General features: G+C 50.5%; 46 protein-coding genes (1 of these 46 running past the window's edge). 21 read left to right on the forward strand and 25 right to left on the reverse strand.

What is annotated here, in order from left to right; genetic code table 11:
- Positions 1-669 precede the first annotated feature (669 nt).
- Complete coding sequence (locus ACO0LI_RS20795; RefSeq protein ID WP_423034965.1) at positions 670-2037, reverse strand: FecR family protein; 1368 nt, start codon at positions 2035-2037, stop codon at positions 670-672.
- A gap of 405 nt (positions 2038-2442) precedes the next feature.
- Here ACO0LI_RS20795 and ACO0LI_RS20800 point away from each other — a divergent pair, with 405 nt between their 5' ends.
- From ACO0LI_RS20800 to ACO0LI_RS20820, 5 genes are all read left to right on the forward strand, one after another.
- Positions 2443-4332, forward strand: coding sequence for a CHASE2 domain-containing protein (locus ACO0LI_RS20800; protein ID WP_423034967.1), 1890 nt, complete (start codon positions 2443-2445; stop codon positions 4330-4332).
- A gap of 5 nt (positions 4333-4337) precedes the next feature.
- Positions 4338-5582: a tetratricopeptide repeat protein gene (locus ACO0LI_RS20805; protein WP_423034969.1), complete on the forward strand. Its 1245-nt coding sequence runs from the start codon at positions 4338-4340 to the stop codon at positions 5580-5582.
- Positions 5583-5698: 116 nt separating this feature from the next.
- Positions 5699-6508: a Crp/Fnr family transcriptional regulator gene (locus ACO0LI_RS20810; RefSeq protein ID WP_422951914.1), complete on the forward strand. Its 810-nt coding sequence runs from the start codon at positions 5699-5701 to the stop codon at positions 6506-6508.
- A gap of 38 nt (positions 6509-6546) precedes the next feature.
- Positions 6547-8070: an MBOAT family O-acyltransferase gene (locus ACO0LI_RS20815; protein ID WP_423034971.1), complete on the forward strand. Its 1524-nt coding sequence runs from the start codon at positions 6547-6549 to the stop codon at positions 8068-8070.
- Positions 8071-8082: 12 nt separating this feature from the next.
- On the forward strand, positions 8083-9060 hold the full coding sequence (locus ACO0LI_RS20820; RefSeq protein WP_423034973.1) for a hypothetical protein: 978 nt from the start codon (positions 8083-8085) through the stop codon (positions 9058-9060).
- Positions 9061-9094: 34 nt separating this feature from the next.
- Here the strand turns inward: ACO0LI_RS20820 and ACO0LI_RS20825 are convergent, their stop codons facing one another.
- Positions 9095-12454: a glycosyltransferase family 4 protein gene (locus ACO0LI_RS20825; RefSeq protein WP_423034975.1), complete on the reverse strand. Its 3360-nt coding sequence runs from the start codon at positions 12452-12454 to the stop codon at positions 9095-9097.
- Between the two features lies 1 nt (position 12455).
- The gene (locus ACO0LI_RS20830) at positions 12456-13745 is read right to left on the reverse strand and encodes a class I SAM-dependent methyltransferase (RefSeq protein ID WP_423034977.1); all 1290 of its coding nucleotides are present in this window, start codon (positions 13743-13745) and stop codon (positions 12456-12458) included.
- A 346-nt stretch (positions 13746-14091) separates the two neighbouring features.
- Between ACO0LI_RS20830 and ACO0LI_RS20835 the strand changes: the two genes are divergently transcribed.
- The 3 genes from ACO0LI_RS20835 to ACO0LI_RS20845 are packed head-to-tail and all read left to right on the forward strand — an operon-like array spanning position 14092 to position 17605.
- Positions 14092-15546 (forward strand): mannose-1-phosphate guanylyltransferase/mannose-6-phosphate isomerase, encoded by a 1455-nt coding sequence (locus ACO0LI_RS20835; RefSeq protein ID WP_423034979.1) that lies wholly within the window; start codon positions 14092-14094, stop codon positions 15544-15546.
- Positions 15547-15569: 23 nt separating this feature from the next.
- Complete coding sequence (locus ACO0LI_RS20840; protein ID WP_422951920.1) at positions 15570-16364, forward strand: ABC transporter permease; 795 nt, start codon at positions 15570-15572, stop codon at positions 16362-16364.
- Positions 16361-17605 carry an ABC transporter ATP-binding protein gene (locus ACO0LI_RS20845; RefSeq protein ID WP_423034981.1) on the forward strand — a complete coding sequence of 415 codons (1245 nt, stop codon included), beginning with the start codon at positions 16361-16363 and terminating at the stop codon, positions 17603-17605. Before ACO0LI_RS20840 ends, ACO0LI_RS20845 begins: the two co-directional genes overlap by 4 nt.
- A 39-nt stretch (positions 17606-17644) precedes the next feature.
- Here the strand turns inward: ACO0LI_RS20845 and ACO0LI_RS20850 are convergent, their stop codons facing one another.
- The 7 genes from ACO0LI_RS20850 to ACO0LI_RS20880 form a co-directional block, all read right to left on the reverse strand.
- Entirely contained in the window at positions 17645-18769 is a 1125-nt protein-coding gene (locus ACO0LI_RS20850) for a glycosyltransferase family 4 protein (RefSeq protein ID WP_423034983.1), read from the reverse strand.
- Between the two features lie 10 nt (positions 18770-18779).
- Positions 18780-19976: a glycosyltransferase family 4 protein gene (locus tag ACO0LI_RS20855; protein WP_423034985.1), complete on the reverse strand. Its 1197-nt coding sequence runs from the start codon at positions 19974-19976 to the stop codon at positions 18780-18782.
- Positions 19973-20869 (reverse strand): GDP-mannose 4,6-dehydratase, encoded by an 897-nt coding sequence (locus ACO0LI_RS20860; protein WP_423035137.1) that lies wholly within the window; start codon positions 20867-20869, stop codon positions 19973-19975. Before ACO0LI_RS20860 ends, ACO0LI_RS20855 begins: the two co-directional genes overlap by 4 nt.
- Positions 20870-20877: 8 nt before the next feature.
- Positions 20878-21915 (reverse strand): GDP-mannose 4,6-dehydratase, encoded by a 1038-nt coding sequence (gene gmd, locus ACO0LI_RS20865; protein WP_423034987.1) that lies wholly within the window; start codon positions 21913-21915, stop codon positions 20878-20880.
- A gap of 236 nt (positions 21916-22151) precedes the next feature.
- Positions 22152-22823 carry an orotate phosphoribosyltransferase gene (gene pyrE / locus ACO0LI_RS20870; protein WP_423034989.1) on the reverse strand — a complete coding sequence of 224 codons (672 nt, stop codon included), beginning with the start codon at positions 22821-22823 and terminating at the stop codon, positions 22152-22154.
- A gap of 82 nt (positions 22824-22905) precedes the next feature.
- Positions 22906-25917, reverse strand: a complete 3012-nt coding sequence (locus ACO0LI_RS20875) for a glycosyltransferase (RefSeq protein ID WP_423034991.1) — start codon at positions 25915-25917, stop codon at positions 22906-22908.
- 15 nt (positions 25918-25932) lie between these two features.
- Positions 25933-26217, reverse strand: a complete 285-nt coding sequence (locus ACO0LI_RS20880; RefSeq protein ID WP_422951927.1) for a hypothetical protein — start codon at positions 26215-26217, stop codon at positions 25933-25935.
- A gap of 137 nt (positions 26218-26354) precedes the next feature.
- Here ACO0LI_RS20880 and ACO0LI_RS20885 point away from each other — a divergent pair, with 137 nt between their 5' ends.
- Entirely contained in the window at positions 26355-27128 is a 774-nt protein-coding gene (locus tag ACO0LI_RS20885; RefSeq protein ID WP_423034993.1) for an exodeoxyribonuclease III, read from the forward strand.
- Between the two features lie 84 nt (positions 27129-27212).
- Here ACO0LI_RS20885 and ACO0LI_RS20890 read toward each other — a convergent pair whose 3' ends face one another.
- From ACO0LI_RS20890 to ACO0LI_RS20900, 3 genes are all read right to left on the reverse strand, one after another.
- Entirely contained in the window at positions 27213-28919 is a 1707-nt protein-coding gene (locus ACO0LI_RS20890; RefSeq protein ID WP_422951929.1) for a bifunctional metallophosphatase/5'-nucleotidase, read from the reverse strand.
- A gap of 110 nt (positions 28920-29029) precedes the next feature.
- Positions 29030-31414, reverse strand: a complete 2385-nt coding sequence (locus ACO0LI_RS20895) for a TonB-dependent receptor (RefSeq protein WP_422951930.1) — start codon at positions 31412-31414, stop codon at positions 29030-29032.
- 527 nt (positions 31415-31941) lie between these two features.
- Positions 31942-32844, reverse strand: a complete 903-nt coding sequence (locus tag ACO0LI_RS20900) for a M48 family metallopeptidase (protein WP_423034995.1) — start codon at positions 32842-32844, stop codon at positions 31942-31944.
- A 283-nt stretch (positions 32845-33127) separates the two neighbouring features.
- On the opposite strand from ACO0LI_RS20900, the gene ACO0LI_RS20905 reads away from it, so the two are divergent.
- The gene (locus ACO0LI_RS20905; RefSeq protein WP_423034997.1) at positions 33128-34270 is read left to right on the forward strand and encodes an acyltransferase family protein; all 1143 of its coding nucleotides are present in this window, start codon (positions 33128-33130) and stop codon (positions 34268-34270) included.
- Positions 34271-34303: 33 nt separating this feature from the next.
- Here the strand turns inward: ACO0LI_RS20905 and metW are convergent, their stop codons facing one another.
- The 10 genes from metW to ACO0LI_RS20955 all read right to left on the reverse strand — a co-directional run bounded on the left by metW (position 34304) and on the right by ACO0LI_RS20955 (position 43497).
- On the reverse strand, positions 34304-34906 hold the full coding sequence (metW, locus tag ACO0LI_RS20910; RefSeq protein WP_423034999.1) for a methionine biosynthesis protein MetW: 603 nt from the start codon (positions 34904-34906) through the stop codon (positions 34304-34306).
- On the reverse strand, positions 34903-36066 hold the full coding sequence (gene metX / locus ACO0LI_RS20915) for a homoserine O-succinyltransferase MetX (RefSeq protein WP_423035001.1): 1164 nt from the start codon (positions 36064-36066) through the stop codon (positions 34903-34905). The genes metW and metX overlap by 4 nt, the downstream gene beginning before the upstream one ends.
- 242 nt (positions 36067-36308) lie before the next feature.
- A complete protein-coding gene (ptsP, locus tag ACO0LI_RS20920; RefSeq protein ID WP_423035003.1) occupies positions 36309-38075 on the reverse strand; it encodes a phosphoenolpyruvate--protein phosphotransferase in 1767 nt (588 codons plus the stop codon).
- Positions 38076-38376: 301 nt separating this feature from the next.
- Positions 38377-38646, reverse strand: coding sequence for an HPr family phosphocarrier protein (locus ACO0LI_RS20925; protein WP_110257606.1), 270 nt, complete (start codon positions 38644-38646; stop codon positions 38377-38379).
- 130 nt (positions 38647-38776) lie between these two features.
- Positions 38777-39184, reverse strand: a complete 408-nt coding sequence (locus ACO0LI_RS20930; RefSeq protein WP_110257605.1) for a PTS sugar transporter subunit IIA — start codon at positions 39182-39184, stop codon at positions 38777-38779.
- Between the two features lie 66 nt (positions 39185-39250).
- Positions 39251-40195, reverse strand: a complete 945-nt coding sequence (gene gshB / locus ACO0LI_RS20935; protein WP_423035005.1) for a glutathione synthase — start codon at positions 40193-40195, stop codon at positions 39251-39253.
- Between the two features lie 52 nt (positions 40196-40247).
- Positions 40248-41546, reverse strand: coding sequence for a glutamate--cysteine ligase (gene gshA / locus ACO0LI_RS20940; RefSeq protein WP_422951937.1), 1299 nt, complete (start codon positions 41544-41546; stop codon positions 40248-40250).
- Positions 41547-41679: 133 nt separating this feature from the next.
- Complete coding sequence (locus tag ACO0LI_RS20945) at positions 41680-41982, reverse strand: antibiotic biosynthesis monooxygenase family protein (protein ID WP_423035007.1); 303 nt, start codon at positions 41980-41982, stop codon at positions 41680-41682.
- Positions 41983-42031: 49 nt separating this feature from the next.
- Entirely contained in the window at positions 42032-43093 is a 1062-nt protein-coding gene (locus ACO0LI_RS20950) for an AI-2E family transporter (protein WP_423035009.1), read from the reverse strand.
- Positions 43090-43497 (reverse strand): MAPEG family protein, encoded by a 408-nt coding sequence (locus tag ACO0LI_RS20955; RefSeq protein ID WP_423035011.1) that lies wholly within the window; start codon positions 43495-43497, stop codon positions 43090-43092. Before ACO0LI_RS20955 ends, ACO0LI_RS20950 begins: the two co-directional genes overlap by 4 nt.
- 281 nt (positions 43498-43778) lie before the next feature.
- Between ACO0LI_RS20955 and ACO0LI_RS20960 the strand changes: the two genes are divergently transcribed.
- Complete coding sequence (locus ACO0LI_RS20960) at positions 43779-44333, forward strand: glycine zipper 2TM domain-containing protein (RefSeq protein ID WP_423035013.1); 555 nt, start codon at positions 43779-43781, stop codon at positions 44331-44333.
- 273 nt (positions 44334-44606) lie between these two features.
- A complete protein-coding gene (locus tag ACO0LI_RS20965; RefSeq protein WP_423035015.1) occupies positions 44607-46067 on the forward strand; it encodes a sensor domain-containing diguanylate cyclase in 1461 nt (486 codons plus the stop codon).
- Here the strand turns inward: ACO0LI_RS20965 and ACO0LI_RS20970 are convergent.
- Positions 46052-46888: a Rossmann-like and DUF2520 domain-containing protein gene (locus tag ACO0LI_RS20970; RefSeq protein ID WP_423035017.1), complete on the reverse strand. Its 837-nt coding sequence runs from the start codon at positions 46886-46888 to the stop codon at positions 46052-46054. The two genes, ACO0LI_RS20965 and ACO0LI_RS20970, sit on opposite strands and share 16 nt — an antisense overlap.
- Before the next feature lie 3 nt (positions 46889-46891).
- Positions 46892-47593 (reverse strand): Crp/Fnr family transcriptional regulator, encoded by a 702-nt coding sequence (locus ACO0LI_RS20975; RefSeq protein WP_162043824.1) that lies wholly within the window; start codon positions 47591-47593, stop codon positions 46892-46894.
- A 303-nt stretch (positions 47594-47896) separates the two neighbouring features.
- On the opposite strand from ACO0LI_RS20975, the gene ACO0LI_RS20980 reads away from it, so the two are divergent.
- The 9 genes from ACO0LI_RS20980 to ACO0LI_RS21020 all read left to right on the forward strand — a co-directional run.
- On the forward strand, positions 47897-49849 hold the full coding sequence (locus ACO0LI_RS20980) for an AMP-dependent synthetase/ligase (protein WP_423035019.1): 1953 nt from the start codon (positions 47897-47899) through the stop codon (positions 49847-49849).
- 11 nt (positions 49850-49860) lie between these two features.
- Positions 49861-50649 carry an ABC transporter ATP-binding protein gene (locus tag ACO0LI_RS20985; protein WP_110257595.1) on the forward strand — a complete coding sequence of 263 codons (789 nt, stop codon included), beginning with the start codon at positions 49861-49863 and terminating at the stop codon, positions 50647-50649.
- A 177-nt stretch (positions 50650-50826) separates the two neighbouring features.
- The gene (locus tag ACO0LI_RS20990) at positions 50827-51723 is read left to right on the forward strand and encodes a branched-chain amino acid ABC transporter permease (RefSeq protein WP_211324411.1); all 897 of its coding nucleotides are present in this window, start codon (positions 50827-50829) and stop codon (positions 51721-51723) included.
- Between the two features lie 47 nt (positions 51724-51770).
- A complete protein-coding gene (locus ACO0LI_RS20995; RefSeq protein ID WP_422951945.1) occupies positions 51771-52829 on the forward strand; it encodes a branched-chain amino acid ABC transporter permease in 1059 nt (352 codons plus the stop codon).
- Between the two features lie 130 nt (positions 52830-52959).
- Positions 52960-54261: an ABC transporter substrate-binding protein gene (locus tag ACO0LI_RS21000; RefSeq protein WP_162043829.1), complete on the forward strand. Its 1302-nt coding sequence runs from the start codon at positions 52960-52962 to the stop codon at positions 54259-54261.
- Between the two features lie 74 nt (positions 54262-54335).
- Positions 54336-55187, forward strand: coding sequence for an ABC transporter ATP-binding protein (locus ACO0LI_RS21005; RefSeq protein ID WP_423035021.1), 852 nt, complete (start codon positions 54336-54338; stop codon positions 55185-55187).
- A 65-nt stretch (positions 55188-55252) separates the two neighbouring features.
- Positions 55253-56500, forward strand: a complete 1248-nt coding sequence (locus tag ACO0LI_RS21010; protein WP_423035023.1) for a phenylacetate--CoA ligase family protein — start codon at positions 55253-55255, stop codon at positions 56498-56500.
- A 215-nt stretch (positions 56501-56715) separates the two neighbouring features.
- Complete coding sequence (locus ACO0LI_RS21015) at positions 56716-57174, forward strand: (2Fe-2S)-binding protein (RefSeq protein ID WP_162061216.1); 459 nt, start codon at positions 56716-56718, stop codon at positions 57172-57174.
- A gap of 11 nt (positions 57175-57185) precedes the next feature.
- Positions 57186-57671, forward strand: partial view of a molybdopterin cofactor-binding domain-containing protein gene (locus ACO0LI_RS21020; RefSeq protein ID WP_423035025.1) — the 5' end (the start) only. Its footprint extends 1761 nt past the window's final position; the window shows 486 of its 2247 coding nt (coding positions 1-486); its start codon is at positions 57186-57188; the stop codon falls past the right edge of the window.

Genomic DNA, 57671 nt, shown 5'->3' on the forward strand with positions numbered 1-57671 from the left:
ATTCTGCTTGTTTGGAGAAGCTGTCGGCGATTTGGTTCAGTGTGAAACCTTGAGCCATCCAGTAAGCCAGACCATTTGGGTCTGCTGGGCGGTTGAAGTATGCGATGTAAAGCTTTTGGATATCAGCAGCTGTATTAGCCATTTAAGAACTCCTAATTTAATTAATTTAAAAGATGCGAAGCTTGCTTTTTAGGCACTTACTCGCGTTACGGCATGCCGATAATCGCAGAAGCACCCAATCGAAGATGTGACTGAAATCACATTTTCAAAAAAAAGTAACACTTGACAACATTTGGCTTGTATTCCGAAATTTTTCATTTGCTCTGCAGAAACAGCTTTCAAATGAAAAGCCTAGATATGACTTTGCCAACCTACAATTATAAGGCTTGACTTGAAGTAAACCAAAATGAATATTTCGTTACATCAAATTACAAAACCATTTACATACTTCAGTATTAAAAATGATGCCAGAAAAGCCTGGCAATACACTGACCTGAACGACACTTTTAAGTTCAAAGCCTATATATAGGCATACATACACAGGCAAATACAGACAATATTATTTATGCACTTAATCGTGCCATAAAAATAAATAAGGGCTTCCGCAGAAGCCCTTATTTATTTAAGACTGGTTTGAACTAATTATTTAGCACAAGCTGGCACGACCATCTATTGCTTACCCCAATTCGTCACCCCGTACACCATGCGGGTGCCATCTTCATTTAACTTGGACTGGAATATATAAGCAGCAGTGCCGCCTTTTTCATTGGTCACCACACCTTGTACCGACATGTTGGCAGCAGGCACATATTGATTAGCACCATATAAGATACCCGTACTCGTCACAGAGCCCTCACCTTTCAGGGCGAATCTCTCACTACCAGAAACAACATCAAATCCTGTAGTGAAGGTCGCCTTGGCAAAATCCAGTTGCAATTTGGCATTTTCCAGCTTTGCCGCGGATTCCAGACTCTTGATATTATCGACGAGAACGGCTTGGCTATCTTTCAAGGCAAAGCCCATAGTGCCAGTGGTTGGTACTTGCCATTCAGTATTTTTGGCCTGGAAAATAGCAAAATACGCATTAGTACCGCGTGGCGAAGCCTCATTCTGATCTTGCTTGGTAATATCAAAATCAGCTTTCTTGCCAAAAAGCTCAAACCAGCGACCCCAGATAATGGTATTCGTCAGGGCAGCACCATTATTATTACCTGCACCAGTATTGTTAGGCGTCTTATTAGTATTCGAGGCCAATGTTTGCTTCACATTACCAACCTTGTTAGGGTCGAGATTAGGATCAGTTGCAGCAGGAGCGATCAAAGCAGCGCTACTATTATTAGTTGTAGTCTTGCTTGCAGGCTCATCTGCCCTTGGTGGGGCAATGGCATCTGGTGTCAAACCGGGAGCCGATTGCAATAATTGCGGCTTGTTCTGGCCTTTATTGATCTGCAACAAAACTCCTTGCTGACGGGCGAATAACTCGGCAGCAGCAACGCCTTCACATGGGCCGGCACCTTGTGGTGAGCAAGAACCGCCAAAACCACTGACAACTATGCCACCGTCAACCACGACTACCCGTGTTGTATCCTTGTCAGTAAAGACCGTAAAGTCAGTACCACGGACACCGATAGCAGCTACCGGCGTATTAAAACGGAAATTCTGCCTTGCCTGTTTCACGGCATTACCCGACACACTACGTGCCACGCCCGAGATCAATTCCAGCTTGACGCGGGTATTTGCAGGATTCTGTTGATCAATATGATAACTGACGATGCGCGCTTCACTATTCGGACGCACAATCAACAAGCCATCATCCATGGTTTTAAAATAAACGTAGCCATCAGCCCCGGTTTTAATACTGGAGCCTTCTGCAACGGCACTATCAATCATTGCCGGTTTACCATTTATCTCAACCTTACCCCAAACCTGGGACACCTTGACCGCGTCCTCTGCAAATGCCATCGCAGGAATCGCCAGCACAAATGCCAGCGTCCACCGGACCAGCTGGCTTAGAACATTCTGTGTTTTATTCTTCATATTTCATCCTCGCTTGCCATAACAACTGGCAAAGTCTTTCACACCAAGCGCACATTGCACCGGCTCGTACAGATTTACACCTGCACATATTTTCAGCATTATCCTCTGATATACAAAAAATATTGTGATGACGGTCACAATTTACAAATTCAGGCTACTATAACAGTTTTTTGCTAAGCCATTGAAATCAGAAGGTTTATTATGGACGGGCAAAGTAATACCGGATAGGCAAGTATTCTCGCCAGGATCGCCCCTTAATGTATTGCCGCTACGCAAAAAGATGTTCAAGTTTTAACACACTTCGTTTAATCCGGCTTATGATGCTGCCAAAATCATTTGATTGACATGAACATTCAGATCACCTCATTGCCCAGTGAATAATTCAACGGACCTTCTTACGCAATCATGAGGCCTGTATCTGAGTTTTTTTTGCGTATTTCTGCCAAATCCTACTTGTGGCTGCTGATCGCCATCATGGCCGTGGGCTTGTGCGCGCTGAATGAATATTTGCCAGAAAATGGCAGGCCGCTACCAGGTGATGAGTGGCTCAGGGATCAATTTGTGCAATTGCGCGCAAAAGACCGGGCAGAAGAGCGTCTGGCTTTGATCGATATTGACGACCACAGCATTTCCGTCCTGGGGGCAGCTCCCTGGCCCAGAGAACGCATTGCCGATCTGATAGAAAAACTCATTACTGAATTTGATGTGCGTGGCGTTGCCCTGGATATTTACTTTGAAGAACATAAAGACACAGTAGGAGACCAACGACTGGCCGCATTGGCTGAACATGGCCCGGTGGTACTGGCACAAGCCTTTGATTTTGACAAAAACAAACAGACACCGGCGCGCAATGGCCAGTTAACGGGTGGCAAATCAATTGCGGCTTTTAGCCAGCCTGAGCTTGCCAGTATGGCACGGGCTACCGGCTATATTGCCAATCACTCTGGCCTTAGCAAAGCGCGCTATGTCAGTAATATTGGATTTGTACCTGATCTTGACGGAACTTTAAGGCGGATTCCGGTTCAGACTCGCTTCGAAGGAAAAGTTTATTCAGAATTGTCGCGTGCTTTGCTCGAATGTTGCTCCAAATTGAACGCGAATCAGTTGTTTGCGCATAAGAGCCGATTTTCAGATGTAGATGAAAATGGATTTTCGCGCGTTGAATACAGCCGGACATTGTCTTCTTATGAAGTCGTACCTGCGTTGAGTGTCTTGCAAGATACTGTCCCGCTTGAGGCTTTGCGCGGCAAATATATCATCATAGGCTCCTCCTCCCTGGCACTGGCAGACCGGGTACCGACTCCTTTATGGTATTCAACCAGTGGTTTTCTGGTACATGCCCAGGCACTGAGCACCATGCTTGATGAGCACGAAGGCCGGTCGTACGTGAAGTGGCCAGGACGTTTGATCGCTTTATTGTTTACAGTGCTGACGGCAGGGATGGCGATGTTCATGTTTCCGCGCTTTTCTGCATGGACAAATACCCTGATGCTGGGCCTGGCCTCAGCGACCTGGGTAGCACTGGCTTATCTGGTGGTTGATCACGACATGTGGTTTTCCCCGGTAGGCCCTCTGGCAGCAAACTTTTTTTTATTGGCGGTTGCGGTGCCTTTTGGCTGGCAGACTGCGCAGCGCAAGTCGAGAAGATTATTGGGAACCCTGCAACAATATGTCGCCAAAGCAGTGGTGCAAGAATTATTACGCAGTGATTTGAAAGATCCCCTGGCACCAAGGCAGCTACATGTGACAACCCTGATTGCTGACATGGAGGGGTATACCAGCCAGGTAGAAAACTTGCCTATGGAAGGGGCGGCTAATCTGACAAGGGAATTTCTGGAATGCCTGACCGGCCCTGTGCTTGCCAAAGGTGGCACTCTGGATAAATATACCGGTGACGGCCTGGTAGCATTTTGGGGGGCGCCGCTGCCTGTCGAAAACCATGCTGACCTGGCCCTGGATGCAGCGATAGAAATCGTCAGAAATGTCAGAAAATTGAGTGCCCAATACGAACAACAAGGGAGAAAAAAGATTAGAGTCAGAATCGGAATAGAAAGTGGCATTGCAATTGCAGGTGATTTTGGCAGTTCTTTCCGCAGTATCTACACTGCCGTTGGCGACAGTGTCAATACGGCCTCACGTCTGGAGGACGCGGCACGTCACTACCCGCACGACATCATCATCGGCAAAGGTACGGTTGAGGGATCGACCAGACATCAATTCCAGGCGCTGGGTGAGCGCCTGCTGAAAGGCAAGGAAAAACCAACTACCATCTACACGGTAGAGGTTACTGCATGAGAATGATGCAAAGAATAGCGCGTCAATTGCCATTGCCGATACTATTGCTGATTCTATTGCTGATCTTTGGCAATACAGTCGCAAAAGCCGACAATGAAGCTGAAAGCGAAACCCTGTATCTGGAAGCATTAAAGGCCATCAGCGAAAAACGCAATGATGATGCCAAAACCATGCTCAGCACCCTGATAGAGAAAAAGCCCCTGCATGCCGGTGCCTGGCTGGATTTGGCGATGCTGCAATGCAAATTGGGCAACAAAGAAGAAGCCGATAAAGTATTGCTTAAAATGCGGCAAAACCTGCCTTTATCAGAAGAGCAATTGTATAAACTGGAATTATGGCAACCCAAGAGCTGCATTCCTGCCGCGCCAGAAAGGCGCATCGCGATTGCTATAGAGGCTGGATATGATACCAATGTGAATCAAGGTGCCAGCAATCCTTTTTTCACTTTCGGTAGCGGCACTGAGCAAATTACCTTGCAGCTTTTACCCGAGTATCAGCCCAAAGCAGACCGGTTTGCCAGTTTGTCTGGCAATATATCCCAGGAAATCAACAATAACGGCACGATAGGTTTTGCCCAGGCACGTCTGCGCAGTTATGACAGTCTGAGCGCCTACAATACACTGGCACTTGCCCTTGGCGTGGAAAAACCATGGAAATGGCGGGATTACGGCATCAGGGGCACTGCCCTGGTCAGCGCACTCAGCCTCGGTGGTACGCTGTATCAAAAGCAAGAGATTGTACAATTACGTTTGTCGCCAGCAGTCAGCCAAGGCAGCCCTTGGCGTTTCAGCACCGTGGCGGGGTTCACCAATGTACAGTACCCGACTTTGGGGAATTTCGATGCCCACACCTGGGAATTACGCGGCCTGTTATCCTATGAAACCCAGAAATACCAGCTGCAAGCTGGTTTGGCAGCAATGGCCGACCGGGCTCATGCAGACAGACAGGGCGGTCACAGGACTGGCTACTATGGAAATTTGAATCTGAGACGACAATTGACACAGCAAAGCGAGCTGGAATTAGGCTGGAGCAAACAAATATGGCAAAGTGCTGAAATTTACTCGCCCAACCTGATAGATGTAGCAAGGCGACAAGATCTACAGCTTGTAAAAGCGGGGTTGAATTGGTATTTCACGGACAAACAGTCGCTGCAACTGGAATTCCGTGCGATAAATAACAAGGAAAATATCTCCATCCTTCAATACAATAGCAAGTCGGTACAATTGAGCTGGCAATGGCAGAATTTTTAAAATTTGAATTTTCATGCCAGCATCACCATTTGTCATCTATGAATCAGGAAATATTGAAAACGAATGAAGGGCCATCACGATTGCAAGTCATGGGTTCTTTACAATCGGATTGACCAATGACGGTATCAAATAACGAAGTCGCTGTTATTCACAACAAGGCACCGGCCGGGGAGTCGCAAGCACCCCTGCCTGGGCAACTGCAATTAAATATTCCCATACAGACCAAAGTGCAGGTCAAGGTCAACCAGATCACGGTCAACTTGCGCAACATCCCCTTGCTGATGGGCTTGAGCGATGAAGACATGAACAAGGTCAAGGGTGACATGCGCGTACGTCACTTCAATAAACGGGATGTGGTATTGCAAAAAGGTGGCATCGGTGACAGCCTTTTATTTTTGCTCTCAGGGCAATTGCAAGTCGTCGATGTGACTGAAGATGGCCGCGCTATTGGTCTGCGCATGCTCAAGGAAGGTGATTTCTTTGGTGAGATCGCGATCATTAATGGCACGCCACGCTCAGCCTCGGTAGTTGCTTTGAGCAACGTGCTGGTCGGCTTTTTGCCTAGCGCCACCGCACTGCATTTGTTTTCACACTCGCCAGCCATGGCAAACATGATGTTGCGCCATCTGGCCGAAAAAATCCAACGCGATTCTGAATTCCGTGCTTTGCTCAGCATAGGCAATACCTCACGCCGCATCTATGCCTTCATCGCCCTGTTCAAAAAGATCATGCCTGGCAATCTCGAAGTTATAGAAAACCTGCCCACCCATCAGGACATCGCCATGATGATCAACACCAGCCGCGAAACAGTCACCCGCGCGCTCCTGCATCTGGCTCAGCAAGGCATAGTAGAAAAAGACTTGCATCGCCTGATTATCCGCAAACCCGACGAATTGCAGAAACTGGCGCTGGGCGCTACTGCGTGAACGCTTCACCGGCATCACCCCACGCCTGACTGCACGCCATGTTATTTAATTCCTTTGCATTCCTGTTCCTCTTCCTGCCCCTTACACTGGCGATATGGATGCTATGCAAACGTCAATGGGGATTAAGGCCCGCACTGGGATGGCTGGTGCTGACTTCTTTGGTATTTTACGCAGTCTGGGATGTACGCTATCTGGCGGTGCTTCTAGGCTCTATTAGCATCAATTTCTGGCTCGGTGGCCGTATCCTGAACGCCAGACAGCAAGCGCTGGATCTGCATGCGGCAAGATGGATGAAGGCAGGCATCGCTTTTAACCTGCTGGTATTAGGCGGTTTCAAATACACCTATTTCTTGCTCGCCAATCTGTTTGCGGCATTTCATGCGGTACCACCGATAGACCCCATCGTCCTGCCACTGGCGATCTCGTTTGTCACCTTCCAGAAAATCGCCTATCTGGTTGATTGCCGGCGCGGTGACGTGCACAGGCATAATGCACTCGACTACCTGTTTTTTGTTTCTTTTTTCCCGCAACTGATCGCCGGACCTATCGTCCATCACAAGCCCCTGATTGCGCAAACCAGGGCGGATGACAATCCACTGTTCAGACAAAAAGAAGCGCTCATCATCGGCGCCAGTTTTTTGGCATTGGGCCTGTTCAAAAAAACCATATTGGCCGACAGCATGGCTCGCTATGCCAGCCCGGTTTTTGAACTGGCCAGGCAGACAACACCGGGCGGCGAAGCGGCATGGCAAGCCATGCTGGCGTATACCCTGCAATTGTATTTTGATTTCTCTGCGTATTCCGACATGGCGATAGGTCTGGCGCTGATGTTTGGCTTCAAGCTGCCTGTTAATTTTTTCTCGCCTTATAAAGCCACTTCCATCATCGATTTCTGGCGGCGCTGGCATATGACACTGTCCAGTTTTTTACGCGATTATCTGTACATTCCCCTGGGTGGAAATCGCCACGGCCAATTCATGCGTTATCGCAATCTGTGGCTGACGATGCTGCTGGCAGGTGTATGGCATGGTGCAGGCTGGAACTTTTTTTTGTGGGGTGCCTTGCATGGCAGCATGCTGCTCATTAATCACTTCTGGCATCATGTACTGGAAGGTAGTTCAGCCTTGCGCAAACTCTGGGGCAAGTTACCTAAGTTCGTTTCCATCTTCATGACCTTCGTCCTGGTCGCCTTCGCCTGGGTATTGTTTCGTGCACCCGATATGGCAAGCGCAGCGCACATGTATGCGGCGCTGTTGCAACCGGCTTCAGGCACACATCTGCCCGCCCTGCCCTGGCAAAATCTCGCCCAAGTCGTTGAAGGTTTGTTAAGCACAACACCAGATGTCGGTTGGTTGTGGATAGGTATAGGCATGGCTGTCGTCTGGCTTTTGCCAAACACCACGGAATTACTGAATTACGATCCCAGCCCGAATATCACCATCACGCCACTCAACGAAAAAAGACAAATCGCTTTGGGCATCATTGCAGGCATCTGTTTGTGGTTTGCACTGAAATGGATGGCCGTCCGGCCAGCTACAGAATTTTTGTATTTTAATTTTTAGGCGAGCGAGGATATGAAAAAATTCTTGCTCGCTGTGACTGGCAGTTTCCTGGCTCTTAGCCTCTTATGGGTAGTCGGCATCAAATATCAGTTGGGCTCGCCGACCGCCAGTTCACGCTGGGTCTATGATGCTTATCAACATAAAATCCACGCAGCACAAGAAATCAAAACGCCACGTGTATTGATCGTGGCAGGTTCAAACGCCATGTTTGGCATAGATTCAGGCATGCTGGAAAATTACTGGCACAAGCCTGTCATCAATCTTGCAGTGAATGCCGGGCTGGGCCTACCTTATATACTGGATGTATCGCGTCGTGTTGCTCACCCTGGTGACACCATACTCATGCCTATGGAATATGCGCTTTACCTTGATGAGGGCAAAGCCAATTCACAGATTATCGACTATGTCATGGCCAGGGATCTGGATTACTGGCGCAGCCTGTCGCGCATTACTCAACTGCAGTATGCAGCAGGTTTGGGAGCAGACCGCTGGCTGCATGGTCTGCGGCATTTGCCAGATGGCCCGGTCACCAGCGGTACTTACGGTGCCCATCATCTCGATACCAGAGGTGATCAGACCCACACCAGCGCAGCAGAACGCAGCCCCGGCGATATTGCCGCTGTCAAAGCGACCAAGGCCTGGGATTACGCGCACAGGGCAGCCACAGAAACTGGCGGCTGGAAGCTCATGGAAAATTATGCGCAATGGGCAAAGGCAAATAACATCTGCCTGATCGCCATGCCCACGGTACTTTTGCATCATGCCAAATACGATACGAATGCAGAAGACCAGGCCTTTTACGTCGGACTGCCAGAACGCATGAATAAGCTGGGCGTAGAATATCTGGGAAAGCCAAAAGACTTCATGTATCCGGAGAGCTGGTTCTTTGATACTGACCACCACCTGCAAGACTGGGCCAGGCAAAAGCATACTGCAAAGCTGATCGCTTTACTGCAAACACGTTCTCAGGCAGCTTGCGGCCGACCATAAAAAACGGCGGAATATATCCGCCGTTTTCGTGTTCTCAGATGCGACCGATATCAATATCCAGTGCATTCGCAATACCATCAATCGTATTCAACAAGCGTTGCGATAAAGCTGGCCATTGTCTGGTGGCAGTCCAGGCTTTAGCCTGTATTGCTTTCTCTTTCAGCCTTTGTCCATCGTGCAAAATGGCAGTGATGCCTTCAGCAATGTCTGCAGGTTCAGTACCTGGCAATACATGCACCGCATCTTTGACATCATCAAAAATCGACAAAGGCGTCACTGCCACCGGGCGGCCAGAAGCCAGCCCCATACGTACTGCAGCGCTCGAAGATTCTTGCGTTTGCTGATATGGATAAACAATCAGGTCTGCCTGTTGCAGCCATGATTGACTGATTTCATCCGTCAGGTAATCTGACAGAAAAGTCACATGCGCATCCAGGCCTGCTTCAAAAATCAAATGACGACATTGATGATATTCATTGTCGGACAATCCTGATGGATAGAGTGAATTCACCAGCAACAAATGATAATTCCCACCCTGCCCGCGCAATTTTATGAATGCCTTGATCAAGGCCTGCACACCTTTGTGCGGCAGCAAGAATCCATAAGCAGCAATCACGGTCTTGCCAGCCAAACGTGTAGTATCCACCCTGGTTGCAGCATGCTCTAGCGTCGGCATCAGACCCTGTGGGAAAAATACCAGATTATCGGCAACACCCAGTCCCTTGAGACGGTTCATGTCATCCAGACCATGCACGAAGATACGCTTAGCCAGCTTCAATTCAGCAGCGATTGTTGAAAGGCTGATCAGCCCATCTTCTCTTTGCACGTCGGCTGTCGAATGAAAGAATAAATGGATAGCCTTGCCATCTTCCTTGACACGCCTGATCAGGCGCGCCATGGCGGCCAGTGAAAAGAAACCGAAATTGTATTGAATAACAATCACATCGAGTTTCTGCTCCTGGATCATCAGCCAGGTATGTTCCAGGTCCTCGTCCATGTTGGCATCCCAGCTACGGATGACATTCTCTGCATCACGCGCCGTTCTTTCGGGAATATGGCTGCTCAGATAAACCACCCTGTCCTGCGGCATGCCAGCAGTCAGGAAAGATGAATACGAAGCGATACCACAACGCGCATTCCAGCTACTGATCCAGCCTATGCGTGGCTCTTTGCGTAACAGCGGCTGCTGTTCAAGTGCGGCAATCGCCTGGCGGGTTCTGCCGGCGACATCTGACCACGCATAGTGTGTCGATATAAACGCATGCGCTGCCGCCGTTTTGCTGGCAATGATATCTGCAGGGCTGGCATGTACTTCACGCATCAACGCCGCCAGATAATTGACATCAGGGTCAGCCCAGGCTGAATGCGTGGAACTGAAATGAGAAGTCGATTTGGCGTATTGATAATCACAGAGCCAGACCCTGCTGTCGTCGCAGAAATCCATTTGCCCGCTCCATGCAGTAGCAATCACTGGCAGTTTCAGCCACATGGCTTCTGCAATAGGCAAGCCATAACCTTCGCCACGGCTGGGGGCAACCAGCACATCACATGCCTCATACAGACCACGCATTTGCGCCTGGCTGTAATCATCCATGATGATCAGCACATGCGGGAAATCCGGGTCAGCGGCCTGCAGCGCCGCCAATTGTTCAGCCACATCATTATGCGGATTGGGGAAAGTCTTAATGACCAGGCTGACATCATCACTTGCCCTGAAAGACTGTCCATAGGCAAGCAACAAAGCATCCGGCCCCTTGCGCGGGAAGCAGGATGAAACATGCAGGAAACAATAAGTCTTGAGGCTATCCAACACAGCATGCGGTACCGGCAACGCGGCAACGCGCATGACATGATCAACCCCATTGCCAACAGCAGCAATCGGCACGCGCACGCCATTGTCACGCAAGACCGTACCGACAAAGCGCGACACTACCAAAATCAAATCCAGCTTGCGGTTGAATTCATTGACAAACTCTTGCGGAAAACCCGTCTCTTCCCAGCCATAAGAATTCACCACCCTGACAAGTGCCTGCATATCATCCAGTGTCGGCGGATAGCAGTTGCGCAAGGCAAGGTCGGGCATATTTACTGCCTGTTGCGATACGGTTTGCAATTCCGCGATATCGGGATTAGCTGCAAGGAAATCTGCCGAAGCGACGAAATCACCATAACCTTCCCGGCTGCGCAAACCCAGTTGCACAGCCTCGTCCTTTTGAGATGCCAAGGCACGCGCCAGTTCACGGTTAACGATAGCCAAACTATAAGTAGAATCGAAGGGCCCCTCTATCTGCCACAGAGGTTTTTGCTGCTCATTTGCAGCTATTGCAGTTTGAGGAATTTTTGCGCCTAGCTTTTGCAAGAAGTGCTGCAAATCTGCCTGAATCTTTTGACGCGAAAAACGCTGAATATTTTGTCGCTGACCGGCAATAATGCGGCGGCGCAAAGCAGGTTCCGTCAACAGCATATGCACATGCGCGGCACAAGTGGCAGGGGTCACGTCAGCATCCAGCAAGATGCCTGCACCACCCATGGTAGAAGTGACGCCTTCAGTAGCACGCGCAATCACTGGCACATCATGCAGCATGGATTCAATCAAAGGCATGCCAAAGCCTTCATGCTCGCTGAGGCTGACATAGGCGTCAGCGTTGCGGTACAGGGCCAGCAAATCTTCATCAGGGATTTTGCCTGTCATCAACACCTGCGCATCCAGCTTCAATTCAGCGATGCGGGCGTGTACTTCCTGCTCATACGGCATGCTGGTGACACCACCCGCCAATATCAGGCGCACTGGCTGGCGCGAGAAGTGGCGCAATTCATCGAGCATGTCCAGCAATTGCAACTGGTGTTTATGCTCGCACAGGCGGCCAACGAACAGGATATTGTGCGCGTCACGCAAGCTGTTCATCAGCGCCGTGTTATAGCTGTGATGCTGCCAGCGCGTCACATCGACCAGTAAGGGAATCGTCGTCACATCGGTATGACCAGCGGCACGCAACTCTGCACTGTTCAAATCAGAGTCACCAATCGCAGCCTGAAAATCCTGCGCCCACAAGGCCAGTTGCTGCCTGCCCAGGATGCTTAATTCTGGCAGACCATTGTCAGGTAAAAACTGCGGCGGCGTGATGTTGTGATACACCAGTACTTTGCGCGCCTTGATGTCTTTGAACCACGCGCAATTCTCATAGCCCAGGCTGTGATGCACCAGCAAAATGTCATCTTCTGCAAGCTGCAATTCACTATAGTGCTGCACTTCATCACGCACTTCATCCTGCACCAGATCGCAATAAATGCCAGAAGTAAAACCCATCTCGCGCAATAGCTTGCGGGTAAAAAACATGCCATTGCTGACGCCGTCACCTCTTCCGCAGGAAGGGCTGAATTGATGTATCTGCATCTTATTTACGACCTATGACTGCATAATCCTGGGCACCGAATAATTCCTTATTGAGCAGTGCTTCAACCTCGGTACCTCCGTGCAGCAAGTGATCATCAGGGTAAGGATGCAAACGCAAAATTTCTGCATGACTAAAGCCACGCTGCCGCGCCATGAATTCAGCCACCTGTGGCACGATAGGATGCAAATGGGTAGGATCAAAATAAAAATTGCAGGCACCCACCTTGAGGTTTTCCGGATTCGGCGTTTCAAAAATAATGACACCGCCTGGGCATAGTGCATGGCGTGCTGCATCAAACAGTGCAATCAATTGCTCGAACGGTAGATGCTCTATGATCTGGAAACCGGTCACTGCCCCTATGCTGCCTGCAGGCTGTTCGCGCAAATAGGCAATGGCGTCGGCATGACGGCACAAAAAGCCCTGATCAAGACAGGCGTTGACCATGGAGATATTCATATCCACACCCATGGCAGGTATGCCCTGCTCATCGAGCAACTCCAGCCATTCACCACGGCCACAACCAACGTCGATGACGAGCTTACGTTCGTCTTTTGCCTGTTCACTGATATGCGCCAGATACGGCAAATACACTTTCAAGCGCTCCTTGATATCAGCGCGTGAACCGCGGAACAAGGCTTCAAATTCCAGATAGAACTGATCCTGGTCAAAGTCGCTGGCAACTTTGACTACAGGCTGGATAGTGCTTGCGGTGGCCGTCTGACCCGCTGGCTCTACCGTCGCGACAACATTTTGCTGGATCTGCTTAGTCCCATTTTGCAAACCCGCACGCATCATCAGATTCATGGAACGCAATTGACGGCCTATATGCAGGCGGTCCAGCTCCATTAACCTGTTGCCGATATCAAGCGCATCGTATTTTTCCAGCCGTATGGCGAGTTTTTGCTCTTCCATGCGCAGGATTTTTTGCTCCTGGCTACGCAATTGCAGTTGTAGGCCATCAATTTGCTTTTGTAAATTTGTCAGCGCAACTTCGGTCTGGAAACGGGTACGCGGCAAGCGCAGCAATGCCTGGCACCAGGCCAATGCGTAACCCAGACCTGGTATGGAGCGCAATTTCTGGCGCAAGCCTTGCGGCGGCGCTGATACTTCAGCATTTTGTTGTGCAATATCTTGCTGATTCAACATGATTTCCCTTGCATCATCCTGCACTGCCCCCATCTCATTTGAAGGAATATTGACGGGTGTTGAATGCTTTCTGCTTTTCAATATCAAACTGGTCTTGTCAGCCAGTAGCTGTGCTTCGCATTCAGATTTGTTCTGTGTTGCCATATTCACCATATAATCCGGATGTTTTATTCATAATTGGCGGCAAAGGATTCGTGTTTAGACCGCTAAAAGGCTAGAAAAAGGGGTAGAAGTATAAATGATGATGTAAACTGCGACGAAATTATCAGCGTCTGCAAATTTCCAGATTATTTCAGCTTCAGACTTTTGCCGGGCTCTGGCTTACCCTTCAGGTCTTGCAAGTTTAGCCTATTCAGCAATTGCTCACATCTGACCAGCATAGCCTGAGCAAATTGCAGCTGATTGCACGCTTATTGCAATATATTAAATATTTTATAATGATTTGCCTCAGGACATAAACCCAAAGGCATAAAGATTACGAAAGTTATCCATGTTATTACAGCCTGTCATTCTCTCCGGGGGATCTGGAACCCGGCTATGGCCGCTATCGCGTGAAAAGCATCCCAAGCAATTGCTCGCCCTGATAGGCGAAGAAACCATGTTGCAGGCGACTGCAACACGCGTCAGGGACTTTTCTGGTGCCGTGGGCGTAGCCGAAAGAATGATCGTGGTCTGCAATGAAGAATACCGCTTCATCACGGCAGAACAATTGCGCGTCGCCGGTTTCAACAACTGCAGCCTGTTGCTAGAACCAACCGGCCGCAATACAGCCCCGGCATTAACACTGGCAGCCCTGGCAGCAGTGGCATCAGACAATGATGCAGTCTTGCTGGTGATGCCAGCTGACCATGTCATCAACGATAAACAGGGCTTTCACCAGGCCATACAAGACGGCCTGCAACAGGCCATCGATGGTGCCATGGTGACCTTTGGTATCGTGCCTGACCGTCCTGAAACCGGTTATGGCTATATACAGACCGGTGATGTACTGCAAGGTCAGGCCGTGCGCGAACTGCAAGCTTTTGTAGAGAAGCCGGTATTGGAAGTAGCCCAGCAATATCTGGATGGTGGCCGTCATTTATGGAATAGCGGCATTTTCATGATGCGTGCGACTACCTGGCTGAAAGCCATACAGCACTTCCATCCCGCCATGCATGAGGCCTGCAAACTGGCGATGGACAAAGCCAGCATCGATAGCGACTTTGTCCGCGTGGATAAAGAAGCCTTTCTGTCTTGCCCTTCTGACTCAATCGACTATGCCGTCATGGAAAAACTGGCCAAAGACCAGGATTTGCATATTCCCGGCTATGTCGTGCCTTTCAATGCAGGCTGGTCTGACGTAGGTGCCTGGGATGCGGTCTGGCAAGTGTCAGACAAGGATGAGAACGGCAACACTGCCCATGGCGACGTGCTGCTGGAAGATTCACGCAATTGCCTGGTGATTTCTGACAGCCGCCTGGTTGCCTGCCTGGGTCTGGAAGATGTCATCGTGGTTGAAACACCAGACGCGGTGCTGGTCACCAATAAAGCCAATACCCAGAACATCAAACGTGTCGTAACCCGCCTGAAAGATGAAAACTATACCCAGACCGATAACCATCGCAAGGTCTATCGCCCATGGGGACATTATGATTCTGTCGATAGTGGCGAACACTTCCAGGTCAAGCGCATCGTCGTCAAGCCGGGAGGCAGGCTGTCGATGCAAATGCATCATCACCGTGCTGAACACTGGATCGTGGTCAGTGGCACGGCGCTAGTGACGCGTGGCGACGACGTCATGACCCTGGTTGCCAATCAATCCACCTACATCCCGCTGGGCGTCAAGCACAGGCTGGAAAATCCCGGTGAAACCGATCTTGAACTGATAGAAGTGCAATCCGGTACTTACCTGGGTGAAGATGATATTGTCAGGTTTGATGATATCTATGGACGTGTTGCAGGCTGATACCTGCTAAGGAAAACCAAGCTTTGAAAGCTGTACTCATCTCTTTGTGGCACTACCGCCACTTTATCCTGTCGTCCATCAAGGCCGAGTTTGCCGGGCGCTTTGCGCGCAGCAAACTGGGTGCGCTGTGGATGATTTTGAATCCACTGGCGCAAGCTACCATCTTCGCCATCGTCTTGTCTGAAGTGCTGGTTACCAAGATACCGAATATCGAAAACAAATCGGCCTATGCGATTTACCTGATGGCAGGCATGTCAGCCTGGGGTTTGTTCGCTGAAATCATGACGCGTTGTACCACGGTGTTTATTGATTATTCCAACACCCTGAAAAAAATCGCCTTCCCCAGACTGTGCCTGCCCCTGATCGTCGGTGGTAGCGCCCTCATCAATCATTTGTTATTGCTGGCAGCGATCGCCGTAGTGTTTTTATTCTTTGGTCATATGCCGACAGCAGCATGGCTGGTACTGCCGCTGGGTATGTTGTTGATTATCCTGTTTGCCTTTGGCCTGGGCATCATACTCGGCTTGCTGAATGTATTTTCGCGTGATGTTGGTCAGGTCATGGGCATCGTCCTGCAACTGTGGTTCTGGTTCACACCTGTGGTCTATCTGATGGACAATATGCCGAAGCGCTTTATCGCGGTATTGAACCTGAACCCGATGACACCGCTGGTCAAGATCTACCAGAATGCGTTGCTATATGGCGCAGTACCAAACATGGCAGATTTGCTGGTTCCCGTGCTGATTTCAGCGGGCATGTTTATATTTTCTTTCTGGATTTTCCGCCGTGCCAGCGCAGATCTGGTGGATGCATTATGAGTCAAATTGTATTGAGTGTCTCTGGCGTTGGAAAATGCTATTCAAAATTCAGCGGCCTGCTGTCACGCCTGATGTACTGGGCTGGCCTGCCGGTGAAACCAGCGTATGAATACTGGGCCAACCGCGATATCAGTTTCAATGTACCTGCGGGTCAGGCTGTGGCCATCATAGGCCAGAACGGTGCTGGTAAAAGTACGCTGTTGAAAATGATTACCGGTACAGTGCGGCCAACAACGGGCAGCATCGCAGTCAGCGGCCGCATCAGCGCGATGCTGGAACTGGGTCTGGGTTTTAATCCAGAATTCTCTGGCAGGCAAAATGCCTATATGGCAGGCGGCCTGATGGGTCTCAGTGGTGAGCAGTTGGACCAACTCATGCCAGGCATAGAAAGCTTTGCTGAGATTGGTGCCTTTTTTGACCAGCCCTTGCGTGTGTATTCCAGCGGCATGCAGGCGCGCCTGGCTTTTGCTGTTGCCACGGCAGTGCGCCCGGATGTACTCATCGTCGATGAAATTCTGTCGGTAGGTGACAGCTATTTCCAGCACCGCAGTTTTGACCGCATACGTCAGTTCAAGGAACAGGGCACTTCCATCATCCTGGTCACCCATGGCATGGGTGATGTGCGCAGCTTGTGTGACCACGTCATCCTGATCGACAAGGGTTGCGTACTCAAGCAGGGTGCGGCAGATGAAGTGGTCGATTACTACAATGCGATGATCGCCCGCAAGGAAAACGAGAATTTCTCGGTAGAACAAAACCGCAATGAACAAGGCTGGCTGCAAACCCGTTCAGGCACAGGCATGGCGACAGTCAGCAAACTCACCCTGCGCGACCAGGACAGCGATCAGGTACTGGCCGCAGCGCATGTAGGGCAAAAGGTCAAGCTGGTGGCTGAAGTGCAATTGTGTGCCGACATCCCTGAACTTGTACTGGGCCTGATGTTGCGCGACAAGCAGGGCAGCGTCATCTGGGGTAGCAATACCTGGTATTCGCAGCAGGTACAAAACGATTTGCGCAAAGGTGACACGCTGGAATTTGTGCTGCCTTTTGAATGTCCTTTGGGGCCAGGTTCTTATTCTGTCACCACCGCATTGACCAAGGCAAAAACCCATCTTGATGAAAACTATGAGTGGTCAGATAATCTGCTGGTGTTTGACGTCATCAATGTGGATCACACTGAGTTCATCGGCAGCAACTGGTTGCGCGGGGAATTTGAGGTCAGGAAATTGACGGCAAGCTAGGCGAGCTCATTTGTGTCTTATTTGTGCCTTATTTGTTTCTTACTTGCGCTTATGCTCGTCTATGACTTGCTGGTAAAGGCGGGCATAATTGCTCGCCATCTTGTCTGCAGTAAATAAATCCAGATAACGCTGGCGCGCATTGATACCCATTTGTGCAGCCTCTTGCGGATGTGCCAGCAAATACTCCATAGCCTGCCTGAAAGCTGCCGGATCACTCGGCGGCACTACCATGCCAGTCTGTCCAGCGACATTGATGTAAGTCGTGCCAGTACCGATTTCACTCGAGATCATGGGCTTGCCATACATCGCACCTTCCAGCAATGAAATACCAAAAGCTTCCGAACGCAGATGCGAAGGAAATGCCAGCGCATAGCACAGGGTCAGCAAAGCGACCTTGTCAGGTTCAGGCAAGGCACCAAGGAAATGCACATTCTTCAATTGCAGGCTTTCTGCCTGGCGCTTGAGTTCGATTTCCTCTGGCCCATCACCAACGATGACGATAGGGATATCCGTCCCCGCTGCTGCTTCCAGCAGGATATGCAAACCCTTGTAGTAACGCAGCATGCCGACAAACAGGAAAAAGTTTTCCCCGACGATGGCACGCCATTTCGTCAGCAGCTCTGCAGAGGGAACTGGATAAATACTGTTATCCAGTCCATAGGTAATCACCTCGGTCTTGTCTTTATACAGTTCCAGCGTCGGGCTGGTGGCCAGGTAATTGGGCGACGTCGCCACGATGCGGTTTACATCGCGCAAGAACTGATGCTTGAGCGGCGAATACAGCTTCAGCAAATATTTTTGCCTGACGATATCCGAGTGATAAGTGACGACGCTGGGCTTTTTGATACGCCCCAGGAAATGGGCGATATCCATGAAAGGCCATGGGAAGTGATAGTGAACCACATCTGCCTGCTTTGCCAGTTCGACAAAGCGCGACAATGCCGACCAGGAGAAACCGGTAGAAGCAATTTCAAAATTCAAATGGGCGCGGTGTACCTTGTGCCCTTCAAATTCTATCAAGGGGCGGTCTGCATCGCGTGTCAAAGTCAGCACTTCATTTTCCACACCCAGACGTGTCGTACCCACAGCCATCTGGCGTATGACTTGCTCAACGCCACCGAAGGTGTCGGGGTAATAGGTGCGGTAGAAGTGCAGGACTTTCATGGCGCTGTCCTTAACTGGCCTTGACCGTCTGATAGGCTGCGACTGTATTGCGTACGCAGGCATCCCAGGTCAGTTCGGCAGCGCGTTGCAAGCCACGTGCTTTGGCCACGCTGCGCCATTCTTCATCTTCCAGTGCCTGGCGCAAACCGTCGCGGATAGAATTCACATCCGCCGGATCTACCAGCATGGCGGCACCAGCGGCGACTTCCGGCATGGAAGAACAATTCGAAGTCAGCACAGGTACACCACTGGCCATGGCTTCAGCAATCGGCAAACCAAAACCTTCATACCAGGAGGGGTAGGTAAACAAGCGGCAACCGGCATATAAAATAGGCAGCAACTGCTGATCGACAAAACCCAGGTATTTGATCCAGCCTTCACGCTGGCCTTTTTCTATCTCGTCATGAATGGCTTCACTTTGCCATCCTTCACCACCGACCAGCACCAGCGGCCAACGCTGGCGCAAGGCATCTGGCAAGGCACGGTAAGCTGCCAGCAAATTCAGCAGGTTTTTACGCGGCTCTATGGTCGAGACAAAGAAACTATAGCCATCTGGCTGCAAGCCAAATTCGTGCAAGATTGGTGCGGTTTCTTCTGCACTGTATGGGTGGAAAACTTCATCGACACCTAGCAAAACGGCGCGCACCTGATCAGGACCCAGGCTAAATTCCTGCATGACTTCTTCACGTGTTGCCATGGAGTCTGTCAATACCAGATTGGCCCGCTGGATTGCTTCAGGAATAGCAATGCGCATGCGGTCTATCCTGGCCTTGGGGTGCCATTGCGGATAACGGTAAATCGATAAATCATGCACCGTCACCACACTGGGTAACCGGGTCTTGGGTACAAAGTAATTGGGGCCGTGAAAAATCCCGTCTGGCACACTGTTCAACTGGCGACCAGCAAGGATGGGCAGTAACTTGCCATACAGGCGTGCCACCATGGGCAACTGCCCTAGTTGACGGCGTATGCGGCTTTTGTAGCTGGATCTTGCTGGTGCTGTAACTACTGGCATTTGCCCGGCTACTGTCGCTTCAGCATTTGCTGGCTGATCTATACGCGGTAATTCGCGCCAGAAACCATCAGACAGATAGCGTACTGACTCTATTTCCGTCTGCATGGGCAAACGGGTAGCCAGCTCCCACGCATACCTGCCTATACCAGCCAGCGGCGGGTGTATGGCTTCTATGGAGAGAACCACGTTCATGCTGCATCCTTGTGTTGCAGCATCCAGGCCAGCGTGTCGCGCAAGGCGATAGCTGGCAACTCACCTATGCATGCTTGCAAGCGCTGACCATCACCCATGAGTTTATGCACTTCATTGGCGCGCACAAAGGCCGGATTCACATGCACCTTGATTTCATAGCCAGCCAGCTCGCTGGCCATTTGCAATACCGAGCGCAGGGTGTAGGCAGTGCCAGAGCAGATATTGAAAGTCTGGCCTGCCGGTGCCTGCTCAAGCAAACGGGCATAGGCGGTGGCCACTGTACGTACATCAGAAAAATCCCTGGCGACATCCAGATTGCCAAGTTCTATATCGCTGGCTCTGCGGCGGTAATGATTGATGATCTTGGGCAGCAGGAAATTTTCTGTCTGACCTACACCGGTGTAATTGAAGGGGCGGGTCACGATGATGGGCAACTTGTCCATCCAAAGGCGTGCTACATGCTCCATCGCCAGTTTGCTGACACCGTAATCATTGGCGGGTTGAGCTGGCTCGCTCTCGGCAATCACTTCTGTGCGGGTATTGCCATAGATATTGGCGCTGCTGGCGACGAGCACGGCTTTTGGCTTTTTATCCAGGCCAGCCAGTGCTTCCAGCAGATTACGGGTACCGACCACATTGACGCGATAAATTTCTGCAGCGTCGCCATGGGCCACAAAAGAAATGGCTGCAAGATGGGCAACCACATCTGGCTGAATTTCTGCCACCAGTTCAGCCAGGCGCTGCTTGTCACCTAGATCAACGGCAAAATTATCTTGCCCGGGTGCTTCGGCCCCGTGAGTAGTACCAAAAACCCGGTAACCAGCATTTTTTAGTTCTTGCGCCAGATAACGACCTGTGAATCCCTTAATACCTGTTATCAGGGCGCGTGGCATCGCAGACATCAGAACGACGCGCCGTTCTGGTTACGGCGCAAATCTGCTTCTACCATCATCTGGCACAGCTCTTCCAATGTGGTTTTCGGTTCCCAGCCCAGCACTTTTTTGGCTTTGGCAGGATCACCGATGAGCAATTCCACTTCTGCAGGACGATAGAATTTTGGATTCACACGAACCAGCAATTTGCCGCTTTTTGCGCACGTAGCGGTTTCGTGTTCGCCTTCGCCTGACCATTGCAACTGTATGTCTGCAGCCTTGAAAGCCATGGTGACAAAATCACGCACAGTTTCAGTACGGTTGGTCGCCAGCACAAAAGTGTCTGGCTTGTCGGCTTGCAGCATGCGCCACATGCCTTCTACATATTCCTTGGCAAAGCCCCAGTCGCGCTTGGCATCCATATTGCCGAGTTCCAGCACGTCGAGTTTGCCGAGTTTGATCTTGGCGACAGAATCAGTAATCTTACGTGTCACGAATTCGCGGCCACGCAGCGGGGATTCATGATTGAACAAGATGCCGCTGCAGCCAAAGATACCGTAGGATTCACGATAATTGATCGTCATCCAGTGCGCATACAATTTGGCCACGCCGTAAGGGCTGCGCGGATAAAATGGGGTCGATTCGATTTGTGGCACGGCTTGCACCTTGCCAAACATTTCGGAAGTTGAAGCCTGATAGAAACGGATTTCGGTATTGACAATGCGAATCGCTTCAAGCAAGTTCAGCGCGCCGATACCGGTAATTTCTGTCGTGGTCAGTGGCTGTTCAAACGACACGCCAACAAAACTTTGCGCTGCCAGGTTATAGACCTCGGTAACGCCGGTCGTTTGCAGCAGACGTATGCTGGCCGACAAATCGGTAAGATCATACTCAACCAGATGCAAGGCAGGGTGAGTTGCGATACCCAGCTCTTCTATGCGCCAAAAATTGACTGAACTGGTACGGCGATAAGTGCCATAAACGGTATAGCCTTTTTCCAACAGCAACTGAGCCAGATAGGCTCCGTCCTGACCAGTAATACCAGTGATTAACGCTTTTTTACTCATTCAAGAAAACCTCTTCGCCGCAGCGAACATTCAAAATTCTTCTAACCAGATAATGGACTGCTAATTTGAATTCATCTGTGACCGTGATCACAATTTATCCACAGTTGCACAGTATACAATGACTGTTCGCCGCACTGCGGAAATTTAATGCAAGCGCATGTAAGTGGTACTACGCAAGAATCGGCAAAACACGGTATCAGCCTTAATTATCTGGCAATTTTTGCAATATCATTTATTCAATCTGCCAAAGCGCCATAGCGCTTGCGGTAAGCAGCGACTGCTTCTTTATATTGCGACAACTGTGCGTCACCGCCAGCAACTGACAGATAATCGAATAAATCATTCAGGCTGGCGATAGAAACGACAGGCATGTCATACGCCTTGCCGACTTCTTGCGCTGCGGAATTCGCAGACAGGGCATCATCCTTGCCAGAACGCTCCATGCGGTCCAGCGCGATCAGTACGGCACTTGGGGTAGCGCCGGCATTGCGGATCAAATCGACCGATTCACGCACAGAAGTACCGGCAGAAATAACGTCATCAATAATCACGACCTTGCCTGCCAGTTTGGCACCAACGATGTTGCCACCTTCGCCGTGGTCCTTGGCTTCCTTGCGGTTATACGCAAAAGGCACATTCCTGCCCATGCGCGACAACGACACTGCAGTAGCCGAGGCCAGCGTAATACCCTTGTAAGCGGGGCCAAACAGCATGTCAAATTCCAGGCCAGAATCGAGCAGCGTGCGGGCATAAAAATCAGCAATGCGGCCAAGATTGGCACCATCATTGAACAGACCTGCGTTAAAAAAATAGGGGGAGGTTCGCCCGGCTTTGGTGACGAATTCGCCAAAGCGTATCACGCCAGCCTCGACTGAAAACTGTATAAAATCTTGTCTCAAAGTACTCACGATAAGCTCAATCCCTATAATTTATGCGGTTTACTGCTGTTTTGCGTCAAACCTAGAGCATAACATGCGTGCATAATTGAATTTAGTCTGTTTGAAGTGGCAAAATTGCTAAAAATTTGGCAATCAGGGCTTCAGACGCTGACAAATCCACCATATTTGCCTGTATTTGGGTGGCAATGGCGTGACAAGTGACGCCAAGTTGCTGTAATTGCATGATCTGGATTTGCAAATCTTTACATCCGGATAAATCCAGATACAAATCTCCTGCACGCAACGCGACGAAATCATCCGCTGGCGCTGGTCCAGGCAGGGAGAATTGCTCAAAAGTCCAGCTTCTGGCATAGCGGAAATCCGGGCCTGCATAGCAGACAGGTTCAAAACGCAAATCCGGGCGGGCAAGTATCACGGCTTCCAAAGCCGCTTTCCATCCTGCCGACAGCGCCTCTTGAGACTGACACCATGTACTGACATCCAGCATGACCATGCGTTTACCCGGGCGCGGCGTGCAATGAGCCAGATGGCGCGCCAGTTCACGTAAATCATCATTTGCGACTTCTGCCTGCAAGTGTGGATGTTGCGGCGACACAGGCGAGATATCAGCAATCGCCTCCAGGCTGCGGTGCATGCGGGCCGCCGGCTCGGTCAGCGCAAATTCTTCTATCGCTTCTGCATAGCTGCGTGCAATCAATGCCGGTGCGTGATGGGCTTGCACAAACTGCCTTGCCGCCTGGCCTGTAAGCTGGCTACTCTTGCTTTCATCATGTAATGTGCTGATGGCTTGCAATAATTCTTCCCGCGTAAACTGGTCTGGCATGCCCAGCACGGCATCTGCCGGCAACTCTGCCATGGCACCGTTGCGGTTCAAGATCACAGGCAGGCCATAAGCCATGCATTCAAGGACAGCGGCTGAGGTTTCGCCACGCGAGAGCGTACGTAATTGCACAGCAGCATCGGCAGCCTGCATGTATAAGGCAAATTCTTCTGCAGTAGTAAAACCGGTGATGCGAACACGTTCGCCATTGGCATTAGCAATACGCTCTTGCAATTGCGCCCCATATTCACCAGGATCATTCTTGCCAACAAAAATCAGGTGACAGTGTGCATCCTTGCTGAGAGCGGATTCCAGCCATGCATCAAGCAAGACATGATTGAGCTTGGTCGGTCCCAGCATGCCAAAGCTGCACAAGATAAAATCCTGTTCACCAAGCCCCAGCTTGCTACGCGCGAGGTGCTTGTCAGATACGGCAGGGATGCGTCTTAACAAAGGTACTTGCTGCCACTGACAGGCGGGCCAGCCTTTGATCCAGGTGCCCGCCAGTTCTCGTGCATAGGCAGAATGCACAATCACACCCTCGGCACGCTCAAGTACGGCACTGCTGCAAGGGTATTTTGCCATCACCGTGGTGTAATCAGCCGCATTGCGCCTTTCCAGCAGCGCTGCATAACCATGTGAGAGATACAGATGCTGCGCCCAGATGCCTGGCCTGGATGAACTCATCTCCAGATTGGCGAGCGAATCACTCAAGAAGTAATCATGCAAAACCACGGTGCCGGGGTAGCTGGCAAACAGCGGGTACATATAGGCATGCACGGCAGAATTGCCGAAATGATAGAGAACACGGTCAAAGCTGGCAGCATGCTCAACAAACCATTGGCTGTCATATATGGCAAAATTGGCTGTCAGCCACGGTGCATCTAGTTGGCTTTGTTCTGCAATCAGGGTGATGTCGTAATAATCGGCCAGCTCAGGCAACAGGTCTGCGCTGTAGTTGGCGATGCCGGACGCCACTGGCGGCAAAGGGGAAATATACGCCAGCCTTGGTTTGACAGGCGGCAGGCACACATGAACTTTGGCAGCGGCTACTTGCTGTAAGTGAGCATGGCTGACTTCAATCGCATGCAGCGCTTTTTTGGCTGAGGCATCCCAGGAAAATTTCTGACATTGCTGCAAGCCGTGTTCGCGCAAACGGGCAGCAAATGCTGGCTGCTCAATTACCTGCAGCATTTTGGCAGTGATCGCCGTTATGTCTCTGGGGTCAAACAAGGCATCGGGATATTCCAGCACTTCAGGCAAGCTGCTGGTGTTGGCGGCAATCACCGGCGCGCCGCAAGACATGGCCTCGAGCGCTGGCAGGCCAAAGCCTTCATGCCAGGAGGGGAAAACGAATAATTTGCAATCCTGATATAGCAACGGCAAATCTTCATCCGGCACAAAACCGGTCAGGATGATTTCATCTTCGGCCAGTTGCAGTTGCGTGACCAGCGCTGCAATGCGTTCACGGTCTGCTTTTTGCACACTGCAGACGATGGCCAGTTGGTGTTGCTGGCGCACGGCCAAGGGCAGCCCAGCATAAGCCTGGATCAGTCCATCGATATTCTTGCGTATATCGATACCGCCGGTGTACATCACCATATCGCGGGTAATGCCATAGCGCGCTCGTAGAGCATGCATGACCTCATCGCTACAGCTACGCACCTGAAAATGCTCATCTACGGCAGAAGAAATACTGACCACGCGCTCTGGCGACAATTGCAGCAAATCCATGCCTTCCTGCCGCGACGAATCAGAGATAGCCAACAACAGATCAGCGCGTTTCAAACTGGCCAGTTTGCGGTAATACCAGGCTCTTTGTGCCGGGTCGTTCAGATACTGTTTGTCATACATCAGGGGAATCAGGTCATACAGTGTTACCGCTGTTGGCAAGTGTTCACCCGATATCGCAACACTGGATACTGCATCATCACCCGAACCTTCAAACAGGCTGGTGACATGGATAAAATCGGGGCGCAAGGCAGCCAGGGCCTGCTCCCTCAATAATTCTGCCGCACGGCTGCGCCAATAGTTTTGCGGTACCAGTTCTGCTACCGGGCCGGGCGCGCCCCAGGTGACAATGCGCTCTTGTGGCACCATGCCGGCGAAGGCGTCACGCAAGGGCTGTATGGTGTCAGGAAACAAGCTGCTCAGTAGCAGCCAGATGTCATGCTCTCCTGCATTGCGCACCATGGCCTTGGCCAATGCCAGTGAATAGCGGCCTATGCCACGATGGCGGCTACCGGTGGATTGACAAGCTTGTAGATCGATAATGATGCGCATGGTGGGAGGTCTGTTTTACTTTTGTCGGCTGATGCTGCGGCTGCGTTGCATGCGGCTCTGGAGTTCATTCAAAATTCGCTGGCCTTCATCGTTGAGCCGGTCTGGCATGACTTCCGCCACCTCCGTCTTCTCTACTTTGGCTGGCATGAGTTTTTTGAGCACGAGCTTGATATCGCGCAGCAACTTGGGCAAGCCACCGTTCTTCAACAATTCCACCGAATAGCGCATGGGCGCGGTCAGTTTCCAGGAAGAACTGGCATAGACCGCCTTCAGTTCAGCACGCAATTGTTCTTCATTCATGATGGCGCAGAGGGGTAGCTACCCTGAGGGAAAAGTAGGCAAGTATAAACTATCTGCTGGCTTTTCCCTTTCAAATACACGTACTGCTACACTATCTGGTATGCTTTCTATCTCACTTTAAGTCACTATTTACCAGCATGACTAAAATCATCTCTGCCAATCTGAATGGCATACGCTCAGCCGCCAAAAAAGGCTTTTTTGAGTGGATGCAAAAGGAAAACCCTGACGTCGTCTGCGTGCAGGAGCTGAAAGCCCAGGAAGCGGACATGACGCCAGACTTTCTGAATCCGCACAAATATCACGGGCATTTTCACTATGCCGAGAAAAAAGGCTATTCCGGCGTTGGCGTGTATAGCAAGAAAGAACCAGATGCGGTCTATATAGGCTTTGGCAGCCCGGAATTTGATGCCGAAGGCCGTTATGTGCGCTGTGATTTTGGCAAATTATCGGTCATTTCCCTGTATTGCCCTTCTGGCTCATCTTCACCTGAACGGCAGGAGGCCAAGTTCCGTTTCATGGAATTGTTTTACCCGCATCTGCAACAATTGATTGCCGAAGGCAGGGAAATCATCATCTGCGGCGACTGGAACATCGCCCACAAAGAGATCGATTTGAAAAACTGGAAGAGCAATCAAAAAAATTCCGGCTTCTTGCCAGAAGAACGCGCCTGGATGACGCGGCTGTTTGATGAACAGGGCTGGCTCGACGTGTATCGCCATCTGCATCCTGAAACGACAGGCGATGCTTACACTTGGTGGAGTAACCGCGGTCAGGCCTGGGCAAACAATGTGGGATGGCGTATCGACTACCATGTCGCCACCAGCGGCATAGGTAAAAAAGCGCATAAGGCATTGATTTACAAGGAAGCCCGTTTCTCTGATCATGCACCGTTGATCATAGAATACAAATAAGCTCCTGGCCTTTCAATGGAAAATGCCCGTCTATGAGATAGACGGGCATTTTTTACTTCTGGAGCTTTGCTGGTTTATGCTGGCTTAGCCAGGCAAACGTTTCACGCGGTCGCGTTTAACCTCATTCAATTTACTGCCCTGTTCGCGCACATAAGACTCGAACGCTTCCAGGTCACGGCCTATCAACTCTTTGTCTTTTGCTTGCTTGAGCACAGCAAAACCATCACCGCCATCTGCCATGAAGCTGTTGACTACCACGCTATATTGCTGGTTCAGGTCCAGCGGCTTACCCTTGATTTTGACATCCTTTACCCGCGCATCTATTCCGGCACGCGGGTCATAGCTGTAGTTCAGCGTGTGAGATACAAACAGTTTTTTTGGCTCATTGACTTCACGGCCCGACCATTGTTGCTGTAACAGCGTCAGGATTTGGGCCCCGCTCAACTTCATACGCACCAGGTTATTGCCGAATGGCTGCACCGCATACAAATCACCATAAGACACAGCTACCGGACCACTTGCCTTGCCGGAAGGCAGGTCACTGCGTATGCCGCCAGCATTCATGAAGGCAACATCAGCACCACCCGCATGTTGCCCATGATGGAGCTGCGAGTCAGCGATGATATTGCCCAGGCTGCTGTCAAACACACCGGCTTCACTATTACGTGACAAGGGTGCACTCAGATTGACAATAGGGCGCTGGCGCAAACTCGCCGTTTGTGATGCTACCTGATCCACCAGTTGCTTCGCTGCCGGATCTGCCTGCAAGGCTTGTTGGTCAATCAGATGATTGACCGCCACTGCCTTGATGACCTGGTTGGTTTTGCGGTCTATCGTCAGGGTTGATTCTGTCAGGAAGGAACCATAACTACGCCCCTGTACCACCAGCCTGCCATCTATCTTGCAGGTATAGCCCTGGTGTGAATGACCAGAAACGATCAGGCTGATGGCCTTGTCGAGTTTTTTACTGATCTCGATAATCGGGCCTTGCAGACCTTCACAGCGATAGCTGGGGTCATTCTCTGAACCCTTGTAAGTTGCGCCTTCATGTATCAGCACGACGATGGCAGCTACGCCCTGCTTTTGCAGTTCTGGCACATAACGGTTAATCGCCGTAGCCTCATCTTCAAAACTCAGATGCTTGACCGCATCGCCAGCCACCAGGTTGGGTACATCAGCGGTGACCGCACCGATGAAACCTACCTTGAAGTCACCAACCTGACGTATGACATATGGTGCAAGCCATGGCTTGTCACTACCGAGTTCATGAATATTAGCACCGAGGTAGGAAAAGCGGGCGCCCTTGAAATCTGCATAAGCGCAACCTGCGGACGGACATTCACCCTTGATTTTGCGCATCAGATCAGCTGTGCCATTATCAAATTCATGGTTGCCGACTGCGGTTACTGACAAATCCAGACGGTTCAGGGCTTCGATGACGGGTTCATCTTTCATCAGTGCTGAACCCATGGGCGAAGCACCAATCAGATCACCGGCACCAACAAAAATACTGCTGCCAACGGCCTGGCGGCGTTCTTTGAGCTTGGTAGTCAGGTAGGCATAACCACCTGCAGGTACCGAGATTTTTTCACCGGGGCGTGCCGGGTCAGTTTTGGTAGCGACATAGGGCACAGGCTGGTCAGCCTGCAAATTGCCATGGAAATCATTGATACTGAAAATCGTGATATCCGTGGTTGCTGCCTGGTTCGCCGTAAGCATTTTGTCAGTGCTGGCACAGGAGGCTAGCGTTGCGGCAGCGATAGCTATGCTGATTAATTTCAACTTTTGCATAAGAAGTATTCTTGAAGTAAAAAGAATAAGGCCTGCAACAAGTGTTCTTGTTGCAGGCCTGTATCAAGTCTGTGTGGTGAGATTTTGCTTCACCACCTCATCCCTCCAGATTAGAAATCTGCCTGGAAAGTGACCGAACTAAAGCGTGGTGCACCCAGGTAGTAGAACACACCTTTGGCAGCGGCGCCTGGATAGGCAACTGCATTGGTGATGTTGAAGCTGGATGGGTTACGATATTTTTCGTTCGTGATATTGCTGATGCTCAAACGGATAGTTGGTTTTTTGAACCAGCTGGTGTTCGGGAATTGATAACCTGCATCAAAGCCCAGCAGTGTGTAACCAGGCACGAATTCATCATTCGTCATGGTGGCAAACTGGCCGCCTGTGTATTTCATTTTCAGACGTGTGTACCAGACTGCTGTTTCATACTGCGCGCTCAGACCAGCTTTCCATTCTGGCGTCAACGTCATTTGCTTGCCAGCTGTTGGAATGTAAACACCTTTTGCCACTTGCAGGTCGTCTTTGATTTCGCTCTTCGCATAACCAACGGAACCATAGAAAGACCAACCATTGACTGGAGTGTTACCCATTTCAACTTCAAAGCCTTTGGTTTTTACTTTACCGACATTGGTAACTGAGCTTTGTGCAGAGACAGGATCAAAAGCAGTTGCCTGACGGTCAGTAAAGTCTACGGTGTAAACCGTTGCTGATGCTGTCAGCCTGTCACTTTGCAGGCGATAACCCAAATCGAAGTTGTAGGAAGTTTCTGGTGGAACTTCTGCGAAGCCTACACTGCCATCAGGATTGATTTTCGCGTTATTTGTCGTTGAATAGACAAAGTTTGGCGGTACCTTCATGTTACGCGCCAGGCTGGCGAAGATCTGATTGTTATTATCGAGCTGGTAACGTGCACCCAACTGCGGCAAAGCTTTGGTGTAAGTACGTTCAATATTGTAAGTGACGCCTGAGTTGGTGCCTTCATTCGCGTAGTTTGTGAAGTTACGTTTCATGGTAGGAACGCGTACACCAATATTGATGCTCAGCTTGTCATTCAGCAGGCTGATTGTATCTTGCAAGGAGAACTGATAAGCAGTACTGATGGTTTTCCAGTCACGGCTTTGGAAAGGCGTGCCATCAGGGCGAGTGATACGGCCATCTTTCAACCAGATATCAGCTGCGTTACCGTTGGCATCAACAGCAACCATAGGGCCGAATTGTTCATGCGTTGCACGTTCATACCAGACACCAGCCAGGATTTGGTGGTTGTCGATCGTGTGAACAACGGAAGCTGTTACACCAGGGCGGTTAGTACGTGTCACGCTACTGTTGGCAACAATCACTTTGTCCAGCGTATCGCCGTCACCATTCAGATCAACAGCGGCAGTCAGTTTGCCAGTTGTTGGATTCAGGAATGCGGATTCAGTTTGCAGACGTTGTTGTACGCCACCTGTACCGTAACCATACCAGTAGTAAGGGACAACTTTGACATCAGTATTTTCATTGATACGGAATTTGCCAGTCACAGAGAAAATCGCGTTTTCAAACGGATTTTTTGTCAATTGGTAGTAAGTGTCAGCATTTGCCTGGCTAGGATCATTATCTGCCTTGCCCTTGGTTGGCGTGACGTGACCAATGAACTTGGTCGAATAATCATAGTAGTAACCATTTTTTGCCAGGTCAGCCAGATTGAATGTGCTGATGTTCTGGTTGATGGCGCGGTTATACAACAAAATTGCATTGATGGAATTGAATTTGTCGAAATCGATGCGGTAACCAGCGTCTACGTGGTTACGGTCTGCGCCGCCTTCGCCTTTCCATTTGTCAGCTTGCGCATGGGAAGCAGAGATAAAGAAACGGGAACGGCCATCAGCCCACAGGCCTGTGTCGTAACGCAGGAAAGTCTTGGACAGTTTCAAACCACCCAGAGTCTGCATGACGCGGAAACGTTTTTCTTTGGTTGGATCACATGTAACGATACCGAAGTTACCACCAGTTGCACCGATTTGTGGGGAGTCAACGTCAGTTGAACCTTGAGTCACAAATTGTGTACAGGTATTTTCCTGATCCACGAATTCTTGTGGGAACACGGAGAAGCTACCAGAGTCATTGACTGGTACGCCATTGATAGTCGCACCGATCTGGTCGCTGTTAAAACCGCGCAGTGTCAAACCGCCACCAAACAAACCGGTTGCGTCATAGTTGAAACTATTAACCGCAGGCATCAATTCCAGCGCTTCATAGGCATTGCCTGTAGGACGCTGTTTGGCCAATTCTTCAGCAGTAATAGTACTACGTGCTTTTGGCGCATTTTCTTGAACCATCAAGCCCATACCGACTTTTTTGCCGGTAATGGTGACGCGGTTTGCGTCAGGCTGCTCAGTGGATTCTGTCTGCTGCGCATAAGCAGAGGACATGCTCAGGCATACCAATTGGCATGCGACTGCAACCATCGACAAACGCGATGGAAATGCGGACGATTTGTTTGATTGTTTCATTGAAGCTCCCGAATCATTTTACAAATGGAAATAAAAATTAGTGCAAAACCCCGTTTATCATCTCAAGCCACCGCAACTGCCTGATGACATCCCCTTCACCGCTCGTTTTTTTGCCGAATATGTTGGCTTTTTTTTGTAACTGGTTGTAATTCCACAACAAACACCTGCGATGACATGTCACATTAGAAATATTCTGGGCTCATTACGCCGCGCAAACGATTGCTATTTTTGAAAATTGAAAGTTTTCAACTGCGCAAACGATTGCTATTTCTAAACAAAAAACAGACGGACCTTTTTACAGTGCGTCTATCTCCTAGTGACATCTTTAAACTTGAACAAATGCCGGGGCAAATGTCTGTAGATCAGATATTTTGATATGTGAAAATAGTCTATCACATAAAATTTTGAACTTGCAGAGTGTCCCATCCAATTATTAAAGGATGATGACAAAGTGGTCTTAGGGGCAAGTTTTTGTCACAATTGCGCGACAAATTGCCATTTAGATACTGTTTTTGTTTGAAAAATACTTACTTTCCCGAATATACGACGGGAGCAATGCCTTTGACATTGGTTTGATAAGGTGGCAAGGCACTGATACTGACGCCTTTGGCATGCGCGTATAAAGGCATGACTTCTGGGAAGTGGTTGCGGATTTCTGCAATACGGGTAGTGCCGGCGGGGTGGGTAGAAAGCCATTGTGGCGGTGCGCCCTTGCTGACCATGCCCATTTTTTGCCAGAGTGCGACACCGGCACGCGGGTCATAACCAGCTCTGGCAGCAATATCGAGGCCGACGATGTCAGCCTCGGTTTCGTCACCACGCGAAAATGCCAACATGCTGAACTTGGCAACACCTCCAGCAACACCACCGGCAATATTAGGGTCATAACCTTTGGCACCGGCCCACAACTCAGCCAGTTTGATACCCACATTGGCAACTGTCGCCTTGCCTGCACGTTCAGCACCATGCTCACGCAAGGCATGGGCAATTTCATGACCCATGACTATAGCCACTTCATCATCGGTCAGTTTCAGGGTATCGAGAATGCCAGAGTAAAAAGCGATCTTGCCACCTGGCATGCAGTACGCATTGACTTGTTTGGAGCCGATCAGATTGACTTCCCATTTCCATTGCTTGGCTCGCTCATTCCATTTCAGCGCATACGGTATCAATTTATCGGCAATTGCCCGCAAGCGTATCACTTGCGGGTGGCTGGCAGGTCCCAAAGCATGCTTTTGTTCAGCGACCTGCATGGTCTGTGCATATTGCGCTGCCGCCTGACTTTCCAGCGCGCCGGTCGGAGCCAGTTTTCGCAAGACCGACATTTCACCGACCTTGACGCCATCCTGCTGCCCGCTATTTTGCGCATGAGCGGCGGCGCCCAAGGCAAACAGACTGGAAAATATAAGTGCGGCGTGGTTCAGTTTCATGGCGAATATATGGCAGGAAGATACGCAGAATGATAAGCGCAAATGGGAGCCATCTGGCTTTTTTTAAAGATGCGGCTGGACAAAATTATTTAGCCTTACTGGGTAAGCCGCAAACAGATGTGCCTGCAATAACATCCACGTTAACACGGCGTCATCAAAATTTATTTACCAAAGGAAATATTTCTAAAATAAAATAATTTACAATTTATATACAAAATCCCTTGTCAGCTTATGATAAAAGTGATTTTATGTAAATTAATGTTAATTGCTTGGAATAAGTCTTTTGATCACTTCAAATAATGCAGCTGCGAGCGAGCGTTTTCTATATATCGATTTTCTGCGCGGGCTGGCAGCAATGCTGGTTATTTATCAGCACACCATAGAAGTTGCGGCAAAGGTGCCGCCTGAGCTCATTTTGAATTTGGCAGAATCAGCGATAGCGAATTTTTTTACCAAACAAATCGGCATAGGGGAAATAGGTGTATGCATCTTCCTCATGGTCAGCGGCTTCGTAGTGCCCTTCAGTTTATCGACATATCACGTAGCGCCTGTTAAAACATTCGTCATACACCGTTTCTTTCGTCTGTATCCTGCCTATTGGCTTTCCGCCATTCTGGGTCTTGTTTTTGTCTATTGGCGCTTTGGCGTCAGCCAGGGCGGGAAGGAACTGGACTGGACTGTCTTTGCCATCAACCTGACCATGTTCCAGGCATTTTTTGACGTGGAAAACATCATAGGCTCTTACTGGACCTTGTCTCTGGAACTTTTTTTCTATCTGTCCTGCATTTATCTGTTTTCGTTCAGCAAATTGAATTCCTTGAAAAGCATATTGCTCATCATGCTGCTGGTCATGCTTTTACCAAGACTGGTACACCGTATGGCAGATGTTTCAGCCTATACCGCAAACGTGCTGGCCTATCTGCGCTATACAGGTTACATGTTCTTTGGCCTTTTATACCGAGAATGGCTGTTGGACAAGAACAGCACCAAAGCAGCAAAAGCCCTGCTTGTCCTCTTGCTGACTTATTTCCAGTTTGTTGAAAGAGAAATATTGACGCTGGATGCCATTTACCTGAAAACACCTGTCACTCAATTAATTGCCATTGTCATTTTTGTGCTGATGACTTCGGTACTCAGGGTGAACGTAAAGCTGGGAAATTTTTTAGGAAAAATCAGTTACTCAATGTATCTGTTTCATCCCGTAATTTTTTATCCTTTGTATACTTACTTCTGGCTAATCTTGTCACCTGAATGGCAAGCCCACCCCCATCTATTTTTTGTACTGGCGAGCTTGCTGACTATTCCCTTTTCCTATTGCAGCTATCGATGGCTGGAACAACCTTCTATCGCTTTTGGGAAAAAATTTACACTGCGGCGGCAACAGACCCGAATGCCGCCAACCACCAACATGAAAGCACAGACATAGTTTTCACGAAAAAATCATAAGTGATACAACAAGCTATTTTTTCCGTAAACGGAAAACTGCCAGGCTGCCGCGCAGATTAGGCAGCCAGGTTACGGGCTGCCCTTCGTGCAGAGCAACACATTCCATCACCTCCAGACCAACTTCTACTGCCAGGTCAGAAAAATCAAGTATCGTTGCGCAGCGCACATTGGGTGTGTCATACCATTCATACGGCAGGGATTTTGACACGGGCATCTTGCCGCGCAATAAGGCGGTACGGTGTGGCCAGTAACCAAAATTGGGGAAAGAGACGATGGCCTCGCGCCCTACCCTGGCGATATCACGCAACAATGGTTCTACATGTTTCATCATCTGCAGTGAAGACAGGCACATGACGGTATCAAAGGCATTGTCTTCAAACATGCCCAGGCCGTTCTCCATATCCTGCTGTATGACATTTACGCCGCGCGTCGCGCAGGCAAGTACCTTGTCGTCAGCGATTTCTATGCCATAGCCATTGCATTGCTTATCGCTTTGCAGATAATCCAGCATGACGCCATCGCCGCAACCGACGTCGAGCACTTGCGCCTGCGGCTTGATCCAGTGGGCGATAAAAGCCAGGTCTGGTCGCAAGACATTTAATTCTGAAAAATTCATGCTGCGGCTCCCAACAATTCGGCTTGCAATTCAGCATCTATACGCTGGTAATAGGCGGCGATCAGGTTCAGGTAACGTGAGTCATCCAGCAAGAAGGCATCATGACCATGCGGCGCATCGATTTCTGCATAACTGACCGTGCGCTTGTTGCTGACCAGGGCTTTGACAATTTCACGGCTGCGCTCAGGTGAAAAACGCCAGTCAGTGCTAAACGAAGCGAGCAGGAACTTGGCCTTGGTGTGTGCGAGTGCCTTGGCCAGATCGCCGCCGGTATGACGGGCGGGGTCAAAATAATCGAGTGCCTTGGTGATCAGCAGATAGGTATTTGCATCGAAATAATCCGAGAATTTATCGCCCTGATAGCGCAGGTAAGATTCAATTTCAAAATCCACACCATAACCAAACTGGTAGTCACCGCCTTTGAGGTCACGGCCAAATTTTTCTGCCATGTCGTCGTCCGACAGATAGGTGATATGGCCTATCATGCGTGCCACCCGCAAGCCACGGCGCGGCACGACATTGTGGGCATAGAAATCACCACCATGGAAATCCGGGTCAGTCAGAATTGCCTGGCGCGCCACGTCATTGAAGGCAATATTCTGGGCTGAGAGTTTTGGAGTAGAAGCCACGACTACACAATGGCGCAGACGGTCCGGGTAAAGAATGCTCCAGGCCAGTGCCTGCATGCCACCGAGTGAACCACCCATGACGGCGGCAAATTGCGTGATGCCAAGCCGGTCTGCCAGTCTGACCTGGGCATTGACCCAGTCTTCGACCGTCACGACAGGAAAATCTGCGCCATATGGTTTGCCCGTCGCAGGATTGGTGTGCATGGGGCCTGTAGAGCCAAAACAGGAACCGAGATTATTAACACCGATGACAAAAAACTTGTCGGTATCGACTGGTTTGCCGGGCCCAACCATATTGTCCCACCAGCCTACATTCTTGGGCTGGTCTGCATACACGCCAGCCACATGGTGCGAGGCGTTCAGGGCGTGGCAGATCAGGACTGCATTGGATTTATCGGCATTGAGCTGCCCATAGGTTTCCACCATCAGGGTATAGCCTGCAATCGAGGTGCCGTTTTGCAGGGCCAAAGGCTCGTCGAACTGAAACGCTTGTGGCGTGACGATTCCAACTGATCCAGGTGAGGATGACATACACTCTTCCATCGGGATTGAACCCGTTATCAAAAAACTCAGGAAGGCTAAAAGGTGGGCTGAATGTGAGGAGGGGAAAGCTGCATTCAAGCTCGCTTTAGCCGTATTTATCATTCGGGATGTTTTCCGAACCGCGCCCGCAAGCTGATTTTCAAATCGGCGCAATAGGTGAAGGATAAACCAAATCTGGCACCGGGGTCAAACTCCGGCACCGTAACTGTCACAATTTTAATATAAACTTATTAATGCAAAGTAGGCGACTGCGCCCCCATCGCAGCCAGGGTTTCCCTGATGGTTGCCGAATCATAGCTGCGCAAGATTTTTTTAACATATCCTTGCAAAGAATCTAGACGGGTGTTCAAAATCTCTTGCTTGATCTCTGGCAGCAATGCCGCAGGCATAGACAATTCACGGAAACCCATGCCTGCCAGCAAGCGTGTCAGGCGTATATCGCCCGCCATACCACCACAGATGGAGACCGGGATACCTGCCCTTTCACCCGCTGTGATAATCATTTGCAAGAGCTGCAAAATGGCCGGGTGCAAATCATCATACAAGTGGGCGACTTCATGATCTGCCCTGTCAATTGCCAGCGTGTACTGGATCAGGTCATTGGTACCGACCGAGAGGAAATCGAGTTTCTTGACAAACATGGGTAGCGACAAGGCTGCTGCCGGGATTTCTATCATGGCGCCGATGGCGATCTCTGCATCAAAGTCCTTGCCCTCCTTGCGCAGTTCAGTCTTGGCCTGTTCTATCATGGCCAGACTCTGGTCTATCTCAAAACCATGTGCCATCATCGGTATCAGTATCTTGACCTTGCCAAAGGCCGAGGCGCGCAGGATGGCGCGCAGTTGCGTCAAAAATAATTGTGGCTCAGCCAGGCAATAGCGTATGGCCCGCAAACCCAGCGCCGGGTTGAGGATATTATGCTCGGTCGTATCCAGCGGTTTGTCGGCACCGACATCGAGTGTCCGTATCGTTACCGGCCTGCCTTTCATGGCTTGTACTGCCGTACGGTAGGCGTCGAACTGTTCTTCTTCTGTCGGCAGCTTGTGTTGCTGGCCGCTGCTTTCCATGAACAGGAACTCTGAACGGAACAGGCCTACCCCACTGGCCCCTGCCTCCAGCGCATGAGCGGCATCCTGCGGTAATTCTATATTCGCCAGCAAGGTGATCTCGACACCGTCCTGAGTAATGGCCGGTGTTTTTTTAAGTTTGTGAAGTTTTTTCCTGGCTTTGGCCAGTATGGTCTGACGGTCGCGATATTGTTCTAGCACCAGAGAACTTGGGGCAACAATGACGACACCGGCATCACTGTCGATGATGAGCCAGTCGTCCTGCTCTATCAGGCGTGATGCATTGCCCATGCCGACCACAGCGGGTATACCGAGGCTGCGCGAGACGATGGCGGTATGAGAATTGTGCCCGCCTTCATCGGTGACAAAACCGGTGAAAGCAACATCGCGGAACTGCATCATGTCTGCCGGAGAAATATCCCTGGCAACCACGATCATATTGGCATTGCGCTCATCGATACCGTCAGAGCGTATTGCACTGCCAGCAGTACCTGTCAATACCTTGAGTACGCGTTCTGCCACCTGCTGTATATCAGCCTTGCGCTCGCGCAGGTATTCATCTTCGATTTCATCAAACTGGGCCGTCAGTTCGTCGATCTGGCTGACCAATGCCCATTCGGCATTGTAGTGGCGGGTGCGGATGATATCGAGCGGTGCTTCCGAGATCATGGGGTCGGACAAAATCAGTACATGCACGTCGATGAAAGCACCGAGCTCTGTGGGTGCGTCTGCAGGCAAATCTGACCAGATGGCCTGCAATTCCTTGTGTACCTGAGCGATAGCCAATTGCAGTCTTTGCACTTCGGCTTCGACCTGCTCTTGTCCTACCAGATAATGTTGTACATCCAGCGCTGCCGGACGCAGCAGATGGGCGCGTCCGATTGCTATACCGCGTGAAACGGGGATGCCTTGCAGTGTAAAAGATGCCATGCTGTGTCCCCCAAAATACTTAATCTCCGGGCCTTGTGATTTTGCCGCCCTGTCTTATTTCCAGCGTAACAATCCAGTGTACCGATGCATCGTTAAACCTAAGACCATCAGCAAACCTGATGCCTGTTTTTTGCTGATTCAATCAAAGAAGGACAAGGTAAACGAATAGAGTCAAAACAACAATGAGAAAGATGTTGCGATATGTTGCCAATTGTTTCGCCAGCAAATCACACTGACAAAAGCATCAATAAGCACTACCCAGCATCATCGCAATGATGACCATGACCCGCTCAATTTTCGTTTATTCACCTTCACCAAACTTGTCATTAATCAGCGCTTGTATGGCGTCAAAGCAGGCTTGCTCATCTGCGCCATCGGTCTCCAATAACACTTTACTGCCCTTGCCCGCAGCCAGCATCATGACACCCATGATGGACTTGCCATTGACACGTCGGCTATTGCGGGTCAGCCATACTTCTGCCTTGAATTTGCTGGCGGTTTGCGTAAATTTTGCAGATGCGCGTGCATGCAAACCCAGCTTGTTGATGATTTCGATTTCTTGTTGGATCATGCTTCACTTTCTTTTTTCTGTTTATAGAACTTACGCAAAATTGTTCCAGCAAGACGCAGCGACGAAGGCAGTACTTTAGTACGACTAGGCGCTGTAACGCAGCTGGGGCAGTTTTGCGTAAGTTCCCCCCTTAACCTGGTGATAAACGCACACGATTGTCGAGACGTATAGCGCCATTCTGGCCACCGGCCAGCGCCATTTCCACCACGACATCAAGTACATCACTACGATAAGTTATCGCCCGCAACAACATGGGCAGGCTGATGCCGGCGATGATCGCGACCCGGTCAGGATCACCCAGTTGTCTGCAGCAATTCGACGGTGTACCGCCCATGACATCGGTAATCACCAGCACGCCCGAACCATCGTCCAGACGCAGCACGGCTTCGCGCGCGAGACGGTTGACTTCATCGATATTCTGGTCGGCAATCACGTCTATCGCTTCAAAGCGTTCTGGCATGCCACGGAATACGTGGGCCGCAGCCTGCATAAAAGCCGTGCCCAGGGGCGCATGCGTCATTAAAAGTATGCCAACCATCGTTCTTTAACTCTCTTGTGACAACTGGCATGTGGCCAGCGTCTTCCATTTATCTAAACTACAAAATCAAGCTGCAACTGCCGTTTCAAGGGCATCAATGAACATGCCAGCAACATTGAAGCCTTTTTGCTGGGTAATTTCCTGGAAACAGGTAGGGCTGGTGACATTGACTTCCGTCAAATTAGCACCGATAACATCTAATCCTACCAGCAACAGACCTCTTTGATAAAGTTCAGGTGCCAAAGTCAGCGCAATCTCAAGATCACGGGCAGACAATTCCTGCGCCACACCCAGGCCACCTGCCGCCAGGTTACCCCTGACTTCACCGTTTTGCGGAATACGCGCCAGGGAAAACGGCACGACCTTGCCACCGATCAGCAATATCCTTTTATCACCATGGACAATTTCCGGAATGTAGCGCTGCACCATGATGGTAGAGCTGCCATTCACCGTCAAAGTCTCAATCACAGAACCGAGGTTCATACCATCTTCACGGATGCGGAAAATGCCGGTGCCACCCATGCCATCCAGTGGCTTGAGTATGATGTCCTGGTGCTCTTTATGGAAAGCACGGATACGTTGCTCATCGCGCGTCACCAGCGTAGGTGCCGTGAACTGGCTGAACTGGGCAATGCTAAGCTTTTCATTATGATTGCGGATAGCTGCCGGCTTATTGAATACCCGCGCGCCCTGCTGCTCTGCCAGTTCCAGCAAATAAGTCGCATAGATATATTCCATATCAAATGGCGGGTCTTTGCGCTGCAGTACGGCATCAAAAGCACTCAGCGGCAATGACTCAGGCTCCGACAGCCGGAACCAGTCCTGACTATCACCAGTCAGTGTGATCCGGCTGATATTGGCAATCACCTTGCCGCTTTCCAGCGCCATGTCTTCCGGGCCAAAGGCATAGATGGCATAACCACGCTTGTCTGCTTCCACCATCATGGCGTAAGTGGAATCCTTATACGTCTTGAAGTGTGACAGCGGGTCGGTCAGGAAAGCGATTTTCATGAATGTGCTCAATATTCTTGGCTAAGTAGTAATCTGATTGCTGATTTAATAATCAATAAACCTCAGGATTTGGATCTGTCTTTTCCAGCTCCAGTGACGCCGCCAGCAAAGCCAGGCGCGCTACGACACCATACATGTAAAATCGATTTGGTGCTGCCGTGCCCGGTTTTGCCTTCATGTCGGGGACTGCATGTTGCTGGGCAAAGGCCAGCGGCACAAAGTGCATGCCGGGCGCATTGAGGTTTTCATCAACGCCACGGTCTTCATGCACGCGGTAAAAGCCTCCAACGACATAGCGGTCTATCATATACACCACGGGCTCAGCCACAGACTCATTGATTTGCTCGAAGGTATACACGCCTTCCTGCACGATCACATCGCGCACTTCCATGCCGTCCTTGACGACCGACATCTTGTTACGCTGTTTGCGGTTCAGGTCGCGCACTTCGCTGGAATCATGCACCGTCATGATGCCCATGCCATAGGTCCCGGCATCGGCCTTGACGATGACGAAAGGTTTTTCCTTGATACCGTATTCCTTGTATTTCTTGCGTATCTTGGCGAGTATGGTATCGACTGCAGCCACCAGCGTATCTTCACCGCTGCGGTCGTGAAAATTCACATCCTTGCATTTGATAAAAAACGGGTTCAGCATCCAGGGGTCGATATCCACCATCTTGGCAAATTTCTTGACCACTTCATCATAGGCATGGAAGTGATTACTCTTGCGGCGCAAGGCCCAGCCTGCATGCAGCGGCGGCAGCAAGGTTTGTTCGTTCAGTTCTTCGAGTATTGCCGGTATGCCTGCCGACAAATCATTGTTCAGCAAGATGGTGCAAGGGTCGAAATTCTTCAGGCCCAGGCGACGGCCATTGGCCGAGCGCTCCAGCGGCTCCAATATCAACTGGCTGCCATCTGGCAAATCGATGGGTGTTGGTTCTGTAATATCGGCGGACAGCGAACCCAGACGTACATTCAAACCAGTCTGACGGAAAATCTGGATCATGCGCGCAATGTTTTGTAAATAAAACACATTGCGTGTATGACTCTCAGGAATGACCAAGAGATTTTTAGCATCAGGGCAATATTTTTCTATCGCCGCCATCGCTGCCTGCACAGCCAGTGGCAACATCTCTGATGCCAGGTTATTAAAACCGCCAGGGAATAAATTGGTATCGACAGGAGCCAGCTTGAAACCGGCATTGCGCAGATCAACAGAGCAATAAAATGGCGGAGTATGTTCCTGCCATTCAAGACGGAACCAGCGTTCTATCGCAGGTGTCGCTTCTAATATCTTTTTTTCAAGATCGAGCAGGGGGCCGTTGAGAGCAGTGACGAGATGCGGAACCATAATGACCTTTTGGAGAGCAAGCTGTTGCCAAAAATGAACGCCGACCTCAGCGCCACAGGCAAATCATGACTTGATAAGCTTGGGATGAAATCCCGGTAATCAAGTCGGAATTATCCCAGGCTACGCAAAAAAATCACTCAGACTTGGCTAAAAGATCAAAATGTTCAACCACAGGGGTACTGGCAAAATACGGTCCAACGATGGCACGCCATTCTGCAAATGCTGCAGACTCACGAAAATCAACGGTATGGTTTTCCAGCGTTGCCCAATAAATCATGAGCAGGTAACGTTCTGGCGACTCTATCCCTTTTTGCACCTTGAAACCGAGAAACCCCTGGGCATGACGTATGACTTCATCAAGACCGCGTTGTATGGCGACATCAAACTCGGCTTGCTTGCCAGCTTGTATGCGCAGATCGGCTAACTCCAAAATCATATTTACCTCTTTGAAATGAAAAAATAGCTACTTTGCTTGTGCATTAAATTTAAACCAGACCCCGGTCACTCAGCTCTTTCTTGATATAAGCATAAAACACCGGGGCCGCAACCACACCGGGAACACCAAACAGGGTTTCCATGACCAGAATAGCGGTCAGCAATTCCCAGGCCCGGGCATTGACCTGTGCCCCGATGATGCGTGCATTCAAAAAGTATTCTGCCTTGTGAATGACTATCATGAATACCAGGGATGCTATCGCCACGTTTAATGATTGTGATAAACCGACAATGACAATAACGGTATTGGAAATAATATTACCCGCAACCGGTATCAGCCCCGCCAGGAAAGTAATGGCGATCATGGTCTTGGTCAATGGCAGGTGCACGCCAGCCATAGGCAGGATAGCAGCCAGGTAAATTGCCGTAAACACGGTATTGATCAGGGAAATTTGCACCTGGGCAAACACGATTTTGTGAAATATCTGGCTCAGATTACTGATTCTGCTCAGCATGGCAGCAGCAAAGGGTTTGTGGTTACTGTCACCGGTGACATCACGCAGGGCAACCATGCTGCCTATGATCATACCCAGCAACAGGTGCACGATCAGATGACCGGCTTCTGGCACTATCTGCTTGGCCTCGCCAGCATGTTCGCGCAGCCAGTGCGTCATCATCTCCCTTAAAGATTCAACATCTTCCGGCAGGTTAGTACTCACCCACTCTGGCAATTGATGGCGCGAAGCTTCAATGATATCCGCCAGTCTTTGCAACAAGTTTTGCAGGTTGCCGGCATCGCTGCGCAAGAAAGCATGGATGCCCCAGCCTATCAGGATCAGGCCAGTAATCAGGATGAAAGATAAAAATACCACAGCAATCATGCGCGGCTGCTTGTGTCTGAAACGCAGGGCAATCGCAGGTGCCAGCACATGGATGATGGAAAACACCAGCAAGCCAGAAAACAGGGCCACCAGCAAACCGGCCTTTAAGACCAGCAGCAAGGCGATACCCATCAGGATATATGAGGCATATGCGGATGCCGTTAGCGGCTGATTAGTTTGACCGGGCCCATTGGCAGCACGGGCAGAACTGGAAAGGATTTTATCTTTCATTTCAGCACCCCAATCAAACCCGTCAAACCAGTCAAACCAGCCACCGTGCCCAGCGACAGCGCAACTGCAGCCAGACCAGAAATCAAGAAACCCGTGGAACGCTTGCCAGCCTCGTGCAGATAAGCCAGTGCATACATGATGCGCCCTACCAGCCACACCAGGCCCAGAGAAGCTGCCAGTATGTCGCTAGCCCATATCGCGCATAACCACAGTGCCGGGAAGAAAAAAACCATTTGCTCTACCGTATTGCTCTGCACCCTTACAGCGCGCAGGAATTCTGGCGGGCCATCCATGGCCGGTGCCTTGACCCCCAGCTTCATGCGCAAGCGCCCTACGGTCATCACATTCCAGACATACATGCCGAGTACTGCAAGCGTTAACCAGGATGTCCATTGCAAGTGCATAAATTCTCCAGTAAAGGGTATAGATGAGGGGAATGCGAGCGGCATAGATGAGGCCAATGGTGTAAAGTACAAGAATACAATACCAAAAGTACATTGAAACAGACACTTACATTTTCATGTCTTCTATTTTTATGGTCAGGGCGTTATATACACACTAGCAAGAGACTATCACAGGACATATACAGAATTACCAGAACCCAGCTGCCCGTTTTTGCCATTTTGACAAATTCAGAGGCCAAGGCAATGTTGATCACATGATCCAAATCGAAAGAGGTAAAAAAATGACATTCACAAAATTCTCCATGGCTGCATCCGTACTGGCACTTTCTGCCAGCGCCCTTGTTCCTGCTGCACAGGCTGCCGACTTTGATGATTATGCCCGCGTTGTCAGCGTCACCCCGCAAGTTGAGCAAGTCAATGTGCCGCGCCAGGAATGCCGTACCGAATATGAAACCAGCCAGCGCAATTATCCACGCCAGCAACAGGCAGAACGCAGCAATGGCGGTGCCATCATAGGCGGCCTGGCTGGTGGTTTGCTGGGTAGCCAGGTGGGTGGCGGCAATGGCCGTATTGCTGCAGCTGCGGTCGGTGCTGTAACTGGTGCCATCGTTGGTGACCGTGTCGACAACAATGGCAATAACGGCAACAATTATAATAACCAGCCTGTCTATGAAAGCCGTCCTGTACGTCAGTGCCGCAATATTGATAGCTGGGAAACTCGTACCAATGGCTATGCCGTGACCTATGAGTACCATAACCGTACTTATACTTCTGTCATGCCTTATGATCCAGGTTCACGCCTGCGTATCCATGTATCTTTGACGCCACGTCCTTGATCCTGCTTACGAACCTCTAGCCTCACAAAACTCACAAAATGCCGCTGACAGCGGCATTTTTTATTCCTGCCCCCAAAAAAAGCCTGCATTTCTGCCAAAATCCTGCCACTCTGTATGAAACCCAGCGGCTACACAGGTCATTTGCATCTTCAGGCAGCCTAAACCAGCTCAAGTCTGTGATTTGCTGCCTAATTGGACGGAATTTGCATGGGTTTATAGTATTATCTTGCGGCAAACCTCATGCTCATGCTCCGTCTATCATTCATGCAAAAAATGTTAAAAAAATACGGTCTGCTGGTCTGGCTATCCCTGATCCTGATTGCAGGGTTTGTCTCCACGACCGTGGCATCTTTTGTCGTCTCCCGCGATGCCATCCAACAAGGCATCTCAGAGCAAACCCTGCCTATCACTGGTGACAATGTTTATTCTGAAATCCAGAAAGATATCTTGCGCCCGGTATTTGTCTCGTCACAAATGGCGCATGATACTTTTTTGCGTGACTGGATCATCAATGGTGAAGAAGACAAGGACCAGATCGTCAAATACCTGAAAGAAATCAAGCAAAAGAACCATGCGATTTCCAGTTTTCTGATATCTGACCATACCCGTAATTATTACCATGCTGATGGCGTCCTGAAAACCATCAGCGATACCGAACCACGTGACCAATGGTTCTTCCGGGTACGCGGTTTGAAAAGCGATTATGAAACCAATGTCGATATCGACATGGCCAATCGCGACACCATGACCATCTTCATCAATTACCGCATCCTTGATTATTCAGGCAAGTTCATCGGCGTCACCGGCATAGGCATGACGCTGGATACCATGAAAACCCTGATAGACAGTTATCAGACGCGCTTTCGCAGGAATATCTTTTTCGTCGACCAAAAAGGCAATATTGCCCTGGCGGGCAACAACATGAAAAAGATACGCAGCAACCTCAGCAATATGCCCGGCCTGAGCAACCTGGCGCCGCAAATCCTGGCGAATCGCAAGAGTGAATCCCAGCACCTGGAATACAAGAGCGAGAATGAAACCATACTCGTCAATGCGCGCTTCATCCCCGAGCTGGGCTGGTATTTGCTGGTAGAACAGGAAGTGGGCGGGGAAATCAAACCGCTGCAGAATATCTTCCTCATCAATATCGCCATCAGCGCTGGCATCACTCTGGTTATCCTGGCGATCTTGTTGCTGACAGTCAGGCGCTATCAAAAACGCCTGGAAAAATCTGCTTCTACCGATACCCTGACCAATTTGCTGAACCGCCAGGCCTTTGATTTTGTCTTCCAGCAAGCCCTGCTTGATAGCGAACGCTCGCGCCAGCCCATGTGCGTGGTCTTGCTGGATATTGATTTCTTCAAGAAAGTGAATGACAAGCAAGGCCATCTGGTGGGTGACCATGTACTCAAGGAAATCTCCCAGATATCCAAACGCTCGCTACGCGAAAGCGACATCATTTGCCGCTGGGGTGGGGAAGAATTTTTGATCTTGTTGAAGAACTGCACGCTGGAAAAAGCCACATCGATTGCCGAGAACCTGCGCAATACCATCGCCAATAATGACTTTTCACGGACCACGGACCTGACACGCACCCGCCTGTCGATTACCGTCAGCATGGGTGTCGCAGAATGCAAGGACAAGGAAAGCGAAGCCAGCGTATTCGAGCGTGCTGATCTGGCCTTGTATCAGGCCAAGGAAAATGGCCGTAACAGCGTTTATTTCTCTGAGTGAGAATTTCGTGCAGCCGCCAGGTCTATGGTAGGCTGCGTAAATGCCTGATACAAGTCGCCTGCCTGGTGATCCCAATCGCTGAGCCTGCTTTGCTGTAAAGCGACTGTCTGCATATCACCACGGGCAATAGGGCCGGTTAGCGCCGCCTCCGTGCCCATATTGAAGACATTTTCCAGCGTCTGCCTTGCCAGCGGGGCCGCCATCTTTTGCGCGATCGCAGCGGGTATGCCCGCCGCTTGATACGTGCGCAAGGCAACTTCCATCAGCGTCACCAAATAATTGCTGGCAAATACAGAACCTGCGTGATACAGCAATTTATTGTCTGCCTGAATAATCACTGTCTCTGCGCCTATGGCCTGCAAGGCAGGCACCAATACGGCCAGCGCGGCCTCATCACCTTCCAGACTGCATATCGTGCCGGCAAATTGTTTTGCCAGCAGATCGACATTGGCAAAACTGCGCACAGGATGCACACTGGCAACAGTCACACCTGCCTGTTGTGCCACCTGCAACTCTGTCGATGCCTTGGCACCACTGCAATGGAAAATAACACTACCTGCCTTCAACAAACCGGCATCCACCAGTTGCTGGCAGACACTGGCAATCTGGTCATCACTGACAGTCAGCATGGTGACGTCGGCGGCTTGCAGTTGCGCTATATCATCGACGGCCTGCCCGACACCCAGCCAGGCCACGGCACCGCCGGCACTGGCCAGACTGCGGTTCAAGACCTGCTGTATGGCAAACTGTTGCTGACGCTGGAAATTTTTGGCGAGTACCTTGCCGACCTTACCGGCACCAATGATATTCAGGGACTTCATGCCTTACTCTTCCGGGAAACGGCGTAAGCCTTCAAGATTGAGGATGGTGATGCCACCATAATCCACGCTCAGCAAATTTTTCTTTTCCAGCAATTGCAAGGCCTGGTTCGCACGCTGGCGCGAAACACTGGAGATATAGCCTATCTCTTCCTGCGATATCTGGATTTGCATACTGCTGCCATCCCTCAAACCGGGGTTCAGGTAAGGGTGGAACATCGCGGCCAGGCAACGGGCAACGCGGGTATCGGGATCGAGCATGCGGTCATATTCAACCAGCGAGATAAAAAACCCCAGACGCTCGTTTAACTGATGCAGGAGAAAGCGGTTAAAAGGAATGCTGTTATCCAGCAAATACGTGAAAGTAGCACGTGGCATATGTGCGACACGGGTATCACGCAGGGCCACCACATCATAGCGACGCAGTTCAGTCTTCAGTAGCGACCCCTCACCAAACCAGCCACCCGCCAGCATGCAACTGAACGTCACGGTCTTGCCGTCAGGTGAAATACTGCTCATTTTCAGGAAGCCGTCGATGACACCCATCCAGTGCTCTACCGGATCGCCCTTGCGGCAAACATAAGCGCCTGCGGGAATGAAACGCTCTACGACTTCATCTTCCACTTTTTGCATATGTTCTGGCGACAGCATACTGGCCCACAGGGACTTGGCAAACCGCTCTTTAGGGTCGCTGATTTTTTTTGTCATATTTGTGCAACGCACCACAGATAATTGCTTCAATTTTTCAGATTGTCAGTCGAATGACAACCACCGGCCCTTGAAGGGACTACTATCGCTTCAACAAAAAGAATTACGGAGACATTGTAAGCGACTTGTCCATTGCAGCGAAGACTGCAGGCATCGCAAGAGCAAATCACTACATCTTGCCACTACAATACCTACCGTAAAAGCCCCTCTGCACATAAGCAATCAATAAATAGTAAGCAAGCAGTAAGGGCGCATCAGGACACTCACAAGTAGCAGGCCCTAAAACAACAGGCTGGTGGAGACATGAAACAAAAAGAAGCAGCGAATTCGACTTTCCCGCGGCTGTTATTGCAGCATGGGAAAACACGGCCGCAACATCCGGCCTTCCGGGAAAAAGACCTGGGTATCTGGCAAACCTGGAACTGGCAACAGGTCAATGCCGAAGTGCGCGCCCTCGCCTGCGGCCTGGCAGCACAGGGTTTCAAACGCGGCATGAACCTCGCCATCATCGGTGATAACCGCCCCCGCCTGTACTGGGCCATAGCTGCCGCGCAATGCCTGGGTGGCATCCCCGTGCCCCTGTATCAGGATGCCCCGGCTGCCGACATGACCTATGTACTGGAAAATGCCGAAATCGTCTTTGCGATAGTAGAAGACCAGGAACAGGTTGATAAGCTGCTAGAAATCAAACAGCAGTATGCAGGCATACAACACATTGCTTTTGATGATGACCGCGGCATGCGTCATTATCACCAGCCTGAGCTGACATCCTATGCTGCCTTGCAGGAACTGGGACGTGCCTACGATATAACCCATCCCGATTTTTTCATGAAAGAAGTAGAGCTTGGCCAGCCTGACGACACGGCTGTCATGCTGTATACCTCGGGCACGACAGGTAAGCCCAAGGGCGTCTGTCAGTCACACCGTTCTTTCATGACTGCGGCAATGGGCGGCATGGAATTTGACGAACTCACAGCAGACGAAGATATCCTGTCTTACTTGCCAATGGCCTGGGTAGGTGATCATCTGTTTTCTTTCGCCCAGGCCATGGCCGCTGGCTTTACCGTGAACTGCCCTGAGTCCAGCGAAACTGTACTGACGGATTTGCGTGAAGTCGGCCCTACTTATTATTTCGCCCCGCCACGCGTGTTTGAAAACATGCTGACCACGGTCATGATACGCATGGAAGATGCAGGCACAATCAAGCGCAAACTGTTTGCCCACTTCATGGACCTGGCACGCCGTGTTGGTTCTGACATACTTGATGGCAAAACCGTCAGCGGTATGGACCGCCTGCAATATGCACTCGGTAATCTACTTATTTATGGCCCGCTGAAAAACGTACTCGGTCTCTCACGTGTGCGCGTCGCCTACACTGCCGGTGCGGCTATCGGCCCTGACCTGTTCCGTTTTTATCGTTCTATCGGCGTCAACCTCAAGCAATTGTATGGTTCCACTGAAACCTGCGCCTATGTCTGCCTGCAACCAGATGGCAAGATCAAGTTTGATAGCGTAGGTGCAGCTGCCCCCGGTGTTGAAGTCAAGCTCGCGCCAAATGGCGAAGTGCTGGTCAGGTCAGATGCGATGCTGACGGGCTACTACAAACGTCCCGATGCAACGGCAGAAGTCATGGATGAGCAAGGCTATTTCCACACTGGTGACGCAGGCATTTTTGATCAGGATGGACATCTGAAAATCATCGATCGCGCAGCCGATGTCGGCAAGATGAAACAGGGCGATATCTTCGCGCCCAACTACATAGAAAACAAACTCAAGTTCTTTCCCTTCATCAAGGAAGCCGTGGCCTTTGGTCATGAGCGTGACACTGTTTGTGCCTTCATCAATATCGATATGGAAGCAGTCGGCAACTGGTCAGAAAGACGTGGCATTGCCTATTCTGGCTATACCGACCTGGCAGCCAAGGCCGAGACTTATCAATTGATTTTGTCGTGCATAGAAAAAGTGAATGCTGATCTCGCCAGTGAAGACTTGATGGCCGGTACACAAATACACCGCTTCCTGGTGCTGCACAAGGAACTCGACCCTGATGACGATGAACTGACACGCACCCGTAAAGTCAGGCGCAAATTCATCGCGGAAAAATATGCGGTGTTGATAGAAGCACTGTATTCCAGTAAGCGTTCGCAATTCATAGAAACCCTGGTCAAGTTTGAAGATGGCCGCCAGGGCAAGGTCAGTGCCGATTTGCATATCAGCGATGTCAAAACATTTTCTGCCCAAAAGCTGGCTGCATAAGGAATACATAAATGGCAGACAACAGAAAAATCGGTGAAGTCATCCTGGACTTGCAAGGCATCTCCCTGGCCTTTGGCGGCGTCAAGGCCTTGACGAATATTTCCTTCAACGTCAGGGAACATGAAATACGCGCCATCATAGGCCCGAATGGTGCTGGCAAAAGCTCGATGCTGAATGTCATCAATGGGGTATATCGTCCGCAGCAAGGTGACATCACTTACCGCGGCCAGCATCGCAAGGACATGAATACTTATGCGGCAGCCAAGAGCGGCATCGCCAGAACTTTCCAGAACATCGCCCTGTTCAAAGGCATGAGCGTGCTCGACAACATCATGACAGGCCGCAACCTGAAAATGAAAAGCAATTTCCTCATGCAGGCCTTGTACTGGGGCCCTGCCCAAAAAGAAGAAATTGCCCACCGTGAAAAAGTCGAAGAAATTATCGACTTCCTGGAAATCCAGCACATACGCAAGATACCGGTAGGCCGTTTGTCCTATGGTTTGCAAAAACGCGTGGAACTGGGTCGTGCGCTGGCTGCCGAGCCTGAGATTTTATTGCTCGATGAACCTATGGCGGGTATGAACGTCGAGGAAAAACAGGACATGAGCCGCTTCATCCTTGATGTCAATGACCAGCTCGGCACCACCATCGTTTTGATTGAACATGATATGGGCGTGGTCATGGATATCTCAGACCGCGTGGTCGTGCTTGATTACGGCAAGAAAATCGGTGATGGCACGCCTGCGGAAGTGCTGGCGAATCAGGAAGTGATTAACGCTTATCTGGGAGTTGCACATTAAAGATGCAAAACCTTAAAACCACTAACCACAGAGGCACAGAGACACAGAGGAAAAACCAGAGAAAATCTGTTCTTGTTTTTCTCTTGCCTTTCTCTGTGTCTCAGTGTCTCTGTGTTGAGAGGTCTTTTTGTTCAACATTCATGTTTGCTTAATGTAAGCCGAAAGCTAGAAATGAATATCAGTTTTTTCTTTGAAGTGTTTATCGGTGGCTTGTTGTCCGGTGTGATGTATGCACTGGTGGCGCTGGGTTTTGTATTGATTTACAAAGCCTCGGGCGTCTTCAATTTTGCGCAGGGGGCGATGGTGTTTTTTGCCGCTCTGACCTGCGTAGGTCTGACCGAGAAATTTGAAATGTCATTATGGTTGGCGATACCGCTGACCATGCTGGTGATGGTGGCACTGGGGCTGGCAATCGAGCGTGTGGTGTTGCGCCCGCTGGTCAACCAGCCTGAGATTACCTTGTTCATGGCGACCATAGGCCTGACCTTTTTCATTGAGGGTCTGGCGCAGTTGCTGTGGGGTTCACAACCGCACAAACTGACATTGCCTATTGACGATGTACCGATAGAATATTTCATGGAGAAATTCAATATTCTGGTATCGCAATTCGATGTGATTGCCGCGTTGATCTGTGCCTTGCTGGTAACTGGTCTGGCACTGCTGTTTTCCAAAACCAAGATAGGCCGCGCCTTGCGTGCAGTGGCAGATGATCATCAGGCGGCGCTGGCAGTTGGTATTCCGCTGCAACAAATCTGGGGCATAGTCTGGGCGGTTGCTGGCTTTGTTGCTCTGGTTGCCGGCCTGTTGTGGGGCGCGCGTAATGGTGTGCAGTTTGCTCTGACCTTTGTCGCCTTGAAAGCCTTGCCGGTATTGATTTTGGGTGGGTTTACTTCCGTCCCTGGCGCGATAGTCGGTGGTCTAATTATCGGTGCATCTGAAAAACTGGCAGAAGTGTATATAGGCCCGCTGGTAGGTGGTGGCATAGAGGGATGGTTCCCGTATGTGCTGGCGTTGTTGTTCCTGCTGGTCAGGCCCGAAGGTTTGTTTGGTGAAAAAATCATACGCAGGATTTAATGTCCTGCAGTTCAACATAATCAAGCATCATTAGCAGAGGAAGAACAATGTTCTACCGTGAAGCAGGTCAGTTTAAAACAAGCTATCAGGCAGATAACCAGATATTCCCGATACGGCAAGACCGTATCGGTATTGCCATTGTCCTTATCGCGGCATTTGTTGCCGTACCCGGGCTGGCAACCGATTATGCATTTTCAGCGATCTTTATCCCATTCCTGATTTTCTCGCTGGCAGCACTGGGCTTGAATATCCTGACTGGTTATGCAGGTCAATTGTCGCTGGGTTCAGCAGCCTTCATGGCGGTGGGTGCTTTTGCTTCTTATAACTTTGTCTTGCGCATACCCGGCATCCCGGTCTTGCTGGCTTTTGTACTCGGTGGTTTGTCGGCAGCCATGGTGGGGATTGCCTTTGGTTTGCCGTCACTGCGCATACGCGGTTTTTATCTGGCTGCAGCAACACTGGCAACGCAATTTTTCGTGGTCTGGTGCCTGACCAAGATACAGTGGTTTACCAATTACAGTTCTTCCGGCGTCATCACAGCGCAAGAAATGGTGATACTTGGCATGGCAATCAATACACCAGTTAAAAAGTACTTGCTGACGCTGACAGTAGTCTGTGTCATGGCCATGCTGGCCAAGAATATGGTGAGATCGAACGTGGGTCGCTCATGGATGGCGGTGCGTGACATGGACGTGGCGGCAGAAGTCATCGGCTTTCGCCTCATGCGTACCAAATTGCTGGCCTTTGCGGTGTCTTCATTTTACTGTGGCATTGCCGGTGCCCTGTATGCCTATGCCTATCTGGGCACGGTAGAACCTGAGGCCTATAACCTGGACCTGTCTTTCCGCATCCTGTTCATGATCATCATCGGTGGTGTTGGTTCCATACTGGGCTCTTTCCTGGGTTCGGCTTTTATCATCTTGCTGCCCATCGTGCTGAACCTGATAGCCCATGGTCTGTCCTTGCCAACCAATGTGGCATCGAACCTGGAGCTGATGGTATTTGGTGCACTGATTATTTTCTTCCTGATTGTAGAACCACATGGTCTGGCGAGGTTGTGGCAGATAACGAAAGAGAAGCTACGCCTCTGGCCTTTCCCGCATTAAGTCATTACAAGTAGATTAGTACCATTAGTAAAGAGAGTTCATAATAAAGATGCTTCAGCTTTGTAAAAAATTTGTACGAAAAGCTAGAAAAGCATCAGGCAATATCCATCCAAAACCACAAGGAGACAATATGAAACTGCTTAAATCCCTGCTGATGGCCTCGGCAATCCTGGGTGCTGTCAATGCGGCCCAGGCGAATGATCAATTCATTCCCATCCTGTCATATCGCGTTGGCCCCTACGCGGCTGGCGGCTCGGGCTTTTACGGCGGTGCCATCGATTACTTCAACCTGGTGAATGCCAAGGGTGGTTTGAATGGCGTCAAGATTTCCTGGGAAGAATGCGAGACTGAATACAATGCCTCGCGCGGTGTTGAATGCTATGAGCGCCTTAAAAAAACCCAGGGCGGTGCTTCACTGGTAGAACCACTGTCCACCGGCATTGCCTACGGTATTCTTGACCGCGTTGCGGAAGATAAAATCCCTTTGACGACACTGGGCTATGGCCGTTCTGATGCAGCCAATGGCAAGGTCTTCCCTTATGTTTTCCCGCTGATCACCAGTTACTGGAACCAGGCTGCGGCGATGACCAAATATCTGGGTGACAAATCCGGTGGCATGGACAAACTCAAGGGCAAGAAAATCGTCCATCTCTACCATGATTCTGCCTTTGGTAAAGAGCCTATCCCGGTACTGGATGCACAGGCCAAGCAATATGGCTTCGAGCTCATCAAGATTCCGGTTGCGCATCCTGGCAATGAACAGCAATCACAATGGCTGCAAATCCGCCAGGCCAATCCTGACTATGTGATCCTGTGGGGCTGGGGCGTCATGAATGCAGTGGCGATCAAGACTGCGCAACGCAATGGCTATTCTCGCGAGAAAATGCTGGGTGTCTGGTGGGCAGGTTCAGAAGAAGATGCGATTCCAGCTGGCGATGCAGCAAAAGGCTATACCGCGATGACTTTCAATACACCGGGTAATTATCCTGTGCTCGATGAAATCCGCAGCAAGGTGTATGCGGCTGGCAAAGGTAACCTAGGTGACAAGACCCGTGTCGGTTCTGTGTACCACATGCGTGGTGTAACGGCCGCCATCCTGTGGACAGAGGCCATCCTGAAAGCGCAGGAAAAATTCGGCAAGGGCAAGCTCATGACATCCGAGCAAATCCGCTGGGGCTTTGAAAACCTGAACGTCGATGAAGCACGTCAAAAAGCTTTGGGTGCAATGGGCATGTTCCCACCTGTAAAAACTTCTTGCGAAGACCATGAAGGTTCAGGCGCTGTCAAAGTACAGCAATGGACAGGTGATAAATGGAAAGCCATCACACCTAACTGGGTCACCGGTGACAAGGCTTTGACACGCGCCATGCTGGAAGAGTCTTCCAACAAATATGCGGCTGAGAAAAAAATCACGCCTGCCTGTTTGAAGTAAGCGGTAAGCAGTAACCAGCGGAGGCCAGACTGTGCCTCCGCCCCCCTTTGTACAAATCATTGCAGATCAAGATCATGAGCGTTCATAGCATCACGGCAGAAGCGGCAACGGCAGCAGCGACCGACATCGCCTATCTCAGCGTCAACAATATCGAAGTCATCTACGATCACGTGATCCTGGTGTTGAAAGGTATTTCCCTGCAAGTGCCGCAAGGGAGAATTGTTGCCCTGCTGGGTGCCAATGGCGCGGGTAAATCAACCACGCTGAAAGCGATATCGACACTGCTGCGTAACGAGCGCGGCGATATCACCAAGGGCGATATTACTTTCCGCGGACAGCGTGTTGATCACCTGACGCCGAATGAGCTGGTCAAACGTGGCTTGTCGCAAGTCATGGAAGGTCGCCATTGCTTTGGGCATTTGACGGTGGAAGAAAACCTGCTGACCGGTGCCTATACGCGCAGCCTGTCGCGCAGTGAGCTCAAGGGTGAGCTGGAAAAGGTGTATCACTACTTCCCCCGTCTGCGTGAACGCCGCAATTCACAAGCCGGTTATACCTCAGGTGGTGAACAGCAAATGTGCGCGATAGGCCGCGCCCTGATGGCCAAGCCGTCGATGATTTTGCTCGATGAACCATCGATGGGCATAGCACCACAACTGGTGGAAGAAATTTTTGAAATCGTCAAAAGCCTCAATGTGCAGGAAAAAGTCTCTTTCCTGCTGGCCGAACAAAACACCAATGTCGCCCTGCGTTACGCCGACTTTGGTTACATCCTGGAAAACGGCAGGGTCGTCATGGAAGGCGAAGCCAAAGACCTCAGCAGCAATGAAGACGTCAAGGAATTTTATCTCGGTGTCTCAGGCGCAGGCCGCAAGAGTTTCAAGGATATGAAATTTTATCGCCGACGCAAGCGTTGGCTGGCTTGAGTCATCACTCATCGCTATCCATCATTTTGAGACGCACACAAATCAACCCACTATAGAGCATGCTCATGAGTGACTATCTGGACGCCCTGGAAACCCGCAATCCACAAAGCCGCGAACAAGCGCTGATGAACAAGCTGCCGCAATTGATTGCCCACGCCCAGACTGCAGAAGGCTGGGGCAAGATATTACAGGGGGTGGATGCGCATGACATCAAGAGCCGCAGTGCACTGGCGCAATTGCCAGTGACGCGTAAATCCGACCTCAAGGATTTGCAAAAAACCTTGCCACCCTTTGGTGGCCTGAATACCACGCCTGCACGCCAGATGGGACATATCTTCATGTCACCCGGCCCCATTTTTGACCCGGAAGGCCGTGGTCAGGACTGGTGGCGCTTTGCCCGCCCCATGCATGCGATAGGTTTGCGGGCTGGCCATCTCTTGCAAAACTGTTTTTCCTACCATTTCACACCTGCTGCCTTCATGGTCGAGAGTGCTGCTGCCCGCATAGGTTGCGCCGTCATCCCGGCCGGTATAGGTCAGACGGAAATGCAGGTACAGGCCATGGCTGAACTACGGCCTGATGCCTATATAGGTACGCCAAGTTTCCTGAAAATCATCCTGGAAAAAGCTTTGGACATGGGTGCCGATATTTCCAGCGTACAGCGCGCCATCGTCGGTGCCGAAGCCCTGCCACCTTCGCTGCGCAAATGGTTGCAGGAACATGGCGTAGCCCAGGTATTACAAATCTATGCCTCTGCCGACATAGGCAATATTGCCTATGAAAGCGTGACCGATGGCCAAGTCAATCCCGGCATGATACTGGATGAAGATTTGATACTAGAGATAGTGCGCCCCGGTACGGGCGACCTGGTGGCGGAAGGTGAAGTCGGCGAAGTTCTCATCACGTCTTTCAACCCCGATTACCCGCTGATACGTTTTGGTACTGGCGATATGTCGGCAATATTGCCGGGCATCTCGCCCTGTGGTCGTACGAATCAGCGCATCAAGGGCTGGATGGGGCGGGCGGATCAGACGACCAAGGTCAAGGGCATGTTTGTCCATCCGTCACAAGTTGCCGAAGTGGTCAAGCGCCACCCTGAAATCAGCAAGGCCAGGTTGGTGGTGACTGGCGAAATGGCGAACGATGTCATGAGCCTGCATTGTGAAACTGTGTCTGGTAATTCCACCTTGCAAGCCGCGATTGTCGATAGCCTGCGCGATGTCACCAAATTGCGTGGCGATGTGCAATTTGTTGCAGTTGGCAGCCTGGCGAATGATGGCAAGGTAATAGACGACGCCCGCAAATACGAATAAAGCCAGGCGTCTCTGACGCTGGAACAACAAAAAACCACGGAAAACACAGCTTTTCCGTGGTTTTTTCGTCTCTCACACCCAAACGCTAAAAATATTCTATAGTAGTTAAGTAAACCAAATATGGATGAGTCTGTTTGCCAGACTTGCCAGCTCTGTTTTCCCCGTTTTTCCCTGTTCCGCCCCTGCAACCACCTCACCGGATGGAGAACTATTCCATGACTGCACTGAATATCAATAGCAAAGAACACCAGGTAGATGCTGACCCATCCACGCCCGTGCTATGGGCGCTACGTGATTCCCTGGGCCTGACTGGCACCAAGTTTGGCTGCGGTGCAGCATTGTGCGGTGCCTGTACCGTGCACCTGAATGGCCAGGCGATACGCTCTTGCATCACGCCCATCTCTTCGGTCGCTGGGCAAAAAATCACCACCATAGAAGCCATGAGCCAGGACAAGGTCGGCAAAGCCGTGCAAGCGGCCTGGATCAAACATGATGTGGCCCAATGCGGTTACTGTCAAAGCGGCCAGATCATGAGCGCCACGGCATTGTTGAAAACCAATAAGAAACCCAGCGATGCCGATATCGACGGTGCCATGGCAGGCAATATCTGTCGATGTGGTACCTATGTGCGCATTCGCGCTGCCATCCATGATGCTGCATCCACTCTGGCCTGAGGAGAATAACCATGCATTTTGAAGCCCGCCTCGATGAGATGCCACGCCATTTGCAAAACCTCTTGCAATCCACCACACCAGAAACACCATCTACCGGCCTGAGCCGCCGCAGTTTCTTGAAGATGGCAACAGCCAGCGGCTTTGCCCTGGGGTGCTATCCCATGCTGGCGACAGCGCAGGATGCTGCTACCAAAGCACCTGCAGGCCTGAAGCCTACTGAACAACCGGGTGCTTTCGTACAGATTGCAAAGGATGGCACAGTCACTGTTACCTTCAACCGTCTGGAATTTGGTCAGGGCGTGCAAACCAGCCTGCCACTGATACTGGCAGAAGAACTCGATGCCGACTGGTCCAAGGTCCAAAGCGCGAATGGCAATAATCACCCAGCCTATGTCGACCCGGCATTTGGCATGCATTTGACAGGGGGCTCGAACTCCATCGCCCATTCCTATACGCAATACCGCGAACTCGGTGCCCGCACCCGCGCGATGCTGGTA

It is taken from the genome of Undibacterium sp. Tian12W (assembly GCF_049339405.1).
GTDB lineage: Bacteria > Pseudomonadota > Gammaproteobacteria > Burkholderiales > Burkholderiaceae_D > Undibacterium.

What these genes read in the sequence shown, in the direction of transcription:
- ACO0LI_RS20795 (WP_423034965.1), bottom strand. Translation starts at nt 2,037, where the DNA reads ATGAAGAATAAAACACAGAATGTTCTAAGCCAGCTGGTCCGGTGGACG.
- ACO0LI_RS20825 (WP_423034975.1), bottom strand. Translation starts at nt 12,454, where the DNA reads ATGCAGATACATCAATTCAGCCCTTCCTGCGGAAGAGGTGACGGCGTC.
- gshA (WP_422951937.1), bottom strand. Translation starts at nt 41,546, where the DNA reads ATGGTTCCGCATCTCGTCACTGCTCTCAACGGCCCCCTGCTCGATCTT.
- ACO0LI_RS20835 (WP_423034979.1), top strand. Translation starts at nt 14,092, where the DNA reads ATGTTATTACAGCCTGTCATTCTCTCCGGGGGATCTGGAACCCGGCTA.
- ACO0LI_RS20805 (WP_423034969.1), top strand. Translation starts at nt 4,338, where the DNA reads ATGCAAAGAATAGCGCGTCAATTGCCATTGCCGATACTATTGCTGATT.
- ACO0LI_RS20855 (WP_423034985.1), bottom strand. Translation starts at nt 19,976, where the DNA reads ATGAACGTGGTTCTCTCCATAGAAGCCATACACCCGCCGCTGGCTGGT.
- ACO0LI_RS20900 (WP_423034995.1), bottom strand. Translation starts at nt 32,844, where the DNA reads ATGAAACTGAACCACGCCGCACTTATATTTTCCAGTCTGTTTGCCTTG.
- ACO0LI_RS20930 (WP_110257605.1), bottom strand. Translation starts at nt 39,184, where the DNA reads ATGGTTGGCATACTTTTAATGACGCATGCGCCCCTGGGCACGGCTTTT.
- ACO0LI_RS20980 (WP_423035019.1), top strand. Translation starts at nt 47,897, where the DNA reads ATGAAACAAAAAGAAGCAGCGAATTCGACTTTCCCGCGGCTGTTATTG.
- ACO0LI_RS20885 (WP_423034993.1), top strand. Translation starts at nt 26,355, where the DNA reads ATGACTAAAATCATCTCTGCCAATCTGAATGGCATACGCTCAGCCGCC.
- ACO0LI_RS20995 (WP_422951945.1), top strand. Translation starts at nt 51,771, where the DNA reads ATGTTCTACCGTGAAGCAGGTCAGTTTAAAACAAGCTATCAGGCAGAT.
- ACO0LI_RS20975 (WP_162043824.1), bottom strand. Translation starts at nt 47,593, where the DNA reads ATGACAAAAAAAATCAGCGACCCTAAAGAGCGGTTTGCCAAGTCCCTG.
- ACO0LI_RS20960 (WP_423035013.1), top strand. Translation starts at nt 43,779, where the DNA reads ATGACATTCACAAAATTCTCCATGGCTGCATCCGTACTGGCACTTTCT.
- ptsP (WP_423035003.1), bottom strand. Translation starts at nt 38,075, where the DNA reads ATGGCATCTTTTACACTGCAAGGCATCCCCGTTTCACGCGGTATAGCA.
- ACO0LI_RS21000 (WP_162043829.1), top strand. Translation starts at nt 52,960, where the DNA reads ATGAAACTGCTTAAATCCCTGCTGATGGCCTCGGCAATCCTGGGTGCT.
- ACO0LI_RS20965 (WP_423035015.1), top strand. Translation starts at nt 44,607, where the DNA reads ATGTTAAAAAAATACGGTCTGCTGGTCTGGCTATCCCTGATCCTGATT.
- ACO0LI_RS20815 (WP_423034971.1), top strand. Translation starts at nt 6,547, where the DNA reads ATGTTATTTAATTCCTTTGCATTCCTGTTCCTCTTCCTGCCCCTTACA.
- ACO0LI_RS21015 (WP_162061216.1), top strand. Translation starts at nt 56,716, where the DNA reads ATGACTGCACTGAATATCAATAGCAAAGAACACCAGGTAGATGCTGAC.
- ACO0LI_RS20810 (WP_422951914.1), top strand. Translation starts at nt 5,699, where the DNA reads ATGACGGTATCAAATAACGAAGTCGCTGTTATTCACAACAAGGCACCG.
- ACO0LI_RS20945 (WP_423035007.1), bottom strand. Translation starts at nt 41,982, where the DNA reads ATGATTTTGGAGTTAGCCGATCTGCGCATACAAGCTGGCAAGCAAGCC.
- ACO0LI_RS20955 (WP_423035011.1), bottom strand. Translation starts at nt 43,497, where the DNA reads ATGCACTTGCAATGGACATCCTGGTTAACGCTTGCAGTACTCGGCATG.
- ACO0LI_RS20860 (WP_423035137.1), bottom strand. Translation starts at nt 20,869, where the DNA reads ATGCCACGCGCCCTGATAACAGGTATTAAGGGATTCACAGGTCGTTAT.
- ACO0LI_RS20880 (WP_422951927.1), bottom strand. Translation starts at nt 26,217, where the DNA reads ATGAATGAAGAACAATTGCGTGCTGAACTGAAGGCGGTCTATGCCAGT.
- ACO0LI_RS20890 (WP_422951929.1), bottom strand. Translation starts at nt 28,919, where the DNA reads ATGCAAAAGTTGAAATTAATCAGCATAGCTATCGCTGCCGCAACGCTA.
- ACO0LI_RS20875 (WP_423034991.1), bottom strand. Translation starts at nt 25,917, where the DNA reads ATGCGCATCATTATCGATCTACAAGCTTGTCAATCCACCGGTAGCCGC.
- gmd (WP_423034987.1), bottom strand. Translation starts at nt 21,915, where the DNA reads ATGAGTAAAAAAGCGTTAATCACTGGTATTACTGGTCAGGACGGAGCC.
- ACO0LI_RS20895 (WP_422951930.1), bottom strand. Translation starts at nt 31,414, where the DNA reads ATGAAACAATCAAACAAATCGTCCGCATTTCCATCGCGTTTGTCGATG.
- ACO0LI_RS20950 (WP_423035009.1), bottom strand. Translation starts at nt 43,093, where the DNA reads ATGAAAGATAAAATCCTTTCCAGTTCTGCCCGTGCTGCCAATGGGCCC.
- ACO0LI_RS20845 (WP_423034981.1), top strand. Translation starts at nt 16,361, where the DNA reads ATGAGTCAAATTGTATTGAGTGTCTCTGGCGTTGGAAAATGCTATTCA.
- ACO0LI_RS21005 (WP_423035021.1), top strand. Translation starts at nt 54,336, where the DNA reads ATGAGCGTTCATAGCATCACGGCAGAAGCGGCAACGGCAGCAGCGACC.
- ACO0LI_RS20985 (WP_110257595.1), top strand. Translation starts at nt 49,861, where the DNA reads ATGGCAGACAACAGAAAAATCGGTGAAGTCATCCTGGACTTGCAAGGC.
- metW (WP_423034999.1), bottom strand. Translation starts at nt 34,906, where the DNA reads ATGAATTTTTCAGAATTAAATGTCTTGCGACCAGACCTGGCTTTTATC.
- ACO0LI_RS20820 (WP_423034973.1), top strand. Translation starts at nt 8,083, where the DNA reads ATGAAAAAATTCTTGCTCGCTGTGACTGGCAGTTTCCTGGCTCTTAGC.
- ACO0LI_RS20970 (WP_423035017.1), bottom strand. Translation starts at nt 46,888, where the DNA reads ATGAAGTCCCTGAATATCATTGGTGCCGGTAAGGTCGGCAAGGTACTC.
- ACO0LI_RS20925 (WP_110257606.1), bottom strand. Translation starts at nt 38,646, where the DNA reads ATGATCCAACAAGAAATCGAAATCATCAACAAGCTGGGTTTGCATGCA.
- ACO0LI_RS20850 (WP_423034983.1), bottom strand. Translation starts at nt 18,769, where the DNA reads ATGAAAGTCCTGCACTTCTACCGCACCTATTACCCCGACACCTTCGGT.
- ACO0LI_RS20800 (WP_423034967.1), top strand. Translation starts at nt 2,443, where the DNA reads ATGAGGCCTGTATCTGAGTTTTTTTTGCGTATTTCTGCCAAATCCTAC.
- metX (WP_423035001.1), bottom strand. Translation starts at nt 36,066, where the DNA reads ATGTCATCCTCACCTGGATCAGTTGGAATCGTCACGCCACAAGCGTTT.
- ACO0LI_RS21010 (WP_423035023.1), top strand. Translation starts at nt 55,253, where the DNA reads ATGAGTGACTATCTGGACGCCCTGGAAACCCGCAATCCACAAAGCCGC.
- gshB (WP_423035005.1), bottom strand. Translation starts at nt 40,195, where the DNA reads ATGAAAATCGCTTTCCTGACCGACCCGCTGTCACACTTCAAGACGTAT.
- ACO0LI_RS20830 (WP_423034977.1), bottom strand. Translation starts at nt 13,745, where the DNA reads ATGGCAACACAGAACAAATCTGAATGCGAAGCACAGCTACTGGCTGAC.